At 71.9% G+C, this 57,671-nt stretch carries 45 protein-coding genes and 1 tRNA gene (2 of these 46 only partly in view); 22 read left to right on the top strand and 24 right to left on the bottom strand.

The features are described 5' to 3' along the window. Both DEJ22_RS03220 and DEJ22_RS03215 read right to left on the bottom strand, forming a co-directional pair. Window positions 1–114 carry the 5' portion of an ABC transporter substrate-binding protein gene (locus DEJ22_RS03220; protein ID WP_111226609.1) on the bottom strand. The gene continues 1,206 nt to the left of window position 1, outside the view, so the window shows 114 of its 1,320 coding nt (coding positions 1–114); it begins with the start codon at window positions 112–114; its stop codon lies off the left edge, out of view. A gap of 295 nt (window positions 115–409) precedes the next feature. Next, complete coding sequence (locus tag DEJ22_RS03215) at window positions 410–1,420, bottom strand: LacI family DNA-binding transcriptional regulator (RefSeq protein ID WP_111226930.1); 1,011 nt, start codon at window positions 1,418–1,420, stop codon at window positions 410–412. A gap of 234 nt (window positions 1,421–1,654) precedes the next feature. On the opposite strand from DEJ22_RS03215, the gene DEJ22_RS03210 reads away from it, so the two are divergent. The 6 genes from DEJ22_RS03210 (at window position 1,655) to DEJ22_RS03185 (ending at window position 9,626) form a co-directional block, all read left to right on the top strand. Beyond that, window positions 1,655–2,899 carry a sugar ABC transporter substrate-binding protein gene (locus tag DEJ22_RS03210; protein ID WP_111226610.1) on the top strand — a complete coding sequence of 415 codons (1,245 nt, stop codon included), beginning with the start codon at window positions 1,655–1,657 and terminating at the stop codon, window positions 2,897–2,899. A gap of 57 nt (window positions 2,900–2,956) precedes the next feature. Then, window positions 2,957–3,907, top strand: a complete 951-nt coding sequence (locus DEJ22_RS03205; protein ID WP_502862240.1) for a carbohydrate ABC transporter permease — start codon at window positions 2,957–2,959, stop codon at window positions 3,905–3,907. Next, entirely contained in the window at window positions 3,904–4,794 is an 891-nt protein-coding gene (locus tag DEJ22_RS03200; RefSeq protein ID WP_111226611.1) for a carbohydrate ABC transporter permease, read from the top strand. The genes DEJ22_RS03205 and DEJ22_RS03200 overlap by 4 nt, the downstream gene beginning before the upstream one ends. Before the next feature lie 52 nt (window positions 4,795–4,846). Beyond that, a complete protein-coding gene (locus tag DEJ22_RS03195; RefSeq protein ID WP_111226612.1) occupies window positions 4,847–5,674 on the top strand; it encodes a ThuA domain-containing protein in 828 nt (275 codons plus the stop codon). Beyond that, window positions 5,671–6,792: a Gfo/Idh/MocA family protein gene (locus DEJ22_RS03190; RefSeq protein ID WP_111226613.1), complete on the top strand. Its 1,122-nt coding sequence runs from the start codon at window positions 5,671–5,673 to the stop codon at window positions 6,790–6,792. The genes DEJ22_RS03195 and DEJ22_RS03190 overlap by 4 nt, the downstream gene beginning before the upstream one ends. A 350-nt stretch (window positions 6,793–7,142) precedes the next feature. Further along, window positions 7,143–9,626, top strand: coding sequence for a purple acid phosphatase family protein (locus tag DEJ22_RS03185; RefSeq protein ID WP_111226614.1), 2,484 nt, complete (start codon window positions 7,143–7,145; stop codon window positions 9,624–9,626). A 102-nt stretch (window positions 9,627–9,728) separates the two neighbouring features. On the opposite strand, the gene opgC is transcribed toward DEJ22_RS03185, so the two are convergent. From opgC to DEJ22_RS03165, 4 genes are all read right to left on the bottom strand, one after another. After that, on the bottom strand, window positions 9,729–12,365 hold the full coding sequence (gene opgC / locus DEJ22_RS03180; protein ID WP_111226615.1) for an OpgC domain-containing protein: 2,637 nt from the start codon (window positions 12,363–12,365) through the stop codon (window positions 9,729–9,731). Further along, window positions 12,362–12,775, bottom strand: coding sequence for an ATP-binding protein (locus DEJ22_RS03175; RefSeq protein ID WP_111226616.1), 414 nt, complete (start codon window positions 12,773–12,775; stop codon window positions 12,362–12,364). The genes opgC and DEJ22_RS03175 overlap by 4 nt, the downstream gene beginning before the upstream one ends. Then, window positions 12,772–14,799, bottom strand: coding sequence for a glycosyltransferase (locus DEJ22_RS03170; RefSeq protein WP_258379576.1), 2,028 nt, complete (start codon window positions 14,797–14,799; stop codon window positions 12,772–12,774). Before DEJ22_RS03170 ends, DEJ22_RS03175 begins: the two co-directional genes overlap by 4 nt. Window positions 14,800–14,881: 82 nt before the next feature. Beyond that, window positions 14,882–15,667, bottom strand: coding sequence for a TetR/AcrR family transcriptional regulator (locus DEJ22_RS03165; protein ID WP_111226617.1), 786 nt, complete (start codon window positions 15,665–15,667; stop codon window positions 14,882–14,884). A gap of 120 nt (window positions 15,668–15,787) precedes the next feature. On the opposite strand from DEJ22_RS03165, the gene DEJ22_RS03160 reads away from it, so the two are divergent. Then, the gene (locus DEJ22_RS03160; RefSeq protein ID WP_111226618.1) at window positions 15,788–16,717 is read left to right on the top strand and encodes an NAD-dependent epimerase/dehydratase family protein; all 930 of its coding nucleotides are present in this window, start codon (window positions 15,788–15,790) and stop codon (window positions 16,715–16,717) included. 139 nt (window positions 16,718–16,856) lie between these two features. On the opposite strand, the gene DEJ22_RS03155 is transcribed toward DEJ22_RS03160, so the two are convergent. Next, window positions 16,857–18,677, bottom strand: a complete 1,821-nt coding sequence (locus tag DEJ22_RS03155) for a DEAD/DEAH box helicase (RefSeq protein ID WP_181430715.1) — start codon at window positions 18,675–18,677, stop codon at window positions 16,857–16,859. A gap of 182 nt (window positions 18,678–18,859) precedes the next feature. Here DEJ22_RS03155 and DEJ22_RS03150 point away from each other — a divergent pair, with 182 nt between their 5' ends. The 3 genes from DEJ22_RS03150 (at window position 18,860) to DEJ22_RS03140 (ending at window position 22,299) form a co-directional block, all read left to right on the top strand. Beyond that, window positions 18,860–21,079, top strand: coding sequence for an MDR family MFS transporter (locus DEJ22_RS03150; protein ID WP_111226619.1), 2,220 nt, complete (start codon window positions 18,860–18,862; stop codon window positions 21,077–21,079). Between the two features lie 135 nt (window positions 21,080–21,214). Then, a complete protein-coding gene (locus tag DEJ22_RS03145) occupies window positions 21,215–21,805 on the top strand; it encodes a TetR/AcrR family transcriptional regulator (RefSeq protein WP_111226620.1) in 591 nt (196 codons plus the stop codon). A 77-nt stretch (window positions 21,806–21,882) separates the two neighbouring features. After that, entirely contained in the window at window positions 21,883–22,299 is a 417-nt protein-coding gene (locus DEJ22_RS03140) for a VOC family protein (protein ID WP_111226621.1), read from the top strand. A 24-nt stretch (window positions 22,300–22,323) separates the two neighbouring features. On the opposite strand, the gene DEJ22_RS03135 is transcribed toward DEJ22_RS03140, so the two are convergent. Beyond that, window positions 22,324–22,593 (bottom strand): hypothetical protein, encoded by a 270-nt coding sequence (locus tag DEJ22_RS03135; RefSeq protein WP_111226622.1) that lies wholly within the window; start codon window positions 22,591–22,593, stop codon window positions 22,324–22,326. Window positions 22,594–22,658: 65 nt separating this feature from the next. Between DEJ22_RS03135 and DEJ22_RS03130 the strand changes: the two genes are divergently transcribed. The 3 genes from DEJ22_RS03130 (at window position 22,659) to DEJ22_RS03120 (ending at window position 25,915) form a co-directional block, all read left to right on the top strand. Continuing rightward, window positions 22,659–22,946 (top strand): hypothetical protein, encoded by a 288-nt coding sequence (locus tag DEJ22_RS03130; protein ID WP_111226623.1) that lies wholly within the window; start codon window positions 22,659–22,661, stop codon window positions 22,944–22,946. Window positions 22,947–23,114: 168 nt separating this feature from the next. Then, window positions 23,115–23,993 (top strand): DUF808 domain-containing protein, encoded by an 879-nt coding sequence (locus tag DEJ22_RS03125; RefSeq protein WP_111226934.1) that lies wholly within the window; start codon window positions 23,115–23,117, stop codon window positions 23,991–23,993. Window positions 23,994–24,103: 110 nt separating this feature from the next. Then, entirely contained in the window at window positions 24,104–25,915 is a 1,812-nt protein-coding gene (locus DEJ22_RS03120; RefSeq protein ID WP_111226624.1) for a collagen-binding domain-containing protein, read from the top strand. 82 nt (window positions 25,916–25,997) lie between these two features. Here DEJ22_RS03120 and DEJ22_RS03115 read toward each other — a convergent pair whose 3' ends face one another. The 5 genes from DEJ22_RS03115 to DEJ22_RS03095 form a co-directional block, all read right to left on the bottom strand. Further along, window positions 25,998–26,213, bottom strand: a complete 216-nt coding sequence (locus DEJ22_RS03115) for a hypothetical protein (RefSeq protein WP_111226625.1) — start codon at window positions 26,211–26,213, stop codon at window positions 25,998–26,000. 80 nt (window positions 26,214–26,293) lie between these two features. Beyond that, entirely contained in the window at window positions 26,294–28,243 is a 1,950-nt protein-coding gene (locus tag DEJ22_RS03110) for a potassium transporter Kup (protein WP_111226935.1), read from the bottom strand. 421 nt (window positions 28,244–28,664) lie between these two features. Beyond that, window positions 28,665–29,369, bottom strand: a complete 705-nt coding sequence (gene mtnN, locus DEJ22_RS03105) for a 5'-methylthioadenosine/S-adenosylhomocysteine nucleosidase (protein WP_146241709.1) — start codon at window positions 29,367–29,369, stop codon at window positions 28,665–28,667. Between the two features lie 41 nt (window positions 29,370–29,410). After that, complete coding sequence (locus DEJ22_RS03100; protein ID WP_111226627.1) at window positions 29,411–30,532, bottom strand: sensor histidine kinase; 1,122 nt, start codon at window positions 30,530–30,532, stop codon at window positions 29,411–29,413. Beyond that, window positions 30,529–31,227 (bottom strand): response regulator transcription factor, encoded by a 699-nt coding sequence (locus tag DEJ22_RS03095; RefSeq protein WP_111226628.1) that lies wholly within the window; start codon window positions 31,225–31,227, stop codon window positions 30,529–30,531. Before DEJ22_RS03095 ends, DEJ22_RS03100 begins: the two co-directional genes overlap by 4 nt. Window positions 31,228–31,315: 88 nt before the next feature. On the opposite strand from DEJ22_RS03095, the gene DEJ22_RS03090 reads away from it, so the two are divergent. Genes DEJ22_RS03090 through DEJ22_RS03080 form a run of 3 tightly spaced genes read left to right on the top strand, consistent with a single transcriptional unit; the run spans window position 31,316 to window position 34,082 of the window. Then, window positions 31,316–31,996: a M15 family metallopeptidase gene (locus DEJ22_RS03090; RefSeq protein WP_111226936.1), complete on the top strand. Its 681-nt coding sequence runs from the start codon at window positions 31,316–31,318 to the stop codon at window positions 31,994–31,996. Then, entirely contained in the window at window positions 31,993–33,114 is a 1,122-nt protein-coding gene (alr, locus tag DEJ22_RS03085; RefSeq protein ID WP_258379577.1) for an alanine racemase, read from the top strand. The genes DEJ22_RS03090 and alr overlap by 4 nt, the downstream gene beginning before the upstream one ends. Beyond that, window positions 33,111–34,082, top strand: coding sequence for a D-alanine--D-alanine ligase family protein (locus DEJ22_RS03080; RefSeq protein WP_111226630.1), 972 nt, complete (start codon window positions 33,111–33,113; stop codon window positions 34,080–34,082). Before alr ends, DEJ22_RS03080 begins: the two co-directional genes overlap by 4 nt. A gap of 48 nt (window positions 34,083–34,130) precedes the next feature. On the opposite strand, the gene DEJ22_RS03075 is transcribed toward DEJ22_RS03080, so the two are convergent. Further along, window positions 34,131–39,554 carry a discoidin domain-containing protein gene (locus DEJ22_RS03075; protein WP_111226631.1) on the bottom strand — a complete coding sequence of 1,808 codons (5,424 nt, stop codon included), beginning with the start codon at window positions 39,552–39,554 and terminating at the stop codon, window positions 34,131–34,133. A 184-nt stretch (window positions 39,555–39,738) separates the two neighbouring features. On the opposite strand from DEJ22_RS03075, the gene DEJ22_RS03070 reads away from it, so the two are divergent. Further along, the gene (locus DEJ22_RS03070) at window positions 39,739–40,581 is read left to right on the top strand and encodes a formate/nitrite transporter family protein (RefSeq protein WP_111226632.1); all 843 of its coding nucleotides are present in this window, start codon (window positions 39,739–39,741) and stop codon (window positions 40,579–40,581) included. Window positions 40,582–40,722: 141 nt separating this feature from the next. On the opposite strand, the gene DEJ22_RS03065 is transcribed toward DEJ22_RS03070, so the two are convergent. The 6 genes from DEJ22_RS03065 to DEJ22_RS03040 form a co-directional block, all read right to left on the bottom strand. Next, a complete protein-coding gene (locus DEJ22_RS03065; protein ID WP_181430716.1) occupies window positions 40,723–42,267 on the bottom strand; it encodes a glycoside hydrolase family 32 protein in 1,545 nt (514 codons plus the stop codon). After that, on the bottom strand, window positions 42,264–43,208 hold the full coding sequence (locus DEJ22_RS03060; protein ID WP_111226634.1) for a carbohydrate ABC transporter permease: 945 nt from the start codon (window positions 43,206–43,208) through the stop codon (window positions 42,264–42,266). The genes DEJ22_RS03065 and DEJ22_RS03060 overlap by 4 nt, the downstream gene beginning before the upstream one ends. After that, entirely contained in the window at window positions 43,205–44,197 is a 993-nt protein-coding gene (locus DEJ22_RS03055; protein WP_111226635.1) for a carbohydrate ABC transporter permease, read from the bottom strand. The genes DEJ22_RS03060 and DEJ22_RS03055 overlap by 4 nt, the downstream gene beginning before the upstream one ends. 104 nt (window positions 44,198–44,301) lie before the next feature. Next, window positions 44,302–45,621, bottom strand: coding sequence for an ABC transporter substrate-binding protein (locus tag DEJ22_RS03050; RefSeq protein ID WP_111226636.1), 1,320 nt, complete (start codon window positions 45,619–45,621; stop codon window positions 44,302–44,304). Between the two features lie 89 nt (window positions 45,622–45,710). Further along, window positions 45,711–46,775 carry a LacI family DNA-binding transcriptional regulator gene (locus tag DEJ22_RS03045; RefSeq protein WP_111226637.1) on the bottom strand — a complete coding sequence of 355 codons (1,065 nt, stop codon included), beginning with the start codon at window positions 46,773–46,775 and terminating at the stop codon, window positions 45,711–45,713. Between the two features lie 109 nt (window positions 46,776–46,884). Continuing rightward, entirely contained in the window at window positions 46,885–47,187 is a 303-nt protein-coding gene (locus DEJ22_RS03040; protein WP_111226638.1) for a hypothetical protein, read from the bottom strand. A gap of 80 nt (window positions 47,188–47,267) precedes the next feature. Between DEJ22_RS03040 and DEJ22_RS03035 the strand changes: the two genes are divergently transcribed. Continuing rightward, the gene (locus DEJ22_RS03035) at window positions 47,268–48,302 is read left to right on the top strand and encodes an LLM class flavin-dependent oxidoreductase (protein WP_111226639.1); all 1,035 of its coding nucleotides are present in this window, start codon (window positions 47,268–47,270) and stop codon (window positions 48,300–48,302) included. Window positions 48,303–48,439: 137 nt separating this feature from the next. Here the strand turns inward: DEJ22_RS03035 and DEJ22_RS03030 are convergent, their stop codons facing one another. After that, window positions 48,440–49,120, bottom strand: coding sequence for a response regulator (locus DEJ22_RS03030; protein ID WP_181430717.1), 681 nt, complete (start codon window positions 49,118–49,120; stop codon window positions 48,440–48,442). Further along, the gene (locus DEJ22_RS03025; protein ID WP_181430718.1) at window positions 49,117–50,817 is read right to left on the bottom strand and encodes a sensor histidine kinase; all 1,701 of its coding nucleotides are present in this window, start codon (window positions 50,815–50,817) and stop codon (window positions 49,117–49,119) included. Before DEJ22_RS03025 ends, DEJ22_RS03030 begins: the two co-directional genes overlap by 4 nt. A gap of 189 nt (window positions 50,818–51,006) precedes the next feature. Between DEJ22_RS03025 and DEJ22_RS03020 the strand changes: the two genes are divergently transcribed. From DEJ22_RS03020 to DEJ22_RS03010, 3 genes are read left to right on the top strand one after another with little or no spacing between them, the layout of a single operon-like run. After that, a complete protein-coding gene (locus tag DEJ22_RS03020) occupies window positions 51,007–52,419 on the top strand; it encodes a cation:dicarboxylate symporter family transporter (RefSeq protein WP_111226640.1) in 1,413 nt (470 codons plus the stop codon). A gap of 34 nt (window positions 52,420–52,453) precedes the next feature. Next, complete coding sequence (locus tag DEJ22_RS03015) at window positions 52,454–54,313, top strand: phosphoenolpyruvate carboxykinase (GTP) (protein WP_111226641.1); 1,860 nt, start codon at window positions 52,454–52,456, stop codon at window positions 54,311–54,313. Beyond that, window positions 54,313–55,785 carry a glyceraldehyde-3-phosphate dehydrogenase gene (locus DEJ22_RS03010; RefSeq protein ID WP_111226642.1) on the top strand — a complete coding sequence of 491 codons (1,473 nt, stop codon included), beginning with the start codon at window positions 54,313–54,315 and terminating at the stop codon, window positions 55,783–55,785. The genes DEJ22_RS03015 and DEJ22_RS03010 overlap by 1 nt, the downstream gene beginning before the upstream one ends. Window positions 55,786–55,840: 55 nt before the next feature. Here DEJ22_RS03010 and DEJ22_RS03005 read toward each other — a convergent pair. Further along, a tRNA-Gln gene (locus DEJ22_RS03005) sits at window positions 55,841–55,912 on the bottom strand. A gap of 94 nt (window positions 55,913–56,006) precedes the next feature. Between DEJ22_RS03005 and DEJ22_RS03000 the strand changes: the two genes are divergently transcribed. Continuing rightward, the gene (locus DEJ22_RS03000) at window positions 56,007–56,501 is read left to right on the top strand and encodes a MarR family winged helix-turn-helix transcriptional regulator (RefSeq protein WP_111226643.1); all 495 of its coding nucleotides are present in this window, start codon (window positions 56,007–56,009) and stop codon (window positions 56,499–56,501) included. Window positions 56,502–56,641: 140 nt separating this feature from the next. Here the strand turns inward: DEJ22_RS03000 and DEJ22_RS02995 are convergent, their stop codons facing one another. Further along, window positions 56,642–57,671, bottom strand: partial view of an ABC-F family ATP-binding cassette domain-containing protein gene (locus DEJ22_RS02995; protein ID WP_111226644.1) — the 3' portion only. It continues 818 nt past the right edge of the window; 1,030 of the gene's 1,848 nt are visible here — the last part of the coding sequence; the start codon falls outside the window, past its right edge; its stop codon occupies window positions 56,642–56,644.

Raw genomic sequence — 57,671 nt, 5'->3', positions numbered from 1 at the left:
GGGCGGGTCGGTGGGCCACTCCTCGACGGTGGTGCGTTCCGGCCGGGTGGAGCAGCCGGCGAGCAGCAGCACCCCCGTGCCCCCGAGCAGGAAGAGCCTGCGGTCGATTGCCATCCGTCCTCCTCGACGAAGGGTGCGGCTGCGCACCCGGCGATCTCGTGCGGCCACCCAACCAAGCGACCCTGAGCGCCGATTCAGGTGCGGTGGTGCAGTGCGGCCGGAGGCGGGGGGGGGCGAGTGGTGCGGCAGAGCGACAGTGCTCGGGCGCGACGCGGCGCCGCACTGTCGCTTCCGCGCACCACTCTGGTGCGAGCCGGGGCGGGTCTCGCTGGGGGCGACGCGCCTCGTGGCCCGCGCCGCGCGGGTCAGCGCCTCGTGGCCCGCGCCGTGCGGGTCAGCGCCGCGCGGGTCAGCGCACGGGTGCGGGCGCGGTGGACTCGGCGGGGCGCAGTTCGCAGGGCAGCAGGAAGTGCGGCAGCTCGACCGACGTGCCGTCGAGCTGGTCGATGAGCGCGTCGGCCGCGCGGATGCCGAGCTCGCGGCCGGGGGCGATCATCACGGAGAGCCGCGGGTGGTGCTGGTCCCCCGCCGCCGCCGAGGACGCGATGCTGAGCACCGACACGTCGTCCGGCACGCGTCGCCCCGCCGCGTAGAGCCCGACCAGCAGCCCGGCCGACGAGTCGTCCTTCATCACGAGCACGGCGGTGACGTCGGGGTCGGCCTCGAGCAGCTGCGCAGCAGCCTCGCGGCCGCCCTCGCTGCCCGGTCCGGCGTACACGATGGTCCCGACCACGCCCCGGTCGGCGACCGATCGCCGGAAGGTGTCCTCGACCCGGAGGTGCGGCGCGTACCCGGCCATCGGCGTGCCCTCGAGGTTCTCGAGCACCAGGCCGAAGCGCCGGTGCCCCAGGCCCTGCAGGTGGTCGAGGCCGTCCTCGATGGTCGTCTCGAAGTCGATGTCGACGAACGGCAGTGCACTGCTGTCGCGCGTGCGTCCGATGAGGGTGAAGGGCACCCCGAGTTCGCTGAGCTTCGCCACGCGGGGGTCGTCCATCCGCACCTCCATGAGGACGACACCGTCGACGAGGCCGCCGGACACGAGGTCGTCGAGGTCCTCGCCCGCGGGGTCGACGGGCCAGAGCACGAGGTGGTGGTCGCGCTCGGACGCACGCTCGGCGGCGCTCATGAAGAAGTCGGACGTCGTGGGGCTGAACCGGTTGCCGGTGGTCGGGAAGAGCAGGGCGACGATCCGGGTGCGCCGACTCGCCAGGGCCCGGGCGACGACGTTGCCGCGGAACTTGAGCTCCCGCATCGCGGCGGTGACCTTGGCGGTCGTGGCCGGGGTGACGTACTTCGTGCCGTTCACCACGAAGGACACCGTGGCGATGGACACGCCGGCGCGGTCGGCGACCTGCTGCATCGTGGCCACGACACCTCCTGCGGGCGGACGGACACACCGCCGTGGTCGCGGCGGGTCGGACCGCCCTGGTCGCGGCGGTGGTCCCGAGCATAGTCCTCGTCCACCACGAGAAAAGCGCTTTACAGGTGAAGCGCTTTCCTGTTAGCTTCTCGCCCCAGGACCACCGCGACGACGACGTCAGTGGAGTCGACGCACCGTGTCCTTCCCCGCATCCGCGAAGAGAAGAGCAGTGCAATGAAGCCTGGTTTCCGCTCCACGTCCCGCCGGGGCCGCGCCCTCGTCGGCGCCGCCGCGATCGTCGCGACGGTCCCCCTCGTCCTGGCCGGGTGCTCCGGCTCCGGCAACGCGTCGTCCTCCGGCGGCGGCGGTGGCGGGAAGACCCTCACCATCGAGGACTACTACGACGCGAACTACGACCCCGTGTACCAGCAGTGCGCGAAGGACGTCGGTGCCGAGGTGAAGATCAACCACGTGGCCGGTGCCGGTCTCATCTCGAAGGTCCTGCAGCAGGCGTCCTCGCGCACCCTGCCCGACGTGCTCATGCTCGACAACCCGGACGTGCAGCAGATCGCCGCCTCCGGAGCACTGTCCGACCTCGCCGACTACGGTCTCGACGCGGACGACGACGTCCCCGGCGTCGAGGGCGCGAACACCTACGAGGGCAAGCTCTACGGTCTGCAGCCCGTGACGAACTCGATCGCGCTGTACTACAACAAGAAGCTGCTCGCCGAGGCCGGTGTGCAGCCGCCCAAGACGTGGGACGAGCTGAAGGAAGCGGCGAAGCAGCTCACCAAGGGCTCGACGTACGGCTTCGCGATGAGCAACATCAACACGTACGAGGGCACCTGGCAGTTCCTGCCGTTCTTCTGGTCGAACGGCGGTGACGAGAAGGACATCGCGACGCCCGAGGCCGCGCAGGCCCTGCAGCTCGTGCAGGACCTGCAGGACGACGGCTCGATGTCGAAGAGCTCGATCAACTGGGCCCAGGCCGACGTGAACAACCAGTTCATCGCCGGCAAGGCCGCGATGATGATCAACGGTCCGTGGCAGCTGCCCGCCCTCAAGGAGGCGAAGGACCTCGAGTTCGACAGCGTCCCGATCCCGACGCGCACCGGCTCCGAGACCGTCGCCCCGCTCGGCGGCGAGGCGTTCACCGTCCCGCAGACCGGGGAGGAGGAGAAGATGCAGCTCGCCGGCAAGTTCGTCGGGTGCCTGAACAGCGACAAGATGCAGGCCGTCATCGCGGGCGTCACCGGCAACGTGCCGACGAACGTCGAGGTCGGCAAGAAGTGGGCGGAGGACCACGCCGACGTCGCGTCGTTCGTCACCACCGTGCAGACCGCACGCGCCCGGACCGGTGAGCTCGGCGAGGACTGGCCGAAGGCCGCCACGAAGATCTACACCGCCGTCCAGCTCGCCCTGACGGGCAAGGCCGACCCCGAGCAGGCGCTCGAGCAGGCGCAGTCGCAGAACCAGTAGCGGATCCGGGGAGCCGGTCACGCGACCGGCTCCCCGCCCCCGACGGAAGGACCTGACATGAGCGCCTCCACGCAGATCCGGCCCCGGGCGACGATGCCCGCGGCCCCCGCCCGCCCCGGACAGCGCCGCGCGCGCCTCCGGTCGACCATCACCCGCTGGCTGTTCGTCGTGCCGGCCGCGGTCTTCGTGGCCGTCTTCTTCGGCTACCCCGTCGTCAAGAACGTCCTGATGTCGTTCCAGGACTACACGACGAAGACCTTCTTCACCGGCGAGGCCCCGTGGGTGGGCCTCGCCAACTACGTCTCGGTGTTCAGCAGCTCCGTCTTCACGACGAGCGTCGTCAACACCGCGCTCTTCACCGCCGGCTCGATCGTCCTGCAGTTCGTCCTCGGACTCGGGCTCGCCCTGTTCTTCCGGCGGCACTTCCCGCTGTCGGGGTTCCTCCGTGGCCTCCTCCTGCTGCCGTGGCTGCTGCCGCTCATCGCGTCGAGCGCGGTGTGGAAGTGGCTCCTCGACCAGGACAGCGGGGCGCTGAACCAGCTGCTCGGCGTGGTGGGCATCGGACCGGTGCCGTGGCTGGTCAGCCCGAGCCTCGCCCTCATCGCCGTGATCGGCGTCAACGTCTGGCTCGGCATCCCCTTCAACACGACCATCCTGTACAGCGGACTGCAGTCGGTCCCACCGGAGCTCTACGAAGCGGGCGCCCTCGACGGCGCCACCGGCTTCAAGGCGTTCTGGTACATCACCTGGCCGAGCATCCGGAGCGTCGTGAGCGTCGTGATCGTGCTCGGCGTCGTCTACACGCTGAAGGTCGTCGACATCATCCTCGGCCTGACCGGAGGCGGTCCCGCGAACTCGACGCAGACGCTCGCCACGAACGCCTACCACCAGTCGTTCATCAACTTCCAGTTCGGCATCGGAGCCGCGGTGAGCAACGTGCTCATCGTCGTCTCGTTCGTCTTCGCGATGGTCTACATCGCGATCTCCCGGAAGGCGGTCGACGAATGAGCGTCGGACTCGCGAACCAGACCGTCACCGTCACCCGCGCGATCACGACGAAGCGGAGCGCTCGGGCACCCCGCCCACGTCGCACCGCGAAGGGGTTGCCGTTCACGATCCTCGGGATCGTGTTCCTCGCGATCATGATCTTCCCCGTGTACTGGATGGTGAACACGAGCCTCCAGGCCACCTCCGGAGCCGCCACCGCGACCTGGTTCCCGTGGAACCCGACGTTCGCCGGCTACCAGGCGGCGTTCCAGCAGCAGGGGCAGAACTTCGTCTCGAGCATGATCATCGGCCTCGGTACCGTGGTGCTGACGCTGGCGATCGCGACCCCGGCGGCGTACGGGCTCGCCCGGTTCCGGATGCGCGGCACGAAGGTGTTCCTCCTCGTGCTGCTCATCACGCAGATGATCCCCGGCATCGTCATCGCGAACGCGCTCTACACGCTGTTCAACAACGTCGGGCTGCTCAACAGCTACGTCGGCCTGATCCTGGCCGACAGCGCCGTACAGGTCCCGTTCGCGATCCTGCTCATGCGCGCGTTCATGGAGTCGATCCCGCCGAGCCTGGTCGAGGCCGCGCTCGTCGACGGCGCGAACGACCTCCGCGCGTTCGTCTCCATCGTGCTGCCGATCAGCCGCAACGCGATCGTCACCGCCGCCCTGTTCACGTTCCTCGGGGCGTGGGGCGACTTCCTCATCGCGCTCACCCTCACATCCACCGACGCCGTCCGCCCGATCACGCTCGGCATCTACAACTACATCGGCTCGAACGTGACCGACTGGGGACCCGTCATGGCGACGTCCGTCCTCGCGTCGCTCCCGGCAGCCGTGCTCCTCATCGTCGCCCAGCGCTACATCTCCGCCGGGGCGCTCGGTGGGGCGGTCAAGTGACGACCGCCACCGCCGACGCCCCCGCGACCACCCAGCCAGGAAGGCCCACACCATGACCACCACCCCGTTGCGCATCACCGTCTGGGGCGAGAACGTCCACGAGCAGGTCGAGCAGCACGTCGCCGAGCGCTACCCGGACGGCATGCACGGCGCGATCGCCGACGGCATCCGCGAGAACCTGCCCGACGCCGTCGTCCGCACCGCCACCATGCAGGAGCCCGAGCACGGGCTGACCGACGCCGTGCTCGCCGAGACCGACGTCCTGACCTGGTGGGGGCACGCCGCCCACGCCGACGTCGACGACGCCGTGGTCGACCGGGTCCACAAGCACGTGCTGTCCGGCATGGGCCTCGTCGTCCTGCACTCCGGCCACTGGTCGAAGATCTTCGGCAAGCTCATGGGCACGACCTGCACGCTGCGCTGGCGGAGCGAGCACGACCAGGAGCTCGTCTGGACCGTGAACCCGCAGCACCCGATCACGCGCGGCGTCCCGAACCCGATCGTCATCCCCGAACAGGAGATGTACGGCGAGTACTTCGACGTGCCCACGCCCGACGAGCTGGTCTTCATCTCCGGGTTCACCGGCGGCGAGGTCTTCCGGAGCGGCATGACCTACCGCCGCGGCCTGGGGAAGATCTTCTACTTCTCCCCCGGTGACCAGGACTTCCCCGTGTACCACCACCCGGACGTCCGACGGGTGGTCGCCAACGGCGCCGAGTGGGCGCGACCGGAGCGCGAGCGGGAACTGCCGACCCTGCGCCGCTATGACCTCGGTGAGTACTTCGAGGGCCAGCACTACCGTGGGCCGTTCGACGACGCCCCGGACGAGGACGAACCCGCCGCCGCCGACACGGACGCCCACGAGGGAGCCCGCGCATGACCGACCACGCCCCGCTGCGGGTCGTGCAGGTCGGCGCGGGTGGCATGGGTCGCGCGTGGCTCGGCACCGTCGCCGCCGACCCGGACGTCGAGCTGGTCGGCATCGTCGACCTGGACCTCGACGCCGCCCGCTCCGGGGCCGAGCTCGCCGGGGCCCCGACGATCGCCGTGGGCCGTGACCTGCCCGCGCTCCTGGCCGACACCGGCGCCGAGGCGGTCCTGGACATCACGGTGCCCGTCGCCCACCACCCGGTCACGATGGACGCCCTGCACGCGGGGCTCCCCGTCCTCGGCGAGAAGCCGGCCGCGCAGACCGTCGCCGAGGCGCTCTCCCTCGCCGCCGCCGCCGAGGCGACCGGCCAGCTGTTCATGGTGTCGCAGTCGCGCCGGTACAACGACCAGCTCGTCGCGTTCCGACAGCACGTCCGCGCGCTCGGCGGGGTCGGCAGCCTGAACACCCGGTTCGCGAAGGCTCCGCACTTCGGCGGCTTCCGCGAGGAGATGGACGACGTCCTGCTGCTCGACATGGCGATCCACGCGTTCGACTCCGCCCGGTACGTGCTCGAGCGGGACCCGGTGTCGGTGTACTGCGAGTCGTGGAACCCGTCCTGGTCCTGGTACCGCGGCGACGCGAACGCCGCGGCGGTGTTCACCTTCGAGGACGACGTCCGCTACGTCTACGACGGCTCGTGGTGCGCGCCGGGCGACGAGACGTCGTGGAACGGCGACTGGCGGGCGACCGGAGCCTCGGGCTCGGCCGCGTGGGACGGGGACCACGACCCCTCGAGCGTCGTCGACGACGCACCCGGCGCCCCCGAGGCGGCCCCCGGTGTCGGCACCGAGATCGCCGGAGCGCTCGCGTCCTTCGTGCGGGCGGTCCGGACGGGCAGCACCCCGGACGGCGAGGTGCACGGCAACGTCATGAGCCTGGTGATGGTGGACGCGGCGATCGCCTCGGCCCGCTCGGGACAGCGCGTCGTGGTCGACCACGTGCTCGAGCAGGCCCACGCGACGGCGCTCGAGGTCGAGCGGGACGACGCGGTCCGCGAGCGGCTCGCCGCGTGGGGGTCGGTGCGACAGGCGCTCGCGGCGGCGCCGGACCGGACGCCTGCCGGTTGAGGTGGGGCGGCGTCCGTCACGACGCAGGGACGGACGGGAGGCGCGGTGCGGGCAGGCACCGCGCCTCCCGTCCGTCTGCACGCACGTACGCACGACGGGCGCAACCGCGCGTACCGAGCGGAACCGCGCGTACCAGGCGGAACCGCGCGTACCAGGTCGTTCGTTCCGACCAGGTATGCGCGGTTCCGCTTCCCACTCCGTGCGCGATGGGAAGGAACGGGCGCGAGCCGGACCCCGGACTGTACGTCCTGACAGTTCCACCTGCGTACGACCGCCGGAAACCTGTGGGACAACTCAGCAGGGTCGGATGTCCGAGGCCCCCACGAGGGGGTCACGACGACAAGGACACCATGACCTCCCAGCACCCCGCACGACGGCGGCGCACCGCACGCACGGTCGGAGCCGCCACCGCGGCCCTCGCCGCGATCGCCGCCAGCACGATGGTCGGCTCCGTGCCGAGCGCCTCTGCCGAGGAAGCGCCGCTCATCGCCTCCGGCACGACGACCTGGCAGTACCTCGAGGACGGCAGCGACCCCGCCGCCGGCCAGACCGACCGCACCGCGTGGACCACGGGCGCCCTGCCCAGCGGCGACTGGAAGACCGGAGCCGGATCGTTCGGCGCGAAGAACGGCTCGGCGACGGGCATGGGCGGCGGGCACACCGTCGACACCCTGCTCGAGCAGTACCTCGCCGACGGCAAGGACGTCCCGACGTACTTCTTCCGGACCTCGTTCGAGGCGGACGCCACCGACCTCGCCACCTGGCGGTCGCTCACCGCCGAGGTCACCTACGACGACGCCCTCGTGGTCTTCGTCAACGGTCAGCGCGTCGCCGGCTTCGAGGACTCCGGTGTCGCCCAGAACGTGCAGTACGCGGGTGACAACGGCGGCGACCCGGACGAGAGCACCTTCTCGATCGACGCCTCGGTGCTGCACGAGGGCACGAACGACATCGCGGTCGCCCTGTACCAGGGCCGGTCGAACAGCTCCGACGTCTACTTCGACATGGAGTCCCTCGTCCCCGTCGCCGCGGACGTGCCGGCGCAGATCTCGGACGTCGTCATGACGGTCGGGTCGGACGAGCGCTCGCGGAACCTGGCGTGGTACTCCGACTCGACCGCTGCCGAGGTCGCGCAGGTCGTCCCCGCGTCGCAGCTCGTCGACGGTGCCTTCCCCGCCGCCGGTGCCACCGAGGTCGCGAGCACCTCCGGCACCGCCACCGACGGGCAGCAGTACCACCACGCGACCCTCGGCGGGCTGGCGGCGTCCACCGAGTACGCCTACCGCGTCGGCAGCGAGTCCGACGGTTGGAGCCCGGTCACCACGTTCCGCACCGGCGACGGTGACGGTGACTACTCGTTCATCTTCATCGGTGACGCCCAGATCGGTGCGTCCGGCGACGCCGCCGCGGACACGCAGGGCTGGAAGGACACCCTCGACACCGCCGAGCGGGCCTTCCCGGACACGGAGATGGTGTTCTCCGCCGGCGACCAGGTGAACACCGCGTCGAACGAGGCACAGTACGAGGGCTTCCTGTCGCCCGACCAGCTACGGCGGATCCCGCTCGTGACGAACATCGGCAACCACGACGTGGCGAGCCTGGCGTACGAGCAGCACTTCGCCCTGCCCAACGTCAGCAGCGAGCACGGCAAGCCCGACGCCACCCGCGCCGGCGGCGACTACTGGTTCGTCCACGGCGACACGCTCTACATCTCGTTCAACTCGAACGACAAGGACGACGCCGGTCACGCGGAGTTCGCCCGGAAGGTGCTGGAGGAACACGGTGACGAGGCCCGTTGGAAGGTCGTCACCTTCCACCACTCGGTCTACAGCACGGCGTCGCACTCGGACGACTCGGACATCATCACCCGCCGGGCCGACCTGCCGCCGGCACTCAGCGCCCTCGACGTCGACCTCGTGCTCATGGGCCACGACCACGTCTACGTCCGCAGCTACCTGATGAGCGGCACGACACCGGTCGGCTCCGGTGCCCCTGCGGAGACGGTCACGCCGACCGGCGACGAGGTGCTCTACGTCACGGCCAACTCGTCGTCCGGCAGCAAGTACTACGACATCAAGCCGGGGCCGTTCGACTTCGCCGCGGTGCAGAACCAGGAGTACACGCCGAACTTCACGAACGTCGAGGTCTCGGATGACGAGATCGCGATGACCACGTACCGCTCGGCGGACATGTCGGTCGTGGACAGGGTGACGCTGCAGAAGCCGGCGGAGCCCACCGACCCGAGCGACCCCGGCACCGACCCGGCCGACCCGGCCGACCCCGGCACCGACCCGGCCGACCCGGCCGACCCCGGCACCGACCCGGCCGACCCCGGCACGGACCCGACGGCACCGGCTGACCCCGGCGCCGAGCCCGGAACCGACCCGACGGCCCCCGCGGACGACGCCCCGGTCGCCGCCGACCTCGCCACGCTGAGCGAGGCGACGCACACCCTGCGCGTCGACGCCGTCGACGAGGAGGCCGGCACCGTCACGGTCACCGTGCCCCGGGCCCTCGCCGGCGCGCCCCTCGACTGGTTCGTCCACTCGGACGCCGAGTACCTCGGTGACGACCCGAGCGACGACGACGGCGTGCTGACGCTGCGGCTGCCGGTCGACCTCGAAGCGGGGACCCACACCCTCGTCGCCCAGCGCGCCGACGGCTCGGTCGCGACCTGGGGCACCTTCGCGTACGTCGTCGACCCGGTGACCGGCCGTCCGACCGGCGAGCTCGCTCTCACGGGAGCGGACGTCCTGCCGCTCGCCGCGGGCAGCGCCCTCGCGGTGGCCGCCGGTCTCGGCATCGCGCTGGCGGCCCGACGCCGTCGCGCCTGACGCCACCACCGACGGGAGGCGCGGTGCGGGTCGGACCCGCACCGCGCCTCCCGTCCGTGTGCCGGTCCGTGCCCTCCGTCGTCCGGAGTGGACCGGACGGGGTCAGCGCGGGATGACCGAGAAGAGGAACCGCTTCCGGATCATGTACCAGACGAGCAGGATCAGCACCGTGTGCGCGGCGAAGCCGATCCAGCCGTTGTACCAGTCGACGCCCGGGATGGACGCGATGGCCAGGGCGAAGAAGACCTGCCAGACGAACACGTAGAGGCTGGCCTGCCCGATCGGGATCCAGAGCCACCCGATGACGGCGTTGATCGGCTTCCAGAACACCGTCAGGATCGCGTACGACACGATCGCGAAGAACGCGATGTCGACCAGACGGCCCCACTGCAGGTCGACCCGCTGGTAGGCGGTGTTGTAGAGGTCCTCGTACATCGACGCCGGGAAGGGCACGGGCGTGAACCCGTACTGGTGCGCCGCCCAGACGTAGACCAGGAACAGCGCGTACCCGGTGACGCCGATGCCGACGAGCACCTTGCCGAGCCGCCCGGTCAGCGCGGTGATGATCTGCCGCCGGTAGTAGCCGAGCACGAGACCGTGTGTGAACACGACCTGCCAGATCAGCAGCGGGAACACCCCCTCGAACTGCGCGGCCAGTGGCTGGAAGTCCGGGTTGAGCACCTGGAACGCGTAGAGGCCCCAGCTCACCAGCAGCAGCGCCCACCAGAAGCCGCGCTTGATGACCCACATGAAGACCGGGATGAACAGGCTGAGCACGACGAACAGACCCATGATGTTGAACGGCCACGGGCCCATCTCGAGCAGCAGGAACTGCCGGATCGCGTACCACGGCGGCGGGTAGGACAGCAGCTGCATCGCGTTCGGGTAGAGGTCGTACACGCGGCCCTCGGCCCCGACGCCCCCGGTGCCGGTGCCCCGGTCGGTGAACGTCGTGATCGCGTCGGTGTTCAGGAAGGGCACGAAGCTGAGCGCGAAGACGACCAGGATCACCCCGAGCGTCACGAGGTACTGCTTGCGCGCCCGCTTCCACGCGCCGACCGCCGCCACCCACTCGCCGAACTTCTTGATCGCGAACGGGTACGTCATGCCGAGCACCATGCCGGACAGGAAGACGAACATCTCGGCACCGGTGATGGCGCCCGTCGCGTGCAGGGTGATGTACGAGTACGGGCCGCCGATCTCGATGTGCGTGATCACCACCGCGAGGATGATGAACCCGCGGAACAGGTCGAGGCGCAGGTCGCGGCCGGGCTTGCCGTCGTCCGGGTACCGCCAGCTCGGCAGCAACCGCCCGACCAGTCCGCTCAGCAGGAACGCCGCTGCCAGGCCGAAGGCGCACCAGACGATCCACGCCATCTGGTCGCCGCCGGTCTCGTACTCCTGGCTGATCGCGGCGGCGCCGTCCTGCGGGGTGACCCGGTCGGTGACGGGGCCGCCCTCGAAGCGGTCCGTCGCCTGCAGGTCGGTGCGGAACGACCCGGCGACGCCCGGCACGGCGGTGTTGCGCCAGTCGGCGACGCGGTTGCCGGCCTCGGGCTCGCGACGGTTCGTCTCGAGGAACGTGACACCGCGCACCTCCGGTCGGTCCTGCACGGCGGCGAACACCTGCTGCCACCAGGAGCGCTTGACCTCGAGCTGGCTGTCACCGTTCAGCGAGTGGTCGTACAGCGCTCCGGTGTCGAGCAGCATCGGGCGGTCCTCGCCCTGGGCGAACCGCTCGGTGAACGTGCCCTCGGACTGCGGTTCCTGGTAGCCCCAGGTCTCGTCGAAGCGCGCCTCGACCTCGCCGGCGCTCGGAGCCTCGTTCGTCGTGAGCGGGACGTCGCGGCCGGCGGCCTCGGTCGACTTCCCCTTGCCGAAGAAGAACATCGACAGGCCCACCCAGTCGACGCTCGACGCGCCGGGCCAGTACGGCCCGTACGGGTCGTCGGCCGCGTCGAGTCGCCCGTCGCCGTTCGTGTCGGCCTTGGCCACGTCGACGGCCGAGAGGTCCTCGAGCCGTCCCGCGGACTCCCCGAAGGGGTAGCCGGCGCCGTACGACGGCGACCACACCATCGCCGCATCGGAGTCGCCGCGGTGCACGACCCCGGCGAAGGTGCGGAAGGCGCTGACGTAGGCGGTCGGCTGCTGGCCCCAGCGGACCCACGTGCCGTTCATCTGCGGTGCGAACCGGACGAGCACCTGGGTGTCGTACTGCGCGTGTGCCTCCTCGAACAGCCGGTTCGCGGCCCGAGCGTCGTCACGGGTCAGGGATCCGAGCGACTGCGTCGGGGTGAGCGACACGACCAGCACGGCGCCCCGCGCGGCGGCGGCGCGGGTCGCGCGCTCGTACTGTTCCCGCGCCGTGCGGTCGAAGGGGTAGTCGAGCTCGACGCCGTACATCGACGGGTCGGCACCGAGCCGTCCGGCGTAGCCGTCCGGGGCGTCCGGCCCCCAGTCGAGGTCGGGTCCGTACCAGGCCAGACCGTCGGCCGGCAGCAGGCCGGCACCCGTCCGGGAGGCGCTGGTCGCCGTACCAGGTGCGGTCGCTCCGGACGCGGGCGCCGGTGACGTCGGGTCCGGTGACGACGTCGGGTCGGGTGACGCCGTCGGGTCCGGTGACGACGTGGCTACGACGGTCGCCGGCGCGGTCGCTGCCGACGCGGGGAGCGCTCCCCCGAGCAGCAGCATCGCCACGACGACGAGGAACGCGACGGCCTTCGCCAGGGCGGCGCTCACCGGTTGCACGCCAGCGTCCAGATGTTGTGGCCGCCGGTGTGCTCGTGCTCCAGGCGGTCGAGCGCGGCGATCGCGAGGGCGAGCCCCCGACCGCTCTCCTCGTCGGGATCGGCCATCGTCACCGCGGACAGGTCGACGTCGGCGGGGCGACCGTTGTCGGTGAGCACCGCCACGAGCTCGGCGTCCGTGGCGGAGAGCTCCACCGTGTACCCGCGGCCGGCCTCGACGTCGGTGCGACGGGTGTGCTCGACGATGTTCGCGGCGATCTCGGCCAGGGCGGTCTCGAGCGAGAAGCGGAGGCGGGGATCGTCGATGCCCAGCGAGTCCCACCAGGTGCCGAAGCGGTCCTGCACGACGTCGAGGGACTCGGCGACTGCGGGCACGTCGAAGGTCAGGTGGTGGTCGGTCACAGCGGGCCTCCTGCCGTCGAGGACACGTGCTCGGACTGCGCGGTGCCCGGTCCGGGTCCCCGGTAGAGCACCGCGCGGATCACGATGCTGAAGATGAACAGGTCGAAGACGACCCACGCGGTGTTCACGAGCGGCGCGATGCCCTCCGCCTGGCCGGTCGCGTAGCGGATCGCGATCATCACGAGGGCTGCGACGAGCGCTCCCATCGCGTACAGCTGGGGCTTCACGAGGTCCCACCGCGGGCGCTGGTCGGACTCGTCCTTCACCTTCGGCGTGACCCGGAAGCCCAGGGGCTTGCCGCGGAACACGTTCTCGAAGGCGCTCGTCACCGACTCGATCCAGACGGGGAACAGTGCGAGCGAGTACTGCTGCCCGCGCCACGTCGGTCTGCCGGCCGCCACCACCCAGAACAGCAGTTGGTTGAGCACGAGGAACGGGATGAGCCGGACGAAGAAGTCGACGCTGTACGCCTGCACCGGCACGACGCCGAAGGACAGGCACAGCACCGGGGCCGCGATGTACACGATCGCCGCGAAGCCGGACAGGTAGCTCCACATCGTCGAGAAGTACATGAGCCGCTGTCCCCAGGACAGGCCCTTCTGCACGAGGGGGTTCTCGCGGAAGAACACCTGCATGGTGCCCTGCGCCCAGCGGAGGCGCTGCACGAGCATGGTCGGCAGGTCCTCCGGCGCGAGCCCCTTCGCGAGGATCTCGTCGTGGTACGCCGACTTCCAGCCGAGGCCGTGCAGACGCATCGCGGTCGCCATGTCCTCGGTCACCGAGATCGTCGCCAGCGGCATGATCGGCTGGGCCTCGTCGTCGCGGTTGACGTCGAGTGCGCGGGCGAGCACCGCGATCGACTCGATGGCGGCGACGGGCGAGGCGTCCCGACGACCGAGCACGTCGAGCGCGGCGTCGTCGAGACCGGCGAAGGTGTCCGCCTCGGTCGACATCGCGGCGAGCTCCTGCAGGTCGCGGCGGACGGACTCGAGGTCGTCGGCGGCGAAGCGGTACGCGATGGCGTCGATGCCGCGCTGGAAGTCGTAGGTGACGCCGCCGAGCGGCTCGCCGCGGTCGATCTGCTCCCGCGCCCGGTCGACGACCTCCTCCGCGTTGTCGAGTGCCTCGAGCACCCGCGGGTCGGTCTCGGTCTCCCGCGCACGGGCGAGCAGCTTCCGCGCGGTCTTGATCGTGCGCTCGACGGACTCCTCGACCTCGCGCACGTACCGGGTGACGCCGAGCTGCATGAGCGCCTCGCGCCGGAGGATCGCGTTCGACCCGCAGAAGAACGCGGCGTTCCAGCCGTCCTTCGACTGCTGGATCGGACCGTAGAAGAGCGGTGCCTGGCTGCCGAGCAGGTCGGCGTCCGGCACGTTCTCGAACCACTGCGGCGTCTGCACGAGCGCCATCTTCGGGTCCTTGAAGTAGCCGAGCGTGCGGTCGAGGATCGACGGCTCCGGCACCTGGTCGGCGTCGAGGATGAGCAGGAACTCGCCCTGCGTCGCCAGCAGCGCGTTGTTGAGGTTGCCGGCCTTCGCGTGCCGCGGACGGTCGATCCAGTCGGCACCACGGGTGATCACGCCGATGCCGAGCGACTCGGCGGCGGCGCGCATCTCGGGGCGGTTGCCGTCGTCGAGGATCCACGTGGCGTGCGGGTGCGTGATCGCCTTCGCCGCGCGGGCGGTGCGCACGACCAGGTCCACCGGCTCGTTGTAGGTCGTGATGAACACGTCGACCGTCACGTCACCGTCGGGCTTCGTCGGCGGCTCTCCCCGCTCGCGGAGGCGCCAGGCGCCGAACGCGAAGAGGAGCGAGTCGATCACGCTGTAGGTCTCGGCCAGGATGAGCGGCACCGCGATCCACCAGGAGTGCCAGTTCACGGACGCGGCCCAGCGCCAGACGATGTAGTTCACGCCCGCGATCGACGCGAGGAGCGCGACGGTGCGCACGGTCGCGAGCCGACGGGTCGGGGTGCCGGTGGTGAGTCGGCGACGGTCCTGACGGCTGACGTCGAGCGCGGTCATCGGCGTCCTTCCCTGCTGCAGCCGGACAGCGCTGGTGAGTGCGCTGCGTACCAGCCTGTCTACCGCAGGGCCAGCCCGTCTGTCAGCCCGCAGCCCCGATCTGGGGCGGGGAACCGCCGTGTCGGCCCCGATCGAGCCCCAGGTCGTGCGCCAGGCGGACGACGACCTCGTCGAAGTAGGCCGCCGGATCGGTGACGGAGCCGACCGCATGCCCGAAGAGCTCGAAGGACAGGACACCGAACACCGTCGTCCAGGCGATCAGCGTCCGCAGGACGACCTCGGGGGCGGGGTCGCCGTGGAAGCCGCGCGCCCTCGTGTACGCGACGGCGTCCGCGATCGCGGAGGCCGTGCCGGGTCGGGTGTCGACGGCCGGACCCGCGCCGAGCCTCCAGTCCGGGGGCAGGTCGGACCCGGCGACGTCCGCCCACGCGTCGGTGACGATGCGGACGAGCACGTGCGTGGTGCGCGACGCGGGCTCGATCGTGTCCTGCGGCGCGACGTAGCCGGGAACCGGCGAGCCGTAGAGCAGCGCGAAGTCACCGGGGTGCCCGACCGCCCACTGCCGGACGGCACGGCAGGCGGCGACCCAGCGGCCGACGTGGTCCCCACGGTCGACGGGTGCCTCCGCGGCCTCGACCGCGGCGCCCAGCTCGTCGTAGTCGAGCACGAGGAGCGCGGTGAGCAGGTCGTCCCGGCTCGGGAAGTACCGGTAGACGGCTGACGACACCATGCCGACGTCGCGGGCCACGGCGCGCAGGCTCAACTGCGCCGGCCCCTCCTGGGTCAGGCGCGCGCGGGCTGCCGCGAGGATGCTCGCGTGCACCGCCTCGCGAGCCAGGGACCGGGCCGTGCGAGCCTTCTCCACCATCCCTCCAGCCTGCCACGGGAGAGCGGTGCACACAATCGAGAGCATTGCTCTTGCGAATGGAGCACACAGGCCGCATGATGAGTTTCGAGAGCACTGCTCTCCCAACCATCAGGAGGAACCATGACCCGTCACCACGTCGTCGTCGGCGCCGGCCCCGTCGGCCGCCACACCGCGGCCCTGCTGTCCGAGCGGGGTGACGAGGTCGTCGTCGTCACCCGGTCCGGGCGCGACACCGGGCTGGCCGGCGTCCGGCACGTCGCGCTCGACGCCTCGGACGCGGATGCCCTCACGGCCGTGACCGAGGGCGCGGCGGCGCTCCACAACTGCGCGAACCCGGGCGACTACACGGAGTGGGAGCGCGTCTGGCCACCGCTCGCGACGGCCCTGCTCGCCACGGCCGAACGCACGGGCGCCGTGTACGCGATCACCGGCAACCTGTACCCGTACGGTCCCGTCGAGGGCCCGATGCACGAGGGGCTGCCCGATGCCGCGACCGACCACAAGGGCGTCCTGCGCGCTCGGATGTGGGCGGACGCACTGGCCGCGCACCGTGCAGGGCGGATCCGCGCGGTCGAGGTACGTGGTGCGGACTACGTCGGCCCGGGGACCGGGCAGAACGGGCACGTGACGCGCGTGCTCCCGGCCGCGATGCGGGGGCGGGCGGTCACCGTCATCGGCCGGTCCGACCAGCCGCACTCGTACACGGACGTCGGCGACGTCGCCCGGCTGCTCGTCGCGGCCGTCGACGACGAGCGGGCCCACGGCAGGACCTGGATCGTGCCGACCAACGCGCCCCGCACGCAGGAACAGGTGCTCACCGAGGTCCTGCGCTCGGCGGGCCGCCCCGCCGTCCGCGTGCGGTCCCTGCCGATCGGGCTGCTCCGCGCCACCGGGGCCGTCGTGCCCTTCATGCGCGAGGTCGCGCAGCTCGGGTACCAGTGGACCGCGCCCTACGTCGTCGACGACCGCGCTGCGCGCGCCCACTTCAGCATCGAGCCGACCCCGTGGGACGAGGTCTGCCGGCGCACCGTGGACGGGCTCACGGCCTGAGCGCGACGGGCGGGAGGCGGGGCGCACCTCCGCCGTGCTCCCGGCGCCGGTGGTCGCCCGGCTGCCGCGCACCCCCGGCACGGGTCCGGCCACCCCGCACCAGGGGCGGGGTCAGCGACCCGGTTCCGGGGGCGACGGGTCAGCGGTGGCGCGGCTTCCGGTACGAGCGGTCGTCGCCGTCGTCGTCACGGCGCGGACGGTCGTCACGACGCGGCGCGCGGGGCCCGCGGTCGTCGCGGTCGTACCGGCGCCCGCCGCCCCGTCGGTCCGGCTTGATCTCGATGAGCTTGCCGCTGATCCGGGTGTCCGACAGCCGGTCGAGCACGCCCGGGTCCATGCTCTCGGGCAGCTCGACGATCGAGAAGTCCGGGCGGATCTGGATGGCACCGAAGTCGTCGCGTCGCAGGCCGCCCTCGTTCGCGAGCGCACCGACGATCTGCCGGGGCTCGACGCGGTGGCGACGACCGACCTCGATGCGGTACGCCGTCATCGGCTGCGAGCGGCGTGGTCCGCGGTCCTCGCGAGCGCCACGGTCGTCGTCACGGTCGCGTCGTTCGCCACGGCGGCCGTCCCGCTCGACCTGGTTGCGGAGCTGGTCGTCCGCGGGGTCGAGGAGCAGCGGCGAGTCGCCCTGCGCCACGACGGCGAGCGCGGCCGAGACGTCCTCGGCAGGGACGTCGTGGTTCCGGACGTAGTGCGCGATGACGTCGCGGAACTTGTCGATGCGGTCCTGCTGCTCGAGCGCCGCGGTGATCGCGTCGTCGAAGCGGCTCAGGCGCGTCTCGTTGACGTCCTCGATCGTCGGCAGCTGCATCTGCGTGAGCGGCTGCTTGGTGTGGCGCTCGATGGCCGACAGCAGGCGGCGCTCGCGCGGCGTGACGAAGCTGATCGAGTCGCCCTTGCGGCCCGCGCGACCGGTGCGGCCGATGCGGTGGACGTAGGACTCGATGTCGACGGGGATGTCGAAGTTCACGACGTGGGTGATGCGGTCGACGTCGAGACCACGGGCGGCGACGTCGGTGGCGACGAGGATGTCGAGCTTGCCCGACTTCAGCTGGTTGACCGTGCGCTCGCGCTGCGCCTGGGCGACGTCACCGCTGATGGCCGCTGCGGCGTACCCCCGGGCGCGGAGCTTCTCGGCGAGGGTCTCGGTCTCGCTCTTCGTGCGGACGAAGATGATCATGCCCTCGAAGTCCTCGACCTCGAGGATGCGGGTGAGCGCGTCGACCTTCTGCGGGTACGACACCATGAGGTAGCGCTGCGTGATGTTCGCGGCGGTCTTCGTCTTGGTCTTGACCGTGATCTCGGACGGGTCGTTGAGGTACTGCTGCGAGATGCGGCGGATCTGCGCGGGCATCGTCGCCGAGAACAGCGCGACCTGCTTGTCGTCCGGCGTCTCCGCGAGGATCGTCTCGACGTCCTCGGCGAAGCCCATCTTGAGCATCTCGTCGGCCTCGTCGAGCACGAGGTACTTCAGCTCGGACAGGTCGAGCGTGCCCTTCGCGATGTGGTCCATGATGCGACCGGGCGTCCCGACGACGACGTCGACACCACGGCGGAGCGCGGACAGCTGCACGCCGTACGCCTGGCCGCCGTAGACGGGCAGGACGTGCACGTGCTTCATGTGGGACGCGAACTGCTCGAACGCCTCGCAGACCTGCAGTGCGAGCTCACGGGTCGGGGACAGCACCAGCGCCTGCGGCACCTTGCTGCCCGACTCCATGCGGGACAGGATCGGCAGCGCGAACGCGGCGGTCTTGCCGGTACCGGTCTGCGCGAGGCCGACGACGTCGCGCCCCTCGAGCAGCGTCGGGATGGTGGCCTCCTGGATGGCGGAGGGGGTCTCGTAGCCGATGTCCTTGACGGCCTTGAGCACCGGGTCGCTCAGGCCGAGGTCGGCGAAGGTCACCACGGGCCCCTCGTCGGTGGTCTCGGTGGTGGTGGCGGTGTCCGTGCTCATGCGGAAACGGTATCTCGGATGGCGGCCGCGTGGTGACGCGGGAGGGGCGGACGGGAGGCGCGGTGCCGACCCGCAGCGCGCCTCCCGTCCGCCACGGGGGCTCCACAAGTAGTTGCACAGTGGAACCATCGGATGTATCGTTGCGCGGTCTGCAAAGTTACACAGCACGAAAAAGGAGTTCGATGACCGCCACCGCACCCGTCCCGGTGCAGCCCGGCCGCCACGCTGCCGGGCCCGACGCGGCCGCCGGGACGACCGGCGCCCCCGCGACCGGCACCCCCGGTCAGCAGCCGCTCATGACGCACCGCCAGATCCTCCTCGTGATCTACGGCCTGATGGCGGGCATGTTCCTGTCGTCGCTCGGCCAGACGGTGTTCGGCACGGCCATCCGCACCATCGGCGACGACCTGCACGGGCTCGACCAGCAGGCGTGGGTCACCACCGCCTACCTGATCACCTCGACCATCGCGACGCCGATCTACGGCAAGCTCTCCGACATCTTCGGCCGCCGGCCGCTCTACATCTTCGGCATCGTCGTGTTCATCCTCGGCGCCGTGCTGTCCTCGATGTCCACCTCGATGCTCATGCTCGCGGCCTTCCGCGCCGTGCAGGGCATCGGTGCGGGCGCGCTCATGTCGCTGCCGCTCGCGATCATGGGCGACATCCTCGCCCCGCGCGAGCGCGCGAAGTACCAGGGGTACTTCCTCGCCGTGTTCGGCATCTCGTCCGTCATCGGTCCGCTCATCGGTGGTCTGCTCGCCGGCTCCTCCGAGATCCTCTGGATCACCGGCTGGCGCTGGGTGCTCCTCATCAACGTGCCGATCGGCGTCGCCGCGCTCATCATGGTGATCGTCTTCCTGCACCTGCCGAAGGTGCACGGCACGGGCGACAAGCCGAAGGTCGACTGGTGGGGCGCCACGGCGGTCATCGTCACGCTGGTCCCGCTGCTGCTCGTCGCCGAGCAGGGCCGCACCTGGGGCTGGGGCTCCCCCGCCGCCATCGCGAGCTACGTGATCGGTGCCCTCGGGCTGGTCGCGCTGCTGCTGATCGAGTCGAAGATGGGCGACGCGGCGATCATCCCGCTGAAGCTCTTCCGCTCGGGCACGTTCTCGATGGCGACCGTCATCGGCTTCCTCGTCGGCTTCGCGATGTTCGGCGCCATGCTGACCATCCCGCTCTACCTGCAGATCGTCGTCGGCCTGACCCCGACCGAGTCCGGCTTCGCGACGCTCCCGCTCGTCGGTGGCCTGATGATCGCGTCGATCACCTCGGGTCAGATCGTCGCCCGGGTCGGCCGCTACCGGATCTTCCCGGTCATCGGCACGTTCCTCGTGTCGGCCGGCTACGTCGTCCTGACCTTCATGACGATCGACAAGCCGCTCTGGTTCCTCATGATCGGCATGTTCCTCATCGGCCTCGGGCTCGGCTCGGTCATGCAGTCGCTGACCCTGGCGTCCCAGGGGTCGGTCGAGGCCCGGGACATGGGCGTGGCCACGTCGTCCGCGACGTTCTTCCGCCAGATCGGTGGCACGCTCGGCACCGCCGTGCTGCTCTCCGTCCTGTTCTCGGTCATGCCGAACAACATCCTGACGGCGACCGCGAACCGGGCCGACCTCAAGCCGGCGCTGTCGGCGGCGCTCGACCCCGCGGTCGCGAGCAAGCCGGCGAACCAGGGCGCGATCGACAAGATCTGGGCCCCGATCACCACCCCGCTGCAGCAGAGCGTGCAGTCGCAGCTCGACGACGCATCCGCACAGGCGAAGCAGGCAGCCGACCAGGCCGTCACGCAGCAGGTCACCGCGGCCGTGCAGCAGCAGGTCGCCGCCGGCGCCGTGCCCGCAGCCGCGGCACAGACCGTGATCGACCAGCAGGTCGCGGCAGCCACCCCGGCCGCCGAGTCCACCGCCCTCGAGGCCGTGGCGGACAAGGCGCACGCCAGCGTGCAGGACGGCACCGTCTCGGTCGACTGGTCGGACGCCTCGCAGCGGTCGTACTGGGTCGACGAGCTCACGCCGGCCCTGGCGGAGAAGATCGACGACGGCGCCAGCTCGGACTCGTCGGCGACCAGCACGAACGACACCTCGTTCCTCACCGGTGCCGACAGCCGCCTCACGCGGCCGTTCATGGCGGGCTTCAACGCCTCGTCCGTGACGATCTACTGGGTCGGCCTCGGCGTGATCCTGCTCGCGTTCGTGCTCACGTGGTTCTTCCGCGTGCCGCCGCTGCGTCAGCGTTCGGCACTGCAGGAGCAGCACGACGCCGCCAACGGGTCGGCCTCGTCCTCGTCCTCCGACGAGGCGTCGCCGGAGGCCGAGCTCGAGGCCCGCGCCGGACTCGCCGCGGCCGAGGCCGGATCCTTCACCGGGCCGATGACCGGCTCCACGCCGACCCAGCGTCGGTGACCCCCGGGCCACCCGCACCCCGCCCGGGTGCGGGTGGCCCTCCCCACCGGCCCCGGCCGGCAGAACCCGGGCCACCCGGACCGACGAGCCCCGCAGGGGCCGACCGGGCGGCCGCCCAGCACCCCAGGAGTGCACGTGAGCACCACAGCAGCACCGGAGCCGGCCACCACGCCGTGCACGTTGCGCGAGCGGAAGAAGCAGCAGACCCGGCAGGCGCTCCACGACGCCGCCCTCACGCTCGTGTCCGAGCACGGTCTCGACGGCGTCACCGTCGAGCAGATCTGCAGCGACGCCGACGTGTCGCCGCGCACGTTCTTCAACTACTTCACGTCGAAGGCGCACGCGGCACTCGGTCTGGACACCGTGGAGGTGCCCGAGTGGGCGGCGTCGCGGTTCGCCGAGGCGGACGGCCGACTCGTCGACGACCTCTGCACGCTCATCGCCGCGACCGTCCCGCTGTCCCAGGACCGGCGGCGCATGAAGGAACTCCTGGTGCTCCGCCCCGAGATGGCGCCGATGGTCATGCAGTGGATGGCCGAGTCACGACAGTCGCTGCTCGCGACGGTGTCCTCGCGCACCGACGAGCAGACCGCCCGGACCGCCGTCGGACTGGTGCTGTCCGCACTGTCCGAGGTCGCGCACCGCGACACCGTCGGCGACAGCGAAGAACTCGCCGTCAAGCTGCGCGCCGTCGTCGCCGAGATGGGCGCGATCGCCTCCGCCTGACGTCGCACCGCGCGCACGACACGGTGGCGTCTCGACCGCCCCTGGCCAGCCGGGGCCGGCAGCGGTACGGTCAGCGCATGGACGGCGCAGCCCCGACCCCGTACCTCGTGCTCCCCGGCACCGCTCGTGTGGCACTGGCGCGGTGGCAGCAGGTCTTCGGAGGCGAGGTCCGGATCGCCTCGTACGGCGACTTCGCTCGTGACGACGGTCCGCCCGAGGCGGTCGCGCACGGCGAACTGGTCGGCCCCGTCCGGGTCTTCGCCGCAGACGCCGGCCCCGACGACACGACGTTCACGGCGGCGGGGCTGCTCTTCTCCCTGCTCGGCGCCGACTCTCCCGAGGTGCTCCGTCGGTGGTTCGCCGACCTCGCGACCGACGGCACCGTCGTCGACGCACTGCAGGAGCGTCCGTGGGGTGACTGGGACGGCACCGTGCGCGACGCCTTCGGGGTCACCTGGCTCATCGGCTTCGAACGCACGGCGCTCGACGCCTGACCCGGAACGAGGTCGCTCGCGTGATCAGGCGTCGTCGAGCGGCAGCAGGGGCGCCCAGAACGCGTCGGGCCCGTCCGCGACGACCGCCTCGCGCTCGAAGCGGAAGCCGTACTCGCGCACGAAGTCGAGGGCCGCGGCCTGCTCGTCCTCGGCATCGTCCGACGCGGCGTCGAACAGGTGCACGCCGTGCCCCATCCGCACCCCGGAGTCGCTGATGACGGTCAGGTCCCACCGCCCCTCCTCGGCGCGCTCGATCCGGACGACGGCGGCCTGTGCAGCGGTGAAGTCAGCCATGCCGCGAGCCTACGGACCAACGGCCCGCGCACGTCCAGCGATCACTCCACCCGTACCCTGAGCGCATGGACACCCTCCAGCCGTCCGGCACGACGAAGCGCCGGGTCACGCTCGACATCGGTCGCCCCGCGCTGACGTGGGGCGCGCGACCGACCGTGACGATCGACGGCATCGGGCACCCCGCCCAGTGGGGCGCCGGCACGTGGGCGGTCGCCGAGGACGGCAGCACGGTCGTCGGGGTGTACTGCTACAACCGGTTGTGGCGCTTCGGTGCCGCCAGCGCACGCGTCGGCGACGCCGACGTCCTCGTCTACCGCTCCGGCGCGCTGACGCCCCAGCCCACCACGACGTGAGCCAGGAGGCGCGGTGCCGGTGGGCTGCCCCGCTCACCCGCACCGTGCCTCCCGTCCGGCGGCCGTCGACCGCGAGCGGGTCGGTGCCAAGCGGCCGGAGTCGGTCGCGGGTGCGCTCGGCGGCCGGACGATCCTGAGCACCGTGACAGCTCCAGTAGGGTGAGCAACATGTCAGTCGGGTTGCTCGCCGTGGTGGACGACATCCTCTCCGCGGCCCTCAAGGCCAGCGCGAAGACCGCGGGCGTCGTGATCGACGACGCCGCCGTCACACCGCAGTACGTCCAGGGGCTCCAGCCCGCACGTGAGCTGCCCGTGGTCGGCCGGATCGCGCTCGGCAGCCTGTTCAACAAGTTCGTCATCATCATCCCGCTGGCACTGCTCCTCTCGGCGTTCGCGCCGTGGGTGCTGCCGTGGCTGCTCGTCATCGGTGGGACCTACCTGTGCTTCGAGGGCGCGGAGAAGGTCACCGAGTGGTTCGGTGTGCACCACGAGGCCGCCGGCGACGCGCAGCCCACCACCGAGCCGAAGCTCGTGTTCGGGGCGATCCGGACGGACCTGATCCTCAGCACCGAGATCATGCTCATCGCCCTGGACAGCCTCGACACGGGCCTCGGCTTCTGGCCGAAGGTCGGTGCGCTCGCCCTGATCGGAGCGGGTATGACCCTCCTGGTCTACGGCGCGGTCGCCCTCCTGGTGAAGGTCGACGACATCGGCCTGCAGATGATGAAGCACCCGGTGCGCCGCACGCGCCGCGCCGGTGCCCGGATCGTGCGCGCGATGCCGACGGTGTTCCGGGTGATCAGCATCGTCGGCACGGTCGCCATGCTCTGGGTCGGTGGACACCTCGTCATCGCGAACCTGGCCGAGACGTTCTGGGCCGGGCCGTACGAGCTGCTGCACGTCGTCGAGCACGCGGTCGAGGCCGCCGGCCCCGTCGTCACGTGGGTCGTCGACACCGCGGTGTCGGCCGTGTTCGGGCTGGTGCTCGGGATGGTCGTCGTGGGGATCGTGCTCGGGATCGGGCGGCTGCGCGGTCGGCAGCACTGACTGCGTCGGCGGACGGGCGTTCCTGAGAATCCGGCCCGACCGGCACCCGGCGGGCTAGCGTCGCCCTCGTCGGGCAAGTGGGGCCCGACCTGACTCGGTAGGGGCGCCGTATGTCGTGGATCAGGGACGCGATGGTCGATGGTGCGCGTCCGCCCGGCGTCCGCCCGCGACGCTCAGGAGCGCCCGTCCTGCGCCGTGCCGCCGCGTCCGCAGCGCTGCTGCTCGTCGGCGCGACCTGTGCTGCGACCGTCCCGACCGCGCGGGCGGCGGACGTGGCGCCGGTCAACCCGGTGACCGTGCCCGTGGACGGGCACGCGGCGAACCAGGGGTTCCTGGTCTTCGTCGAGGGCGACGTCCGGCTCGCCGCGGACGAAGCCGAGGGCACCCTCGCCGCCGGCGGCGACCTGCGGTTCGACACGAGCTACAACATCGGGGCGGGGAGCGGTCCGCTCGGCGCCCCGACACTACCGGGCGACACCTCGCCCACCTACCTGTACGTCGGGGGTGGTGTGACGTTCCCGGAAGCCGGGTCCGGAGCGGTCCTCCGTGTGCTCGACGGCGGTCTCGCCCACGTCGGCGACACGACGACCTACGACGCCTTCGACACCGACCAGAACGGGGCGGCGATCCCGTACCGCATCGTCCCGGAGGGAGCGACCGCCGAGACCGTCCCCCGGATCGAGGGGACGGTCCAGCAGTCGCCGGAGGACATCGCGCGCACCGCCGATCCGGCCGTGCTGGACTTCGGAGCGTCGTTCGCGCGCTACCGCTCCCTGTCCTCCGACATCGGGACGTGCCCCGCCACGACGACGCTCCGCGACGAGCAGGGGAACACGATCGCGTCACCCGCCGCGCCCGGGAGCACCGCCCGGGTCGCCGTCGAGCAGGGGCGCACGAACGTCCTCACGGTCAGCGCGGCGGACCTCGATGCGCTGAGCCTGCTGACCTTCGACGGTCTGCCCGGTCCCGGTGCCCCACTCGTGGTGAACGTGACCGGCAGCGCCTTCGACGGTTCCGTCCCGAACCTCGCGAACCTGACCAACGCCAACGCGCCCTTCGTGCTCTGGAACTTCCCCGATGCGACGAGCGTGCACGTGACCGGTGCCGACGTGCTCGAGGGCACCATCTACGCCCCGCGGGCAGACGTCCGGTGGGACGTCACCCAGAACATCGAGGGCAACGTCATCGCGGCGTCCTTCACGCACGGCGTCCCCGCCGGACCGCGGCCGGTCCCGCTCGAGATCCACGGCTTCCCGTTCGCGGCGACCGTGTCGTGCGTGTCGGTCGACGACGCGGCGGGGTCCCTCACCCTCGTGAAGCAGGTCGTCGGGGGTACCGCGGACGCCACCGACTGGACCCTGACCGCCGACGGTCCGGCGACCATCAGCGGTCCGAGCGGGAGCGCTGACGTCACCGCTCGGACGGTGCCCGCGGGTGACTACACGCTCAGCGAGACGGGCGGCCCGGACGGGTACGTGCCCGGGGCCTGGGTGTGCACCGGCGCGACGGCCAGGGGTGACGAGGTGACGGTGGGCGACGGCGACGACGTCGTCTGCACGATCACCAACACCGCCGCGTCGACGCCGACACCCACGCCGACACCCGAACCGTCGCCGGATCCGACCACCGGGCCCGGTCCGTCACCGGACCCCGACCCGACCGCGGCGCCCACCGTCGACCCGACGGCGACCCCGACGCCGGGCCCCGTCCCGCCTGCGGGTGACGGCGGCAACGGTCCTGACCCAGCAGGACCGCAGCCCGGAGCCGACGGGCCATCCGTCGGTGCTGGTCCGGGTACGGGTCCGGACGGCGTGCTCGCATGGACGGGCGCGCACCTGTTGCCGCTCGGGCTGACCGCCGCAGTACTGCTCGCTGCCGGCCTGGCCCTCACGCTCGCACGGGTCGCGCGCCGCGGACGGTGACGTCCGGGTGGTGCGCCCCGCCCCGGGGCGCAGCGCACCACCCGGACACCGACAGGAGCGGGCGAGCGCTCGGTCCTGCTCGTCAGTCCTGCTGCACGGCGAGCGCCCACTGGTGGTGTGCCTCGAGCTGCGCCTGGGCGCTGCCGAACGAACTGTGCGACCCGCGCACCGCGTCATCGGCGGAGAGGAGCTCGTACTGTCGTCCGAGCGTGATCGTGGCGACGACCGCGTCACCGGCCCGCGCGGTCCAGGTGGTCTCGGAGTCCTGTCGCCAGGTGATGCCGTGCTGATCGGCCATGGGTCGGCTTCCGTCGGTGCCGCAGGAGCCCGGATGGCGGAACGACCCGTCGGACGCTACGCCGAGCCCCTGGGCGGCACTCAGATCTCGACGTCGCTGCCCATCGTCACCGTGCGCTGCGCCGGCAGGCCGAATCGCGCCGCCGGATCGGCCGCGTTGTGCGCCAACCCGACGAAGAGCTTCTTGCGCCACCGCGCCATGCCCCGGTTGCCGGGCTGCGGCCGGAGCGCGCCGCGGGAGATGAAGTACGACGCCGTCGCCATGTCGTCGGGGTCGATGTCGAGCACCTCGGCGAGGCACGCGGCGTGCAGCGCCCGCGGGAGGTCCTGGTCGTCCGAGAAGCCGAACTTCACGGTGATGTGGTCGATGCCGTCGTCCTCGTACCCGAGGTCGTCGCGGAAGAACGCCGTGGCGTGCGGCACGTGCGGCACGTTGGCGGTCAGGACCGAGACGATGAGCACGGTGCGGTGGACCACGTGGTTGTGCTCGACGTTCGCCCGGAGGGCCAGCGGCGTCGTCTCCTTGTTGGGGTGCGGGAAGATCGCGATGCCCTGGACGCGGGGGATGTGCTTGGTGTTGATGCGCTCGATGAAGTCGGCGAGCGACCCCTCGCGTTCCTTCCGTTCCTCCTGCACGAGCTGGCGACCCCGGCGCCACGTCGTCATGAGCGTGATCACGGCGAGCGCGATGAGGAGCGGCACCCAGCCGCCGTGCACGATCTTCGACAGGTTGCCGGCGAGGAAGGTCAGCTCGAGCCCGCCGAAGACGACCGCGGCGAGCACGAGCTTCCACGTCGCCCAGCGCCACAGCGGCTTCACGACGAGGAGCAGCAGCAGCGTGTCGACGACGAGCGCGCCCGTGACGGAGACGCCGTACGCGGTCGCCAGGCTGGCGGAGGACCGGAACGCGAGCATGATCGCCAGCACACCGATGAACAGCAGCAGGTTCACGGCGGGCAGGTAGATCTGGCCGCCCTCCTGCCGTGAGGTCTGGCGGATGGTCAGCGGCGGCAGCAGTCCGAGCTGGATCGCCTGGCGCGTCAGCGAGAACGCCCCCGAGATGACGGCCTGGCTCGCGATCACCGTGGCCATCGTCGCGAGCACGACGACCGGGATCTGGAGCGCGTCCGGGAAGAGCAGGAAGAACGGGTCCTTCGCCGCCGACGGGTCCTCGAGCACGAGCGACGCCTGGCCGAGGTAGTTGAGCACGAGCGCGGGGAACACCACGAAGAACCACGCGCGGAGGATCGCCGGGCGCCCGAAGTGGCCCATGTCGGCGTAGAGCGCCTCGGCCCCGGTGATGACGAGGACGACGGCACCCATCGCGACGAAGGTGATGTACGGGTGCGCGACGAGGAACGTGATCGCCCACGTCGGCGACAGGCCCTGCAGCACGCCGGGGTGGGCCACGATGTGCGGGACCCCGGCCGCCGCGATCACGACGAACCAGAGCAGCATGACCGGCCCGAACAGGTTGCCGACCTTGCCGGTGCCGAACCGCTGCACCAGGAAGAGCAGCACGAGGATCACCGCGGCGATCGGCACGATGAGGTGCTCGAGCGACGGTGCGGCGGTGGACAGCCCCTCGACCGCGGAGAGCACCGACACCGCCGGGGTGATGACGGAGTCGCCGTAGAACAGCGAGACCCCGATGATGCCGATCACGAGGAACACCGTCGCTCCCCCGCGCCGCTTCGCGTACAGCCGCCGGGCGAGCGCGGCGAGCGCCATCACCCCGCCTTCGCCGTCGTTGTCGGCGCGCATGAGCACGAGCACGTACTTGATCGACACGACGACCGTGACGCTCCAGAACATGATCGAGATGACTCCGTAGACGTCCTCCTGGTTCGCCTCGACGATGCCACCGTCGATGGTGAACACCGTGCGGAGGGCGTACAGCGGGCTGGTGCCGATGTCGCCGAACACGACGCCGAGGGCGGCCAGGGCGAGGGCCGCGATGCCCTTGGCGGGGCCGTGGGAGGGGTCGTCGACGGTGTCGCTCGTCGGCGCTGGGGAGCGGGTCTCGGTCACGCTCGTCACTTCCGTCCGGGCCGTCCGGGCGACGGCCGCGGATCATCTTCGCACCGGCGGGGCCGAGCGGCTCACAACGTGTGCTCACCTGGGGGCAGGGGTGCGCGGACCGGCTGTCGTGCAGGAGTCGTACCCCGCCACCTCGACGCGTACAGGAACCGCGTCCTACCGTTCGGGTCGACGCGAGGGCGGACGTCCCGCGCGCGGAAGGAGTGCACCCATGGACCTCGACGGGTTCGAGCCGGCCCAGCTGATCGTCTTCGTGATCGCGGTCGTCCTGGTGTTCGGCGGGCTGCTGGCCAGCCGCCGGCGTCGCTGAGCGGAGCGGCCCACACCCCCGCGGACGCGAGTGGCTGGCGGACGGGAGGCACGTGGTCGGCGGACCACGTGCCTCCCGTCCGTCAGCCCGTCGGCGTCGGCGTCAGGCCGCCAGGTCGAGCAGCACGTCGTGCGCCACGCGCGCTGCGCGCGCCGACGCGTCGTCGAGGTGCTCGCGGAACTCGTCGCCGTCCGGGGCACAGAGGTCGCTGATCCCCCGGACGGACAGGAACGGCATGTCGTGCACGTGCGCGAACTGCGCGATGGCCGCCGACTCCATGTCCACCGCCGCGACCGCGGGGAAGACCTCGCGCAGCGTGCGGGCACGACCCTCGGTGACGAAGACCTCGCTCGACCCGATGGTCGCGGAGCGGATGCGGTACGGCGTCCGCGCGGCGGCGGCGCGCGCGAGCATGCGGGGGTCCGGCGCGTACTGCGGCGGCATCCCGGGGACCTGCCCGAGCGCGTAGCCGAACGCCGTCGCGTCCGCGTTGATGTTCACGTAGTGCTCACCGACCACGACGTCACCGATCTCGATGCCGCGCATGAGCCCACCGGCGGTGCCGACGCTGAGCACCGGCACGGTGCCGAAGTCGTGGAAGCAGTGTGCGACCGCGGCCGTCGCGTTCGTGAACCCGATGCCGCTGCGCCGGAGGGCGACCACCGCGCCGCCGACGTCCAGCAGGTGGTGCTCGTCGTGTCCGCCCACCGGCCCGTCGTCGATGACGACACCGCCCAGCAGGGTGGCGACGGCGGAGAGTTCCTCGGTCATCGCGGCGATGACGACGGCGACGGGCGTTGCTTGCACCGACCGATCCTCGCACGGCGTGGCCGGGCTCTCGTGCACGGTCACGTCCACGCGGCTGAGGACGGTCCGTCCGGGGCCGCTGCGACGGGCAGTGCCACCTCGACGACGAGACCGCCCTGCGGTCGCGGCGACACTTCCGCCGTGCCACCGTGCGAGGCGACGATCGCCGCGACGATCGCCAGCCCGAGGCCGGCACCGGCGTCGTCCTCGCGCCGGCGCGGTACGGCCCGCTGGAACGGCTCGGAGAGGGTCGGCACGACCGCGGCCGGGACGACGGGCCCGGAGTTCTCGACCACGACGACCGACGCACCGTGCTGGGCGCCCGTCGTGACGCGCACCCAGCCGTCCCGCCCCGACCCGACGTTGTGGACGACGGCGTTCTGCAGGAGGTTCGTCACCAGCTGGAGCAGGAGGGACGTCGAGCCGGTGGTCCACGCCGTCGTCGTGAGCGGCTCGAGGTCGATGCCCCGCGCCTCGGCGAGGGGCAGGACGGTCTCGACGGCCTCGTCCACCAGGAGCGACAGGTCCACCGGCTCACGGTCCGGGAGCTCCCGGCCGGCCCGTGCGAGCACCAGCAGGGCCTCGGTCAGGTCGACCGCACGCTCGTTGACGACCCGCAACCGCTCGAGGACCCCCGCTGGGTCGCGGTCCGGCTCGCGAGCGGCGACCTCGAGCAGCGCACGCGTCGTGGCAAGCGGCGTCCGCAGCTCGTGCGAGGCGTTCGCCGCGAAGCGCTGCTGCTCCGCGACGTACGCTTCCAGCCTCCCGACCATGCCGTCGAACGCGTCGGCGAGGTCGCGGAACTCGTCGCGTCGCCCGGGGAGCGCGACGCGGTGCGCGAGGGACCCCGCCGCGACGTGTCGCGTCGCCTCGGTGATCCGGTCGAGCGGCGCGAGCACCCGTCCCGCGAGGAACCACCCGCCGACCAGGCCCATGACCACGAGTCCGACGGAGACCGCCGTCGCGGCGGGGACGAACGCACGGACCAGGTCGGACCGGTCCGGGACGTGACCGTCCGTCGTCGTCAGGTTCCCGACGGGGACGTACCGCAGGAGGAACAGCCAGACGACGGCGAGGATGAGCGCTCCCGTGAGCACCACCACCCCCGCGTAGCTGAGGGCGAGTCGCACCCGGACGCTGACGCCCCGGCGACGGTCGGTCACGAGCCACCGTCCGTCTCGTCGGCGGCACTCGGTCCGTCGCTGTCGATGCGGTAGCCGACCCCCGGCACGGTGGCGATCACCCACGGCTCCCCCAGGCGCTTGCGGAGCGCCGACACCGTGATCCGGACGGCGTTCGTGAAGGGGTCCGCGTTCTCGTCCCAGGCGCGTTCGAGCAGCTGTTCGGCGCTCACCACCCCGCCGCCGGCGCGGACGAGGACCTCGAGCACGGCGAACTGCTTGCGCGTGAGGGCGACGTGGTGGCCGTCGCGGAAGACCTCGCGGCGGAACGGGTCGACGCGCAGCCCCGCCGCTTCGAGGACCGGCGGGCGGCGCTCACCGCTCCGCCGTCCCAGCGCGCGGACGCGGAGCACGAGTTCCCGCAGGGCGAACGGCTTCGTCAGGTAGTCGTCGGCGCCGACGGCGAAGCCGGAGACCTTGTCGTCGAGGCGGTCGGCCGCGGTCAGCATGAGCACCGGGACGCCGGCGTCGGTCGCGACCAGGTGGGCGGCGACCTCGTCGCCGGTCGGCCCGGGGACGTCCCGGTCGAGCACCGCGACGTCGTAGCGGTTCAGCGCGAGGAGCTCGAGCGCGGCGTCCCCGTCGGGCGCGACGTCGGCAGCGATGGCCTCGAGGCGGAGGCCGTCGCGGACGGCCTCCGCGAGCAGGGGTTCGTCCTCGAGGATCAGCACGCGCACGGCACCGATGCTAGGCGGCGTCGGGTATCGGCAGCGTATGCGGATCCGCATACGCTGCCGCGACACGGTCCGCGCTGCACTGGTCGACATGCAGCACCGTCCCGCTCGTCCCTCCGTCCCCGTCCCGGCGCGTCCGCGACGCACCGGGGCAGTCCTGGTCGTCGTCCTCCTCGCCCTCGTCGCCGCGGTCGCCGTCGTCCTCGTCGCGCTGTCCGCCGTCTCCGGCAGCCCCGGGGCGACCGGCCGCGCACTGTGGCACGGCGTCACCGGCGCCTCCGCCAGCACCCACGACGGCGGCACGGCCGACGCCGCCACCGGCGCCGCCGCAGGCGAGGTGCCGTCCGGTGCGTCGGTCTTCGACGACGACCTGCCCGCGGTCGCACGGCTGCAGCCGGACCTGCTCGACGCGGTCCGCCGCGCCGCCCGCGACGCCGACGACGAGGGCGTGCGCTTCGTCGTGAACAGCGGCTGGCGCTCCCCCGCGCTCCAGGAGCGGCTCCTCGGCGACGCGGTCGCCGAGTACGGATCGCGGCAGGAGGCCGCGCGCTGGGTCTCCACGCCCGAGACGTCGCTGCACGTCCGCGGCGAGGCGATCGACATCGGCGACTGGGATGCTGCCACCTGGCTGCAGGACAACGGCGCGCGGTACGGACTGTGCCAGGTCTACGACAACGAGGCGTGGCACTTCGAACTCCGGCCGGACGCGCCCTCGGACGGATGTCCGCGCAAGTACTGGGACCCGACCGACGACCCGCGGATGCAGCAGTGACCACGACCGGATCGCGGCTGCTGGTCCACGACGACGCCATCCGCGCCAACACGGCCTGCTTCGCCGCCCTGACGGGCGGACGGCTGATGGCGGTGCTCAAGGCCGACGGCTTCGGACACGGCGCGGTCGCGCGATCCGTCCTGGAGGCCGGGGCCCGGTCCGTCGGCGTCACGAGCGTCGACGAGGCGCTCGCGGTCCGCGCCGAGGGCGTGACCGCGCCGGTGCTCAGCTGGCTGAACCCGCCGGACGCGGACTTCGCCGCGGCGCTCCGCGCCGACGTCGCGCTCGCGGTCGCCGACCCCGCCGTCATGGTCGCCGTCCTGGCCGCGGCGCGCGCCGTCGGCCGCACGGCGCGGGTGCACCTGCACGTCGACGTCGGCATGGCGCGCGAGGGGTGTCCGCCCGCCGACTGGGCAGCGCTGTGCTCGCTGGCGCGCGAGGCCGAGGGCACCGGCGCGCTCCGGGTCGTCGGCGTGATGGGGCACATGTCCTCGGCGGACCGACCCGAGGACGACCAGAACGTGCGCGAACGCCTGCTCTTCGGGAACGCCGTCCGGACCGCCCGTCGCCGCGGACTGACCCCGTCCACGGTGCACCTCGCGGCGACCGCCGCCACGCTGACCGGCGTCGGGGACGGGTACGACCTGCACCGGATCGGTGCCGGACTCTTCGGCATCGACCCCTCGGGCACCACCGACCGCCTCCGGCCCGCGCTGTCGCTGACGACCTCGGTCGTGTCCGCACGGTCGGCCCGGGCCGGCACCCGCATCGGCTACGGCGGGACGAGCACGACGGACGCCGCCACCAACCTGGCGCTGCTGCCCCTCGGCTACGGCGACGGCCTCCCCCGCGCTGCCTCGGGCCGCGCCGAGGTCCTGGTCCGCGGGCGCCGGTGCCCTGTCGTCGGGCGGTTCTCGATGGACAGCGTCGTCGTCGACACCGGCACCGAGCGCACCGCCCCGGGGGAACGGGTCACGGTGTTCGGCCCCGGGGACCGCGGCGAACCGACCGTCGCGGAGTGGGCGACCTGGGCGGGGACGATCCCGCACGAGCTCGTCACGCGGATCGGCAGCCGTGTCGCCCGCGTCCACCGCACCAGCACCGAGGAGCAGCCGTGACCGGCCGACCACACCTCCGCATCGCCGTCGTCGGTGGCGGCGCGAACGACGAGCACGACGTGTCACTGGCATCCGCGGCGGCCGTCGTCGCGGCGCTCCGGACCGGTGGCCACACCGCGGCCCCGCTCACCATCGGCCGTGACGGCACGTGGCACGACGAGGACGGGTCGATCCTGTCACCGGCCGACGCCGTCGCCCGGCTGACGTCCTGCGATGCGGCCTTCCCACTGCTCCACGGCGAGCACGGCGAGGACGGCGCCGTCGCCGGTCTGCTCGACCTCGTCGGCGTGCCCGTCGTCGGCTCACCGGTCCGAGCCGGCGCCCTGGCGGCGGACAAGTGGGTGACGAAGACGATCGCCGACGCGGTCGGCATCACGTCGGCACCTGCCGTGCGCATCGACGCGGCCGACCCGGTGGAAGCGGCGGCCGCGTCCGTCCCGTTCGCGCCCCCGCTCGTGGTGAAGCCCACGTCCGCCGGGTCGAGCAACGGCGTGACCCTGGTCAGGCGGCGCGACGACCTGGCGGCGGCGATCGACCACGCGCGGTCCGCCGGCAGCACGGTGCTCGTCGAGTCGTTCGTCGCGGGGCGGGAGGTCGACGTCGCGCTGTTCCGCGACCGGTCCGGCGTCCTGCGGAGCGGCGCGACCCTGGAGGTGGCAGTCGACCACCGCGGTGTCTTCGACCGGGCGCAGAAGTACGACGGCAGCGCCCCCTTCCGGATCCCGGCCGGCATCTCGGTCGCCGAGCACGCCGCCGTCGCCGGCGCTGCCGCCACGCTCTACGACGTCCTGGGATGTGCCGGGGTCGCGCGCTTCGACTTCTTCGTGACCGGCGACGGGGTCGTGCTGAACGAGGTGAACACCGCGCCGGGCTTCACCGAGCAGTCGCAGGTCCCGCGGATGTACGCGGCGGTGGGCGTCGGCTACGTCCAGCTCGTCGACGAGTTGCTCGCCGCGGCGCTCGGCTGACCGGGCAGGCGGACGGCGGGGTGTGCCACCCGCCGCCCGCCGCCCGCGCTACCGCACTTCGAACGCGTACACCGAGTAGCCGTACGGCGTCGCCCGGTCGACACCCTGCAGCCGGACCTGCCGCCACGTGCCGGACAGCGGGACCCGGTCGGTGCCACCGTCGCCGTCGGTGACGGTGGCGATGGTCGTCCACGCACCGGTCGTCCCGTCCCGGCCCTCGATGCGGTAGGCGCGGCCGTACGCGTCCTCCCACCGGATCGTGGCCTCGTGCACCTCGTGCCGCGCGCCGAGGTCGACGTCGAGCCGGGCGTCGTCCCGGTGCTCGCTCGCCCACCGCGTGCCCGGGTCCCCGTCGACCGCGTTCCGCGCCGGGGTCCCCGCCGACTCGTCACCGGAGGAGGAGACGGCGGCTCGACGGGCGAGGTCCGGCGTGGGGGTCCCCTCGGTGGAGAAGACCCGGAACGACCACACGGAGACCCCGTACTGCGTGCTGCGCGTGTCGGCGACCAGTCGCACGAAGCGGGCGCGGACGCCGTCGAGGTCGTGCGTCTCGGTCCCGCCCCTGCCGTCGGTCGTCGTCGAGACCGTGCGCCACGGGTCGGACGACCGGTCGCGGACCTCGACGTGGTCGGACGCCGCTGCGGCCGCCTCCCAGACGACCTCCGCGCGGTCGAGCGGCAGCACCGAGCCGAGGTCGACGGCGATCCACTCGCCGTCGCGGGCGGCACTCGACCACCGGGTCGTGTCGTCGTCGTCGACCGCCGCGTCGCCGGACAGGTCGCCACGCTCGTCCGACGAGGTCGTCACCGGCTTGCCGACGGCGACGTCGCGGGCGACCGCTGACGCCGCGCCCTGGTCGAGGGTCGTGAGGACGGCCTGCCCGGACGCGTCACCACGGGTGGCGCGGACCGTCGTCGGCACGCCACCGCGGTCCGGCACGGTCACCGTGCCCGAGGCGCTCACCGTCGTGCCCTCGTCAGCGGTCCAGTCGGGCTGGGCCCCACCGGTCAGCAGCCCGCCGTACCCGTCGGCGTCGAACCCGTACGCGGCCAGCCGGACGGACGAGCCCGGGAGCACCGTGGCGCTGCGCGGGGCGACCAGCAGGTCGCGGACGACCACGTCCGCGGCAGCCGGCGTCCCGGTCACCTGCACGTCCCACACCGAGTAGCCGTACTGGGTGAGGCGGTCGGTCATGTGCAGCCGGACGAAGCGGGCGGTCGCGCCGACCGGCACGGTGTCGACCGATGCGTCGGTGTTCGTCACGGTGCGGACGTCCCGCCACGGACCGTCGTCCGTGTCGGACACCTGCACGACGTACCGTGTCGCAGCGGCGTTCTCCCACGTCACGCGGACGTCCTCGACGTCGCGCACGGCCCCGAGGTCGAGCGTCAGGTCCACCGTGTCGACGCCGTGCGCGCTCTCCCAGCGGGTGGCGGGGTCCCCGTCGACGGCCTTCGCCGCGGTGCCGCCCCCGTCCGTCGAGCTCGCCACGGCGGCGGCGACGTGCACCTCGGGGACCGACGCGATCGACGAGACGACCGCGCTGCCCTCGACACCGCCGGCCGTCGCAACGACGTAGCCCGCGCCGGGTGCGGTCGTCGTGAGCGCCCCGTCGCCGGTGACCGTGCCGGGTGCGGTGGTGCTCCACGCGACGTCGGCGGGCAGCGGAGCCGGGTCGCCGTACTGGTCGTGACCCTCGGCGGAGAACGTCAGCGGCTCGCCGACCACGGCACGAGCCGTGCCGGGCGTCACCGTGATGCCCGTGAGCACCGGTGCCGGTGCGACCCGGAGGTCGTACGAGTCGGACACCGAGCCGACGGTCGCGGTGACCGACACCTCGTCCGCCGCGGCCCCCGCGTGCAGGGTGCCGTCCTGGTCGATCGTCCCCGTGCTGGTCGACCACCGGACGTCGTCGAGCGGCATCGTCGCGCCGTACTGGTCGTAGCCGGTCGCGGTGAACGCGGTCGTGCTGCCCGGGGTGAGCGTCCGCGGGTCGCCGTCGGTCCCGACGACGATCTTCGCCAACCGGGCGTCGAGGTGCGACGTGATCTGCGTCCGGGCGGGTACCGCGATCTGCCCGATGACCCGCTGCCCCGCGTACACGTCGTAGGTGTGCTGGACGTCGTCGATGTTGTCGATCACGTAGGAGTACGTGCCGTCGGCGGCGCGGAACACCTGGCTCAGCGGGTTCGACGTGTGGCGGTCGGTGACCTCGTGCCCGACGGTGCGGTTCGACATCGCCTGGTGGTAGACCATCCCGGCCATCGACTGCCCGGTCACGGCCGGGTCCTGGTCGTCCCAGAGTGCGGCGTGGACGTCGGCGTACGTGTCCGGGTCGTACTGCGCGAGGAACCCGAGGACGACGTTGCCGAGCGCGTCGCCCATGTCGCTGAAGACCGCGGCTGCGCGGTCGGTGTCGACGCCGGGGCGGTGGTGGGTGAGGTCGACGCCGTACAGCCGGTCGATGGTCTCCGGGTCCGCCCGGTAGTCGGTGACGAGGAACGGCAGGAGCGGCGACGGCTCCGGCCAGTCCCCCGGCTGCCGGTCCGCCGTCGGGCCGTCGAGCCGCGCGGGCACGAGTGCCGCCGGCAGGGTCTCGGGGGTCCAGTACCGGGACGGGAACACGACGGAGCCGTCGTCGTCGACCGAGACGTACAGCGTGTCCGTCGCCCGGTCGTACAAGGGGTTCGTCGCGGTCTTCGCCGTCACGTAGCCCGGGTGGTTCCGCTCCACGGCGCGGATCGCGTCCTGCAGCTCACCGATCGCGGCAGCCCGGTCCTGCGTGATCGCGACGTCCCCGTAGGTGCCGACGCCCCACCACTTCTTCGTGAGCATCTGCACGTGCCCGGCGTTGCCGTTCACGACGCCGTCCTGCCCGACGACCTCGCCCCGGGCGGCCATCATCTGCCGCATGAGCGCCTTCGAGAAGTCCGGATCCCACCCGAAGTAGGTGAACCACGGCGCGGTCGGCATCCACTGGATGCCGTAGATCCATGCGGGGTCGCCCGAGAAGTACGTGGCCTCGGCCTGCCCGGAGTCGAACAGGATGCCCGCCTGTCCGGCGTCGTAGGCCTCGGGGAACGCGCCGTTGCCGTCGTACACGGCCGACGCCGGGTTGCCGTGGGCGTTCTGGTAGTAGTCGCGGACGGCCGCGCGCTCGGTGACGTACTGCACCGCGCCGGCCGCCTGCATGTCCCGGTCCCCCAGCACCGTGCCGAGCAGGAACAGTCCGGCCTCGGACTGGATCGCCTCGGACGACGACTCCTGGTTGTTCCCGCCCGGCGAGGACACGCCACCGGCGTTCGAGTGACCGGTCCACACGCCGAAGGTCCGGAAGTGCGGGAAGCGCTCGTCGTCCCGGTCCCAGTTCGCGTACTGCTTCGCGACGAGCGTGGCCATGTCCCGGTACCGGCCCGCCCACTCGGGGTCGGCACGTCCGAGCAGCGCCGTCGCGAGCGTGAAGTAGCCGTAGTGGAAGTGGTTGTCGTTGAACTGCGCGGACCCGTACGAGTCGCCGAACCCGATCAGGGCCTTCCACGTCGGGTACATCGCGAAGAAGTGCTCCCGCTCGCCCTCGCTGTACGTGTACCAGTCCGTGAGCGCGCGCTCGAGGGTCGCCCGCATCCGTTCGGCGTCCTCGGTGTCGCCGATCTGGTCCGCGACGCTCATGTACGCGCCGAGCTGCTGCAGGTCCTTGCCGCCCCAGTAGGTGTCGCCGCCGTAGGTCGTCTTCTCGGCGTAGTCCGACAGGTACTGCCGCATGACGTCCTCGCGGTACGGGTCGTCACCCGTGCTCGTCGGCTCGGCACCGATCGGCGTGAGGCCGCTGAAGGCGTACCGCAGCGTCCAGCCGTCGTGCCCGACGGTCGTCCGCATCGTGCCGCGCGGGGTGGCGTAGGTGGCGCCGGTGAAGTCGAGGTCGTGCGTCGCCTCGGCGTACTGGTGCTGCAGCCACCCCTGGACGGTGTCGTGGTCGGTGCCCTGCAGGACGTCCGTCTGCAGCGACCACCGCTGCTCGACCTGACCGGCCGCGGGGTCGTACGAGTAGTCCATCCGGGTGTCCCGCGGCACGGCGAAGGCCGTGCGGTGCAGGTCGTCGAGCGTCATCCCCCGCTCGGGCACCGCGCTGAGCACGAGGAAGGGGGTGCCCGCGGACGCCTCGAGGGAGTTCCCGGAGCGGGTGAAGGTGGTGCCGGTGGGAGCGTGCACGCCGAACACGTGTCCGTCCTGCCGGATCTCGAAGCGGTCGGCCGTGATCGTCCCGCTGAGTTCGCCGCCGTCGGCATCGGTGAGCACGGCACCGTCCTGCAGCGTGATCCGCGGGGTCATCCCGTGGAACTCGAACCACTCGTACGGCGACCCCTGCACGCTCGTCACGTCCATGTACTGACCACCCGGTCCCGCCTGCGGCATCCGCCAGCTGACGTTCCAGTCGCCCCAGCGCAGTGCGTCGGCCCGGTCGGCCGAGAACGCCGTGGTGAACCGCTGCGCGATGCCGTCCGGGGTGTCGGTGAGCAGCACCTGGTCGACCAGGACGTGTGCCCACCCCGCTCGGAGGGAGTCGACGACCCGGATCTGCGCCGTCTGCCCGCGGTACGCGCTGACGTCCCACGATGCCCACCGCAGTTCCTCGCTGTCTGCGCCGGTGGCCTCCTCGACGACCTCGCCGTCGACGAGCAGCTGCACCGCCTCGGCACCGGGGTGCCGGCCCCCGCCGACGAGGAAGGCCAGGGTCGTCCGGTCGACCGTGAACGCCGGCGAGGTGAGCGTGCCGGTGGCGCCGTCGCCGTCACGGTCGGTGAACGAGTCGACGAACCCACGGCCGAGCCAGCCGGAGACCGCGCTCTGCCCGGACGCCGTCCCGGAGGCGGTCCCGCCGAAGGCGTCACCGGTCGTGGTCCACCCGTCGGGCAGTCCGTCCTCGAAGTCGGCGAGCACGCGGTCGGAGGCGTCCGGCGTCGGGTCCACCGTGCCGCCGACGGTGACCGGTGCGTCGAGTCGCATCGCGGTGCCGTCGGCGTTCCAGGACGTCGGGTAGGTCAGCTTCGTCCCCTGCGCACTGTTCGACGACACGAAGGGGTACGCCCACATGTCGCCGGAGTACCTGCTGACGAGCAGGTCGGTCCACCACTGGTTCGTGGGGACGGGCTTCCCCGCCTGCGACGGGTCGATGTACAGGTGCTGGTCGACGGTCTTCCGCACGTCGGCGATGGACGCGATCTCCGGCGGCGGCGTCGGTGCGTACGACCCGTCCCCGACGCGCACGCCGTCGACGCGCGCGCCGGCACCGCCGGTGGCGGATGCGGCGGCTCGGTCGACCGGCGGGCGTGCCGGGTCGGCGGCTCCCGTGCCGGCGGCCGGCGACGGCAGGACCGACGGGACGGTGCTCGCGGACGCGGTGTCCGCGACGACGGGCGCGAGGGACAGTGCGCCGAGCAGGAGCGTGGCGACGACGGGGCGGACCAGGTGCACGGAGGGTTCCCTTCCGGAGGGCGGAGGTTCGGCGGCGGTGCGTGCGTCGGGTCGCAGGGACCTCTGTCGGCAGGCTCGCGCTCCACGTCAGCAGAAGCTGAGGATCGGTTCACCTGATGACCGGGAAGCGCGGCGCACGCGGTACCCGGTGCGGCACGCAGGGGCCGCAGCTACCGTCGGACCGGTGACCGATGACCGACGCCGCGAACTCGGCGACAGCGACGCCCCGGTCGAGGACGAGATCAACGAGTCCTTCGACGCAGTGGTGGAGGAGGGCGCCGAACGCCTGCAGCGCACGACGCGGGTGGTCCTCGCGACGGGCTTCGCCGGCGGCCTCGAGGTCGGCCTGGGCGTGATGGGCTACCTCGCCGTGCTGCACGAGACCGACAGCCACCTGCTCGCGGGGCTGGCCTTCAGCATCGGACTCATCGCGCTGCACCTGGCGCACAGCGAACTCTTCACCGAGAACTTCCTCATGCCGATCGTCGCGCTGATCGCCCGCGAGGGCACCGTCGGACAGCTCCTCCGGCTGTGGCTCGGGACGCTGCTGGCCAACCTCGCCGGCGGCTGGGTCGTCATGTGGCTCGTCGTGCAGGCCTTCCCCCAGTGGCACACCGTGCTCGAGGAGTCGGCGCGGCACTACGTCGACACCCCCTTCGGGTTGCAGGCGATCGTCCTCGCCGTCCTCGGCGGCAGCACGATCACGCTCATGACCCGGATGCAGCAGGGCACCGACTCCGATCCGGCGAAGCTCGTCGCCGCGGTGGTGGGCGGCTTCCTGCTCGCCGGGCTGCAGCTGTTCCACTCGATCCTCGACTCGCTGCTCGTGTTCGGCGCGATCCAGGCGGGGGCGTCGATCACGTACGGGCAGTGGCTCGGCTGGTTCGGGTACACGCTCCTGTTCAACGTGCTCGGCGGGGTCGTGCTGGTGACCTCGCTCCGGATCGTCCGGTCCGCCGACCTGCTGCAGGGCCGGCGACGCACCGCGCCGGAAGCACCCGACCGCGCGGCGGGCGAGCAGGACTGACCCGAGCGGGCCCGACCCGAGCAGGACCGACCCGAGCAGGCGAGCAGGGCCGACCCGCGCGGGCGAGGGGCGAGCCGTCGGACGGGAGGCTCGTGGCGGGCTCCGCCACGGGCCTCCCGTCCGTCGGTCAGGGCCGGGAGTTCACGCGACGCCCGTCGCGTCCGCCACCCGGACGGACGCCGTGATCGCGACCGCCTGCGCCGCCGGCTCCACGAGCAGACGGCGGCCGTCGCCGGACGCGGACCCCGCGACCAGCGCGGTCGCCACCCCGGTGCCACCGGCCCACGTGACCTCGACCGACGACCTGTCGAACCAGATGGTGAACGCGACGCGGCCGTCCTGGGGCGGCACCGTCGCGCTGACGTGCCGCTCGAACGCTGCCGGCAGGCCCGCGGCCGCGGGTCGGTCGAGGTGCAGCGCGCCCGCTGCCGCGTCGTAGCGCAGGCCGAGTCGGCGCTGGCCGTCGACGTCGTCCACGTCGAGACGGACAACACCTGCCGGGTCCCGGACCGTCACCGCCACCTCCACGCGCGCGACCGCGGGCAGGACGTGGACGGTGGCCGGCTCGTCCTCGTGTCGGAGCACCGCGTCCGCGGGGCCCTGCGGCCCGAGGATGCGCTGCACGAGCTCGGGTCGGCCGTCCCGGTCGGTCAGGCCCAGCGCCCGCGCGTAGGTCATCGCCCCTCGCCAGGGCCGGGTCGGCAGCTCCTTCGCGTAGTCCCAGTTGTCCATCCAGGCGATCAGCGTCCGGTCCTCGGCGTCCGTGCCCGAGAAGGTCACGCCGGCGTAGGCGTCCGGGCCGTGGTCGAGCCAGCGGTACGTCGCCAGTTCCGTGACGGACTGCTCCCGCCACGAACCGTCCGGCAGCGGGGTCTCGGTGGGGAGCGGATCGTCGGCGACGAACCGTTCGCCGTCGAACTGCCCGAGCACGACGTGGGTCCCGGAACCCCCGGCGACACCGCCGGGGTTCAGGCTGACGAGCAGCACCCAGACGACCCGGTCGGGGTCGCCGTCGACGGCGAGCGGGAAGAGGTCCGGGCACTCCCACACACCGCCGACCGGTCCGGCCGGGCCGTAGGACGACAGGTACGTCCACGAGAGCAGGTCCGACGAGCGGTGGAGGACGACCTGGCGGTCCGCGGCCTCGACGGCGACCATGATCCAGCAGGGGCCGTCCGCTCCCTCGTACCGGAAGACCTTCGGGTCGCGGAAGTCGGTGGAGCCGCGGCGCAGCACGGGGTTGCCCCGGTACTTCTGCCACCGGTACCCGCCGTCGGTGCTGAAGGCGAGGGCCTGCGACTGCTCGGTCTCGGCCGCGAGGGTCCAGATCGCGACGAGGGGTGGCGCGTCCACCGATCCGAGCCCGCTGGTGTTCTCGGCGTCGAAGACCACCGAACCGGAGAACACGTCGCCGTCCGTGTCGGCCTCGAGCGCCACCTCGTGCTCCGTCCACGTGAGCAGGTCGACGCTCGACGCGTGCCCCCAGCCGACCGATCCGTGGTCGATCCCGCCCGGGTTGTGCTGGAAGAACAGGTGGTACCGGCCGTCGTGCAGGATCAACCCGTTCGGGTCGTTCATCCAGTTCCGCGCCGGCGTGAAGTGCCGGAGCGGGCGGTGGAGCGCCGCCTCGGCGCCGGGCACCGCTTCCGCGGACGCCGGGGGCTCCGTGTCCGTCGCCGCGGTCACTTGACGGACCCGGCGGTCAGGCCGCGGACGAAGAAGCGCTGCAGGGACAGGAACACCACGAGCGGCACGATCAGCACGATGAACGACCCGGCGGCGACCAGGTTCCATCCGGACCCGTACTGTCCGAGCAGCCCGAGCAGGCCCTGCTGCAGCACCGGGTTCGTGTTGCCGATGAAGATGTACGCGACGAGGTAGTCGTTCCAGACCCAGAGGAACTGGAAGATCGCGAACGACGCCAGGGCGGGGACGGACATCGGGACGGCGAGTCGCCAGAAGATCTGGAAGTGGGACGCACCGTCGACGCGGGCCGCCTCGATCAGCGCGACCGGCAGCGTCGACATGTAGTTCCGCAGGATGTAGATGCACAGCGGCAGCGCGAACGCCGAGTGCACGATCCAGGCCGCCGGGAAGGTGCCGGTGATCTGCAGCCCGGTCGCCTGCGTGATCGCCTTGTAGAGCTGCAGGACCGGGATGAGCGAGATCTGCACCGGCACCACCAGCAGCCCGACGATGACCGCGAAGTAGAACTCCTTGAACCGGAACTGCAGGAACGTGAACGCGTAGGCGGCGAACGCCGAGATCATCAGCGGGAGGACCGTCGCCGGGATCGCGACCGCGACGCTGTTGAGGAACTCGGCCGCCAGGCTCTGCCCGGTGCCCGAGGTCGCTCCCGTCAGTGCGTTCGAGTAGTTGTCCAGCGTCCACTCGGTGCCGAACAGGTCGCCGAACACCGTCCACCAGCCGGTGCTCTGGGCGGCGGTCGTGGTGCGGAAGCTCGTGATGAGCAGGCCGATCGCGGGCACCATCCAGAGCACGGCGATGATGCCCATCACGATGCTGAGCAGGACACGGGGACGCTGCGCGGCGCTGGTCTTCGTCACGCGTTCGCGCTTCGTCGCGACGAGCTTCGGTGCGCCGGCCACCGGGACGATCTCGGTCATCGGAGGGCCTCCTGTTCACGGTAGGTCCGCACCTGGTACACGATGACCGGCACCACGGCGAGGATGAGGATGACGACCACGGCGGACGCCTTCCCGGGGTTGTTGAACGCGAAGAACTGGGAGTAGAACTCGACGCCGAGCACGTTCGTGTCGAACTGCCCGTTCGTCATCGCGAACACGATGTCGAAGATCTTCATCACCGTGATGAGCACCGTGATGCCGACGGCGATGATGGTCGTGCGGATCTGCGGCGCGATGACGCGGAAGAACGCCTGGCGTTCGCTCGCACCGTCGATGCGGGCCGCCTCGATGGTCTCCTCGGGGACGGCCTTGATGGCCGCGGAGAGCAACACCATCGCGTACCCGGCGTTGAGCCAGATGACGACCGCCATGAGCAGGAAGCTGTTCATGCGCAGGAAGTCGTTCTGCAGCCACGGGATCGGGTTCGCGTGCGTCAGCCCCGTCCAGATGCCGTTGAGCAGACCGACCTGCGGTTGTCCGGGTGCGTTGTACGCGTACACGAAGGACCACATCGACGCGGCGGCGATGAAGCTCACCGACATCGGCAGGAAGATGAGCGACTTGAACGTCTTCTCGCGCTTCGGGCCGAGGCGGTCCGCCAGGGTCGCCACGAGCAGGCCGATCACGACCACGACCGCCGGGACGACGATGATCCAGAGCAGGTTGTTCAGCAGGGTCGACAGGAACGACGGCGTCGAGAAGAGCGAGACGTAGTTGTCGAGACCGCCGAACGACGTCAGTCCGTACTGGTCGGTCTTCTGCAGGCTCTGGATCACGGTCTGCACCGTCGGGACGATCAGGAAGACGAGCAGGAGGAGCAGGACCGGTCCGATGAAGACGTACGGCAGCAGGCGACCGTGCCACTTGCCGTGCGTCTTCGAGACCAGGAAGTTGAGCCCGAGGTAGATCAGGAACGAGACGGCCAGTCCGCCGATGACGGAGACGAGGACGCTGAGGACTTGCTGCACGAGGGGTCACCTCACTTCGTTGTCGGGGTGTGCTGTCGCGGCGTGCAGGCGCCGAGGGCCGTGGCGGTACCCGGTCGGCACCGCCACGGCGCAGGTGGAGGGTGTTACTGCGAGGGCCAGGAGTCGTCGATCGCCTTGAGCGTCTCGTCCAGCGACTGCTGACCTGCGGTCCAGGCCGTCAGGTTCGTCCACTCGGTACCGGCACCGACGGCTCCGGGCATCTGGTCGGAGGCGTCGAAGCCGAAGACCTTCGCGTCCTTCACGGCCTGCTGCGCGACCTTCTGGAACGGGCTGGTGTACTCCGAGGCCGGGAAGTCGTTGTGCGGCGAGAGCGCGGCCGACCAGTTCTTGGCGTAGCCGTTCGTGCCGAACTCCTTGCCGACCAGGTAGTCCACGACCTTCTTCGTGTCGTCGTCCGTCTTGAACGCGGCGACCAGGTCACCACCACCGAGGGTCCCCGAGGTCGCGGCGCCCTCCGGGGTCGGGAGCGGGAAGGCGTTCACGTTCGTCGTGTCGCCCTTCGCGATCTGCTCCTGGATCGTGGCGGGGAAGTTCCCGGTGATGAACGTGCCCTGGCGCATCATGTAGCACTGGCCGGCGGACTTGCCGCCGTCGACGAACAGGTTGTTCCCCGCCGCACCGAAGTCGGTGGACGCCATCGCCTTGCCGCCGCCGTTCACCGCGCCGTCGGCGAAGATCATCGACTCGACCTTGCCCGCGGCCTCCTTGACCAGCGGCGAGTCGAACTTCACCTTGTGCGTGATCCAGTCGTCGTACTTGTCGAGGCCGCCGTAGCGGAGCACGTACTCCTCGAGCCAGTCGGTCATCGGCCACCCGTTCGAGCCCTGCGACGCGATGCCGACGCACCAGGGGTAGCCGGCGCCGTCCTCGATGATCTTGTCCTGCAGCGCGGTGAGCTCGGCGTCGGTCTTCGGGACCTCGTACCCCTTGGCCTCGAACGCCGCCGGGTTGTACCAGACGAGCGACTTCACGTTGATGTTGTAGGGCAGGCCGTAGGTCTTGCCGTTCACCTTCGCGATGTCGGCGAGGCCGTTCGCCTCGTCCGCCGTGACGCTCTTCAGGTCGACGATGTCGTCGAGCGGCTGGATGCCCTGGCTGATGAGCGACTTGAGCACGCCGGGCTGGGGGAAGATCGCGATGTCGGGGGCCTGGCCGCCCTTCACCTGGGTGACGATCGACGTCTGGAAGCTGTCGCTGCCGGAGTACTTGACCGTGATGCCCTGGCTCTTGGCCCACGTGTCCAGGTCCTTCTGGAACGCCGTGGCCTGTGCACCGGTGAAGCCACCGGAGATCGTGACCGTGCCGTCCGACGACCCGGATCCGCCGGCGCTGCAGCCGGTCAGCGTCAAGCCGGTGCCGACCGCGAGCGCGGCGGCGACGGCGATGCCCTTACGAAGCCTCATTACTTCGACCTTTCACTCGCACAAACCCAAATCGTTTTGTGTCGAGGACGAGCATCACACAGGGCACGACCTCCCGCCACGGGCGGAGGTCACGAACGAGTAACGGTTACCGGTCCGATCGAGCCGCGGACGACGAGCTCTCCGCGGAGCCGCTCGACCCCTGCACGCGGCGTGTGCGGCGCGGTCAGCGCTCCCGTCTGCTCGAGCGCGCGACGGACCGCGGCGCGCCCCATCTGCTCGTGCGGGAGCGCCACCGTGGTCAGGCCCGGACGCAGGGCGGCGGCCACGAGCTGCAGGTCGTCGATGCCGACGACCGACAGGTCGCGCCCGATCCGCATGCCCCGCTCCTCTGCCACCTGGTAGACGCCCATCGCCATCTGGTCGTTGAAGGCGAACACCGCGGTGGCGCGCTCGGCTGGGCCTTCGTCGGCGGCGTGCGACGCCACCGGGCCGAACAGCTCGGTCGCTGCTCGGTAGCCGGCCGCGGCATCGGCGACCTCACCGGCGGCCCGGACCACCACGGGCGCGCCCCCGGCCTCGACCAGGGTCCGCTCGTACCCCTCGACCCGGCCCGTCACGGCGGGACCGGCGCCCTCGACGGTCAGGTGTGCGATGCGCCGGTGGCCCGCCTCGAGCAGCGCGCGGACCGCCGTCGCGGCGATGTCCTGCTCGTCGGGCACCACCGACGGCACCGGAGCAGCGGGGTCGAACGCGTCGAGCAACACCGTGCGGGCCGGGTCGAGCGACCGCGGCAGCCGGATGACCCGGTTCGACGCCGAGGCGAAGACCACCGCGTCGACCTGGCGCTGGATCAGGGCGTCGATGCGCGGGTCGTCGAACTCGCCGGTCGCGATGTCGACGATCATCAGGACGTGGTCGTGCGCAGCGGCCTCGGCCTGCGCCCCGACGATGATCTTCCCGGCGTACGGCGTCGAGGCGATCTCCTCGGACACGAAGCCCAGCACCGCTCGACGGTCGGTCCGCATGGCACGGGCGATCGGGTTCGGCGCGTACCCGAGGCGCTCGACCGCTTCCTCGACCCGCAGGCGCGTCCGGGCGCTCACGGTGCCCTTGCCACTCAAGGCGTGCGAGACCGTCGTGATCGACACCCCGGCCTCGGCCGCCACGTCGCGGATGCTCGTCGATCGCGCCACGTGTTCTCCCTGCGGTCTGCCCGTCCGGCCCGGCAGCCCCGGGAGGCACCCGCGGACCGCACGTGATGAGCCTAGTCACGCACTCGGCGGACACGGGAGCGCCGGTGGACTAGCGGGACGCCGGGGCTCCCACGGCGAGCGCCGACGCCAGGGTCGCGATGAGCCCGAGGCGGGCGAAGTACGGTCGAGCGGCCACGGGGAGCAGCGCGATCAGGGCGAACGCGTTCGCTGCGGTGTCCGCGAGCCGGTCCTGCTCGGACGGCGAGAGCGGGACGCCGGCGGCGACGAGGGTCGCCCAGCCGACGATCTCGGCACTCGGCAGGTCCGGGTCGCACACGCTCGCGCGGTCGATGCCCTCCGGCAACGGCGTGACGCGGTGCGCGTGCAGGACGGCCTCGAGCTCTTCTCGCATCGCTCCACCGTAGAGAGCGGTCTGCCGGACGTCACAGGGAGTCGGGGGACACCCGCTGGTCCGTCTGCCACGATCGGAGCATGCCCTCCGACGGACGCCCCCTCGCACGCCTCGGCTTCCTGACCATCGGCTCGTTCGACCCGGCCGACCCCGCCGCCGGGCACGAGGCGACGCTCCGCGTGATCGAGCGTGCCGAGGGGCTCGGCTACGACAGCGCGTGGCTGCGGCACCGCCACCTGCAGCACGGGATCTCCTCCCCCGTCGCGGTCATGGCCGCCGCGTCGCAACGGACCGAGCGCATCGAGCTCGGCACCGCCGTGACACCGATCGGCGCGGAGAACCCGTTCCGGCTGGCCGAGGACCTCGGGACCGTCGACCTGCTGCTGGGCGGACGGCTGCACCCGGGCTTCTCGGTCGGTACGCCCATGCACTTCGACCTGTACCGCGACGCGATCTACCCGGACACCGCGGAACACGAGGACCTCGGCAACGACCGGCTGCTGCGCTTCCGCGACCTGGTGCGGGGCGACCAGGTGACCGCGGTCCCCGAGCGCCGCGGGATCGAGGAGTTCGCCACCACCGTCCAACCGCACAGCACCGGGCTCGCCGACCGGCTCTGGTACGGGACGGGCAGCACGCGCTCGGCCGTGTGGGCGGCCCAGAACGGCTTCCACCTGCTCACGTCGAGCGTCACCCGGGCCGAGGTCGGGGACGACTTCGCCGTGAACCAACGTGCGCAGGTCGAGGCGTACCTCGACGCGCACCCGGACCGTGCGGCGGCACGGGTCTCACAGGGCCTGGTCGTCATCCCGACCGACACCGCCACGCCCGATCAGGAGGCCCGGTACCGGGCCTACGTCGACGCGCGTGCGGGCCGCGTGGGCGTCCCGCAGGGGCCGGCGGGACTGCTCTTCGCCGCCGACCTCGTGGGCACCTCGTCCGAGATCGCCGACCGGCTCCGTGCGGACGCCGGGTACCAGGTCGCGACCGAGGTCGCGTTCGCACTGCCCTTCTCGTTCGCGCCCGACGACCTGGCGCAGATCGTCACGGACATCGCCGAGCGGCTCGGTCCGGAGCTCGGGTGGGCGCCGGGCACGGCGTCGGTCGCGCGCTGACCGACCGGACGCCGACGGCGGCGTCCGTGACGGCACGCCGGGGTCCGTCGTGACCGGCATCGGACGGGAGGCGCGGTACCGGCCCGCACCGCGCCTCCCGTCCGCCCCGGAACACGTCTGCGTCCCCGGGCGCGTCCTCAGCGCAACCAGCGGTACTCGTACTCGGGTCGGCCGTGTCCGCGGTGGCGGACGTCCTTGTCGACCTGCCCGGCGCCGGCGAGGTGCTCCAGGTACCGCCGGGCCGTGACGCGGGACAGCCCCGTCGCCGCCGCGACCTCCGACGCGGACCCCCCGTCGGCCATCTCGAGCAGGGCGTCGCGGACCACCTCGAGGGTCTCGCGTGCGATGCCCTTCTCGTGCTCGGCGGGTGCGACCGGGCGCAGGGTCCCGAGCCGCTCGTCGATGTCCGCCTGGGTCAGGGCGCGGTGGTCCTCGAAGCCGCGCCGGAACTCCCGGTACGACGTCATCCGGTCGGCGAACGCGCGGTAGCTGAACGGCTTCACGAGGTACTGCACGATGCCGAGCGCGATCGCGTTGCGGACCGCGCGGACGTCGTGGGCGGCGGTGACCGCGATGACGTCGACGGCGGAACCGGCGGACCGCAGGGCACGCACGAGCTGCAGCCCGTGCACGTCCGGCAGGTTGAGGTCGAGCAGCACGAGGTCGGGTCGTTCGGCGGCGACCGCGGCGAGCATCGCCCGACCGGTGTCGACGGAGCCGATCACGGCGAACCCGTCCAGGCGTGCCACGTAGGCCGCGTGCGCCTCGGCGGTGAGCGGCTCGTCCTCGACGATGAGGACGCGGATGGGAGCGGTCACGTACGCACCCGTCCCGGTGCGAGACCGACCACGAACGTCGTGCCCTCCGGCCCCGTGTCCACGGTGACGTCCCCGCCGATCCGCGCGAGGGTCGACCGGACGAGGTCGAGCCCGATGCCGCGCCCCTCCGGACCGGCGGCCTTCGTCGACCAGCCGCGCTCGTACACGGCGTCGACGTCCGCGATGCCGGGGCCGTCGTCGCGGACGACGATCCGGACGTGACCGTCGACCTCGGTCACCGAGACGTCCACCCGACCCCGGGGGCGGCCCGTGTCCGGGTACTGGCGTGGGTCCGGACCTGCGGCGTCCCGCCCCTCGGCGACGGCGTCGACGGCGTTGTCCACGAGGTTGCCGAGCACCGTGATGACGTCGCCGGGCGCGGCCGGGACGGCGTCGACCAGGCCGCTGGCGTCGGCCACGAGCACGACGCCGCGCTCGTGCGCCTGGGCGCGCTTGGCGGCGAGGAGGGCGTCGAGCACCTCGGGAGCGGTGCGCTCCGGGTCCTCGGCGTGCCGGTCCGTCTCGTCGTGCCGGTCCGTCTCGTCGTGCCGGTCGATCTCGCTGTGCCGGTCGACCTCGATGTGCCGGTCGATCTCATCGGAGGCGAACCGGATCGCCTCGTCGACCCGCCCGAGCTCCATGAGCGCGACCACCGTGTGCAGTCGGTTCGCGAACTCGTGCGTCTGCGACCGGAGTGCGTCGGTCAGGGTCCGGGTCGCGGCGAGTTCCCCCGACAGGTGCAGCAGGTCGGTCTGGTCGCGGATCGTCGTGACGGTGCCGAGGGGCTTCGTCGACCCCCGTGGGAACGCCATCTCCTGGTTGACGACGAGCACCCGGTCGGCGGTCGTGTACGTCTCGTCCACCGCCCGGTCACCGGATGCGAGCAGGGTCCGCAACCCGTCGGGCACGTCGAGCGCGGCGAGCGGGATCGGCTCCTGCCGCTCCCCCGGCGCCGGGAGGTGCAGCAGCTCCGCGGCGCGGTCGTTGTGGAGCACGACCGCGCCGGACCGGTCGACGACCACGAGTCCCTCGTGGACCGAGTGGAGCACGCCCTCGTAGGACGCGAAGACCCGGGCGAGCTCCTCCGGTCCCCGTCCGGCGGTGACGCGGGCGAGGTAGCGGCTGAGCAACCACGAGAACAGCGCGGACACCGCGACCACGGCCGACGCGAGGAGGACGACCGACGTGAGTCGCGGCACCAGCGCGGTCGAGATGTTCGCCACGGTGACGCCGGCGGCGACGAGTCCGACGACCCGCCCGTCGTCGTCCGTGATCGGCGTGACGGCCCGCACCGATGGACCGAGCGTCCCCGCGAACGTCTCCGTGAACGTCCGCCCCTCCAGCGCGGGCTGGACCGTGCCGCGGAACGGCCGGCCGATCTCGGACCGGTCCGGGTGGGTCCACCGCGTGCGGTCGGGCGCCATGATCGTGATGAAGTCCGTGTGGGTGCGGCGCATCAGGTCGAGGGCGTAGGGCTCGAGGCGCGCGGACGGGTCGGCGGCGGTCGCCTGCTGCACCACGAACGGGTTGCGGGCGATCGACACCGCGAGCACGGTGGACTGCTCGGCCGCGTCCGACTCGACGTCGGCATGCGCGGACGACCAGCTCCAGGCAACGCCGACCGCCACCCCGACCACGACGAACAGCAGCTGCAGCGTGAAGAGTCGCGTCGCGATGCTCCAGCGTCGGGGTGTCACGGTCGTGCCTCCTCGCTCCGTTGCGGGACGGCACCATCCTCGCGCACGCGGGCGGTCCGTGCAGCCTCCCGTGAACGTTGTGAACACAAGTCGGTCCCGCGGCCCGGTCCGCGCGAGGGTGTGTCCGTTCCCCCGAGGACGAGCCGACCGGAGCGACGCCGCTCCCGGTCCTGACGACAAGGAAGTCTCATGGCATCGACGCACTCGACCACCGCACGCCCCCGGCGTCGCGGTCTGGATCGCTCGCACTGGCTCTACATCGCGGTCATCGTCGCCGTGCTCGCCGGCATCGTGGTGGGCCTCACGGCCCCCGACTTCGCCGTCGGGCTCAAGCCGATCGGCGACGGCTTCATCGCGCTCATCAAGATGATGATCGCGCCGGTCATCTTCTGCACGATCGTGCTCGGCGTCGGCTCCATCGCGAAGGCGGCGACGGTCGGCAAGGTCGGCGGCCTGGCGCTGGGCTACTTCGTCGCGATGTCGACCTTCGCCCTGGCGATCGGCCTCGTCGTCGGCAACCTCATCCACCCGGGCGACCACCTCGACATGTCGAAGGCCACCTACGAGCTGCCCGCCGGCACCGAGGAGAGCGCGTCGTCGACCTCCGGGTTCCTGCTCGGGATCATCCCGGCGACCCTCGTGTCGTCGCTGACGAGCGGCAGCATCCTGCAGACGCTCTTCGTCGCACTGCTCGTCGGCTTCGCGCTGCAGGCCATGGGCGAGAAGGGCGCGCCGATCCTCACCGGCATCCGGCACCTGCAGGCCCTGGTGTTCCGCATCCTCGCGATGGTGATGTGGGCCGCCCCGATCGGCGCGTTCGGCGCCATCGCTGCGGTGGTCGGCGCGACCGGCGTCGCAGCGCTCGTCGCGCTCGGGACGTTGATGGTCGCGTTCTACATCACCTGCATCGTGTTCGTCGTCGGTGTCCTCGGCGTCCTCCTCCGCGTCGTCACCGGCGTGAACATCTTCAAGCTCATGAAGTACCTGGGCCGCGAGTACCTGCTCATCGTGTCGACGTCGTCCAGCGAGGTCAGCCTGCCGCGCCTCATCGCGAAGATGGAGCACCTCGGCGTCTCGAAGCCCGTCGTCGGCGTCACCGTCCCGACCGGGTACTCGTTCAACCTCGACGGCACCGCGATCTACCTGACGATGTCCTCGCTGTTCATCGCGAACGCCCTCGGCACGCCGCTGAACATCCCGGAGCAGATCTCGCTCCTGGTCTTCATGATCATCGCCTCGAAGGGTGCCGCCGGTGTGACCGGTGCCGGGCTCGCCACCCTCGCCGGTGGTCTGCAGGCACACCGCCCCGACCTCGTGAACGGCGTCGGCCTGATCGTCGGCATCGACCGGTTCATGTCCGAGGCCCGCGCCCTGACGAACTTCACCGGGAACGCCGTCGCCACCGTGTTGGTCGGGACCTGGACGCGCCAGATCGACAAGCAGCAGGTGGAGCGGGTGCTCTCCGGTGCGGCGCCGTTCGACGAGCGGACGATGTCGGCCGACGACCACGGCGGCTCCGAGGCCCAGCAGCCCGAGCGGATCTCGACCGAGGCCGTCCGCACCATCGTCGAGCCCGAGCGCTCGAGCGCCACCCGCCGGTAGTCACCACGCCCCGCCCCGCCCCAGGAGATCGACGATGATCACGAACCCCAACCACACGACTCCCACCCCGCACACCGTCCCCGGTTCGCCCCGCGTCGCCCTGGAGGCATGGGTCGCCCGGATCGCGTCCCTCACCTGCCCGGACCAGGTCGTCTGGTGCGACGGCTCGGCCGACGAGACCACCCGCCTGACGCAGCAGCTGGTCGACGAGGGCAAGCTGATCGCCCTCGACCCGGAGCTCCGGCCGAACAGCACCCTCGCGCGCTCGGATCCCGACGACGTCGCCCGGGTCGAGGGGCGCACGTTCACCTGCTCCCGCACACCCGAGGACGCCGGCCCCACGAACCACTGGCGGGATCCCGATGCGATGCGCATCGAGCTCGAGGAGCGGTTCGCGGGGAGCATGCGCGGCCGGACGATGTACGTCGTCCCGTTCTCGATGGGGCCGGTCGGTGGGCCGATCTCGCAGCTCGGCGTCGAGGTCACCGACTCGGCGTACGTCGTGCTCAGCATGGGCAAGACGACCCGGCTCGGGGCGGACGTGCTCCGGGCGATCGACGCCGGCGTGCCGTGGGTCGCGACCGTGCACAGCGTCGGGATGCCCCTACGCGACGACGCCGGCATCGAGCAGCCGGACGTCGCCTGGCCCTGCAACGAGACGAAGTACATCGTGCAGTTCCCCGAGACGCGCGAGGTCTGGTCCTACGGCTCCGGCTACGGCGGCAACGCGCTCCTGGCGAAGAAGTGCTTCGCGCTCCGCATCGCCTCCGTGATGGGACGCGACGAGGGGTGGCTCGCCGAGCACATGCTGCTCGTCCGGCTCACCTCGCCCGAGGGCCGGGCCTTCCACGTCGCGGCCGCGTTCCCCTCCGCCTGCGGCAAGACCAACCTCGCCATGCTCCAACCGGCGCTGCCCGGGTGGTCCGTCGAGACCATCGGCGACGACATCGCCTGGCTCCGTCCCGGCTCCGACGGCCGGCTGCACGCGATCAACCCGGAGGCCGGGCTGTTCGGCGTCGCACCGGGCACCGGCCCCGACACGAACCCCGTCGCGGTCGAGACGATCGCCGCGGACACGATCTTCACGAACGTCGCGCTGACCGACGACGGCGACGTCTGGTGGGAGGGGCTCACCCCGGAGCCGCCCGCGCACCTCGTCGACTGGACCGGAGCCGACTGGAGCCCGGACAGTCCGAACCCGGCAGCGCACCCGAACGCCCGGTTCACGGTCGCGCTCGACCGCGTCCCGACGCTCGCCGACGGGTGGGAGCGCAGCGTCCCGGTCGACGCCGTCGTCTTCGGCGGCCGACGCTCGACGAACGTCCCGCTCGTCGCGCAGGCGCCGACCTGGGCCGACGGGGTGTTCATGGGCGCGACCGTGTCGTCCGAGCGCACGGCCGCTGCCGAGGGCACGGTCGGTGAGCTCCGCCGCGACCCCTTCGCGATGCTGCCGTTCTGCGGCTACGACATGGCCGACCACTGGGCGCACTGGCTGGGCCTCGGCGAGCGCCTCGGTACCGGAGCACCCGCGGTCTTCCAGGTGAACTGGTTCCGCCGCGGGGCGGACGGTGACTTCCTGTGGCCCGGGTTCCGCGAGAACGCCCGGGTGCTCGAGTGGATCGCACGCCGGGTCGAGGGCAGGGTGCCGGCCGTCGAGAGCCCGATCGGGCTGCTCCCCGACCTCGACGACCTGGACGTCCGTGGGCTCGACATCGGCCCGACGCAGCTCGACGCCCTGTTCGCCGTCGACCCCGACTCGTGGCTCGAGGAGTGCGACCTGACCGAGGAGTTCCTCTCCGGGTTCGCGGACCGCACGCCCCCGGTGTTCACCGCGATCCTCGACGATCGTCGCGCCGCGCTGCACGCGGCTGCCGACGTCCGGCAGGTCGCCTGATGCCCGCCGTCACCCCGACCGAGGCCGGGGTGTCCACCGCAGCCGAGCGCGCGCACCTGCAGCGGGCGTGGGACGAGAAGCTCGCCGCGGCCGAGGCGATGGTGCCGCTCATCGGGCGGTTGTACCGGCGGGACGACGTCGTGCCGTCCGTGCACGGCCGCCCGCTGGTCGGGCAGTCCCCGATCGGGATCGTCAAGGCGCACCGCTCGAGCCGCCGGGTCGACGAGACCGAACTGCCGGTCGCGACGAGCCTGGCGATCCTCACCGAGCTCGACACGATGGGGCTGTCGTCGGTGTCCGTCGACCTCGGCGACCTCGCCTCCCGCCACCGACACGACCGCCTGGGCAGCACCCTGCGCGAGTTCCTCGACGACGAGTTCTTCCTGCGCCGGGGCACCGCGGACGGGTCGTCCCGAACCGCTCCCCGCGACGTCGTCCTGTACGGGTTCGGGCGCATCGGGCGGATGCTCGCCCGGATCCTGCTCGAACGCGCCGGCGAGCACGCCCCGCTCGTGCTGCGCGCCGTCGTGGTCCGCCGTCGCGGTCCGGACGACCTGGTCAAGCGCGCGAGCCTGCTCCGGCGGGACTCCATCCACGGCCCCTTCGCCGGCACCGTCACGGTCGACACCGAGCACGACACGATCACCGCGAACGGCACCCTCGTGCAGTTCGTCTCGGCCGACTCCCCGGACGCCGTCGACTACCGCGCGCACGGCATCGAGGACGCAGTCGTCGTCGACACCACCGGCCGCTGGCGCGACGCCGAGGGGCTCGCGCAGCACCTGCGGGCACCGGGTGCTGCACGCGTCCTGCTCACCGCACCGGGCGGGGGCGACGTCCCCAACGTCGTGCACGGCATCAACCACGACACGATCGGCGACGACCCGGTCGTCAGTGCGGCGTCGTGCACCACCAACGCGATCGTCCCCGTGCTCAAGGTCGTGTCCGACGCGTACGGCATCGTGCACGGACACGTCGAGACGGTGCACTCCGCCACGAACGACCAGAACCTCGTCGACAACTACCACCCCGCCGACCGGCGCGGCCGTGCGGCGGGCCTGAACATGGTGATCACCGCTACCGGTGCTGCGAAGGCCGCCGAGAAGGCCCTGCCCGAACTCCGCGGCCGGCTCACCGGGAACGCCGTCCGCGTCCCGACGCCGAACGTCTCGCTCGCGGTCCTGCACCTGACGCTCGGTCGACCCGTCGGACGCGACGAGCTGAACGGGGTGCTCCGGGACGCCTCGCTCACCTCGCCCCTCCGTCGCCAGATCGACTACGTCGAGTCGCCGGAGATCGTCTCGACGGACCTGCTCGGCAGCCGGCGGGCGGGCATCGTGGACGGGCTCGCGACCATCGCGGACGGGTCCGAACACGTGGTGCTGTACGTCTGGTACGACAACGAGTCGGGCTACAGCCGACAGGTGCACCGCGTGCTGCAGGAGATGGCCGGGGCGGGACGGGATCGGTGAGTGCCGGCGGCGCGGCGACGGCAGTGCCGCTCCCCACCGCGATCCGGCCCTCCCGCTCCGCCTCCAGGATTCGAACCCGGACCTAACGGCACCAAAGGCCGTCGTGCTGCCGTTACACCAAGGCGGAACACACCGGACGGGGTGGAGCCCGTCCGGTGCCCGTCCATCCTCCCACGGCCCGGGCGCTGGCCGCGCGCGACAGCTTCGGCCAAGATGGAGGGATGCCGCAGCAGGACGAGGTCGACCGGATCGTCGCGGCGTGGGCCCGTGAGCGGGGCGACCTGGACTTCGGGCCCCTCGAGGTCCTGTCCCGCGTCGACCGGCTCGCCCGGCACCTGGACCGCGCACGACGGGCTGCGTTCGACGCGAGCGACGTCGAGCCGTGGGAGTTCGACGTGCTGTCGGCGCTGCGGCGGGCGGGTGAACCGTACGAGCTCAGCCCGAAGTCGCTGCTGCAGCAGACCCTGGTGTCGAGCGGCACGATGACGAACCGTGTGGACCGGCTCGCGGCACGGGGGCTGGTGAGCCGCCGGACGGACCCGCGGGACGGCAGGGGCATCCTCGTCTCGCTGACGACGAGCGGTCGGGCGGCCGTGGACGCCGCGATCGCAGACCTGCTCAAGGCCGAGCGCGCAATCCTGTCCGGGGTGTCCGACGACGAGCAGGCGCAGCTGTCCGGGCTGCTCCGGCGGCTCATCCTCGGGCTCGGCGACTGACCGACGGTCGATCGGTCCCTTCCGCAGGCCCTGGAGCGCACTCCGTGGAGCAGGAAGTGTCGGGTGCAGGTGCCCGACCCGACGACGACTGCTCCACCGACGGCCGAGGACCCGCCGCCACGACGAACAGCGTGGCCGGGCTACACCCCGAGCAGCTCCGCCACTTCGAGCCACCGCTCCTCGAGCTGCTCGACCTCGGCGTCGAGCGCCCCGAGCTTCGTCTGCAGCGCCCCGAGCCCCGCGTAGTCGGACTGGTCGTGCGCGGCGAACGCGTCGAGCAGCTTCTGCCGGTCCTGCCCTGCCTTCGCGATCTTCCGGTCGAGGGCCGACATCTCCTTCTCCGCGGCGCGACGGTCCGCACCGGTCAGACCGGGTGCGGCAGGGGTGGTGGACCCGGCCGTACCGCTGCCGGAGCCACCTGCCGGAGCCGTGTCGGGCCTCCCGGCCGAGGCGGCGGCAGCCGCAGCCGCCGTCTGCGGGACGGACCCGGACGCCCGCAGACGCATGTACTCGTCGACGCCGCCGGGCAGGTGCCGCAGGTGACCGCCGAGGACCGCGTACTGCTGGTCGGTGACGCGCTCGAGCAGGTACCGGTCGTGGGAGACGACGAGCAGGGTGCCCGGCCAGGTGTCGAGCAGGTCCTCCATCGCGGCGAGCATGTCCGTGTCGAGGTCGTTCGTGGGCTCGTCGAGGATGAGCACGTTCGGTTCGTCGAGCAGGATGAGCATGAGCTGCAGGCGACGCTTCTGGCCGCCGGACAGGTCCTTCACCGGCGTCGACAGCTGCTCCGAGGTGAAGCCGAGCCGCTCGAGCAGCTGTGACGGCGTCATCTCCTTGCCGTCGGCGACGTAGCTCGTCTTCTTGCGAGCGACGACCTCGCGGACGCGGTCGTCGGCGAACTGCTGCAGGTCGGCGAGCTGCTGGTCGAGCACCGCGACCTGCACCGTCTTGCCGGTCTTGACGCGGCCCTCGCTGGGCTGCAGCTTGCCGGACACCAGGTTGAGCAACGTCGACTTGCCGGCGCCGTTCGGCCCGAGGATGCCGGTCCGCTCGCCCGGCGCGATCCGCCACTCGACGTCGCGCAGGATGACGTCGTCGCCGAACGAGACGCCCACGTCGAGCAGGTCGACGACGTCCTTGCCGAGCCGGGCGGTCGCCATCTGCGACAGG

The sequence above is a fragment of the Curtobacterium sp. MCSS17_007 genome, from assembly GCF_003234175.2.
Classification (GTDB): Bacteria; Actinomycetota; Actinomycetes; order Actinomycetales; family Microbacteriaceae; genus Curtobacterium.
This window is presented reverse-complemented; position numbering and strand designations above follow the sequence as displayed.

Excerpts from the sequence above, each read along its gene's own strand:
- DEJ22_RS03015 (WP_111226641.1), top strand. The coding sequence starts at position 52,454 with ATGATCACGAACCCCAACCACACGACTCCCACCCCGCACACCGTCCCC.
- DEJ22_RS03130 (WP_111226623.1), top strand. The coding sequence starts at position 22,659 with ATGGACACCCTCCAGCCGTCCGGCACGACGAAGCGCCGGGTCACGCTC.
- DEJ22_RS03150 (WP_111226619.1), top strand. The coding sequence starts at position 18,860 with ATGACCGCCACCGCACCCGTCCCGGTGCAGCCCGGCCGCCACGCTGCC.
- DEJ22_RS03140 (WP_111226621.1), top strand. The coding sequence starts at position 21,883 with ATGGACGGCGCAGCCCCGACCCCGTACCTCGTGCTCCCCGGCACCGCT.
- DEJ22_RS03200 (WP_111226611.1), top strand. The coding sequence starts at position 3,904 with ATGAGCGTCGGACTCGCGAACCAGACCGTCACCGTCACCCGCGCGATC.
- DEJ22_RS03215 (WP_111226930.1), bottom strand. The coding sequence starts at position 1,420 with ATGCAGCAGGTCGCCGACCGCGCCGGCGTGTCCATCGCCACGGTGTCC.
- DEJ22_RS03190 (WP_111226613.1), top strand. The coding sequence starts at position 5,671 with ATGACCGACCACGCCCCGCTGCGGGTCGTGCAGGTCGGCGCGGGTGGC.
- DEJ22_RS03205 (WP_502862240.1), top strand. The coding sequence starts at position 2,957 with ATGAGCGCCTCCACGCAGATCCGGCCCCGGGCGACGATGCCCGCGGCC.
- DEJ22_RS03125 (WP_111226934.1), top strand. The coding sequence starts at position 23,115 with ATGTCAGTCGGGTTGCTCGCCGTGGTGGACGACATCCTCTCCGCGGCC.
- DEJ22_RS03165 (WP_111226617.1), bottom strand. The coding sequence starts at position 15,667 with ATGGTGGAGAAGGCTCGCACGGCCCGGTCCCTGGCTCGCGAGGCGGTG.
- DEJ22_RS03000 (WP_111226643.1), top strand. The coding sequence starts at position 56,007 with ATGCCGCAGCAGGACGAGGTCGACCGGATCGTCGCGGCGTGGGCCCGT.
- DEJ22_RS03020 (WP_111226640.1), top strand. The coding sequence starts at position 51,007 with ATGGCATCGACGCACTCGACCACCGCACGCCCCCGGCGTCGCGGTCTG.
- DEJ22_RS03185 (WP_111226614.1), top strand. The coding sequence starts at position 7,143 with ATGACCTCCCAGCACCCCGCACGACGGCGGCGCACCGCACGCACGGTC.
- DEJ22_RS03035 (WP_111226639.1), top strand. The coding sequence starts at position 47,268 with ATGCCCTCCGACGGACGCCCCCTCGCACGCCTCGGCTTCCTGACCATC.
- DEJ22_RS03135 (WP_111226622.1), bottom strand. The coding sequence starts at position 22,593 with ATGGCTGACTTCACCGCTGCACAGGCCGCCGTCGTCCGGATCGAGCGC.
- DEJ22_RS03090 (WP_111226936.1), top strand. The coding sequence starts at position 31,316 with ATGCAGCACCGTCCCGCTCGTCCCTCCGTCCCCGTCCCGGCGCGTCCG.
- DEJ22_RS03160 (WP_111226618.1), top strand. The coding sequence starts at position 15,788 with ATGACCCGTCACCACGTCGTCGTCGGCGCCGGCCCCGTCGGCCGCCAC.
- DEJ22_RS03170 (WP_258379576.1), bottom strand. The coding sequence starts at position 14,799 with ATGACCGCGCTCGACGTCAGCCGTCAGGACCGTCGCCGACTCACCACC.
- DEJ22_RS03115 (WP_111226625.1), bottom strand. The coding sequence starts at position 26,213 with ATGGCCGATCAGCACGGCATCACCTGGCGACAGGACTCCGAGACCACC.
- DEJ22_RS03010 (WP_111226642.1), top strand. The coding sequence starts at position 54,313 with ATGCCCGCCGTCACCCCGACCGAGGCCGGGGTGTCCACCGCAGCCGAG.
- DEJ22_RS03060 (WP_111226634.1), bottom strand. The coding sequence starts at position 43,208 with ATGACCGAGATCGTCCCGGTGGCCGGCGCACCGAAGCTCGTCGCGACG.
- DEJ22_RS03040 (WP_111226638.1), bottom strand. The coding sequence starts at position 47,187 with ATGCGAGAAGAGCTCGAGGCCGTCCTGCACGCGCACCGCGTCACGCCG.
- DEJ22_RS03050 (WP_111226636.1), bottom strand. The coding sequence starts at position 45,621 with ATGAGGCTTCGTAAGGGCATCGCCGTCGCCGCCGCGCTCGCGGTCGGC.
- DEJ22_RS03195 (WP_111226612.1), top strand. The coding sequence starts at position 4,847 with ATGACCACCACCCCGTTGCGCATCACCGTCTGGGGCGAGAACGTCCAC.
- DEJ22_RS03120 (WP_111226624.1), top strand. The coding sequence starts at position 24,104 with ATGTCGTGGATCAGGGACGCGATGGTCGATGGTGCGCGTCCGCCCGGC.
- DEJ22_RS03155 (WP_181430715.1), bottom strand. The coding sequence starts at position 18,677 with ATGAGCACGGACACCGCCACCACCACCGAGACCACCGACGAGGGGCCC.
- DEJ22_RS03210 (WP_111226610.1), top strand. The coding sequence starts at position 1,655 with ATGAAGCCTGGTTTCCGCTCCACGTCCCGCCGGGGCCGCGCCCTCGTC.